This window comes from Bacillus sp. TH25, from assembly GCF_016650935.1.
Taxonomy (GTDB): domain Bacteria; phylum Bacillota; class Bacilli; order Bacillales; family Bacillaceae_G; genus Bacillus_A; species Bacillus_A mycoides.
Genome location: NZ_JAEKEU010000002.1, coordinates 1 through 57,671 on the forward strand (window position 1 = coordinate 1; position 57,671 = coordinate 57,671).

The following is a 57,671-nucleotide window of genomic DNA, read 5'->3' on the forward strand; positions in this document are numbered from 1 at the left end:
TCTTCGGAGTAAACTCTGATGTTTCCGGGTTATATTCATTCGCTAAATCAAATTGTTCATTTTGAAATAATACTTTGACAAAAGTATTGGCTGGAAGGTTTTGATCAACTGTATTTACCGCTCTAAAAGCGGATGCTCTTACAAGGTTTTTCTCCTTATGATTGCAAGAACAATCATCATATTTTTTACTGCACTTATTATTATAGTCACTTCTTTTTTTACAACAATCATGATTTTTCTTTTTGTAACTCTCACAATTCTTACAGTAGTAATAACAAGACATATATAGTGCTCCTTTCTAATCTACTACTGCATAATATGTATGCTAGACTTGGAAAGTTTGGACAGGTTATTGCGATTACAAAAATAAAAATGCTCCACCATAAGGCAGAGCGAAGAGAAAGTATAACTTTTAAAAACAAAGCACTCATGTAATATTCTGGTTAAATCAGTAATACAAATTATCTAGTTTCATCAACTCGGATTTTCAGAAAAAACTCCTCTGTACGATTTTATTATTATTGAATAGACTATATTGTTCAGTGAGATATGCAATATTTCATATTTTATTATTTCAATATTCCTTTATTATCGTTGAGTTGTAAATATTCTCTTAAAAACACTTTAAAATCAATACTTACTCTATAACAAATACTTTTTCATCCTTCAGAATTACCTGTAAGCATTATATTCAAATATCATTATTGTAAATTATTGACCTGTACAAACATAAGGTTTTTGTGTATTCTATGGACAAGGAGTAAGGTAAGAGTTACTCTTTGCCATTTTAGGAAAGGCTCTGTTGGAGACAACAGGGCCTTTTTTCATATTTTTTTATAGTAAAGCATCCAAAATTTATAAACACTTGGCAATAATTTTTGCCAAATTCCTCTCTCATCATTCTTATCGTCACCTTTCATTTTGGAAAAATAATATCCCCACTTAAGAATCCTTGCGCTGCATATAACTCATGAGGTTGTAACATTCTCATTCCAATATCTAAAATTTTATAATTGTTCCCTAGATACGAATCATTCCTTATAAGGGCGCTCTGTACTTGCGCTCTTATATAAATACTTAAATTTATTCCCCCGCATATTTTTATAAATTGTATACAGTTCCATATGGAATTGTTGAAACAGAAATTCCGTATGGTGTAATATGATGCATTGGGTAATAATACTCCATAGATGGATAGTACGGTTGTATGCCTTGCTGTATTTGTTGCATTTGCTGCTGTGCTTGTAACGCTTGTTGAACAGCTTGAATTGTACTTTGTGCTCCGCTATACGTAATACCCGCCGTACCATACGAACGCATTCTATCTCGGGTATCAAAATATGAATAAAACATTATTATTCAACTCACTTCCATATAAGTTATTACAAAGTATGTTATGATTCTTAATTTCAGTGAGTGTTAAAAACTAGTTCACTAGCTTTTATTCAAATAGCGTTTTTGTTCACCTTCCTTCTTTTGACCCTCACTCTTTCCCGAAATATTCCGGCGATTTTTCGCATTCAAGGCCAATCTTTTCACCGACAATCAATCGGTCTACATTTGCAATCATCCACTAGTATTCAGGATGCTGCCAGATTGCATTTCTGCGTTGTACCTTTAAATCCGTACGCTTGGAAAATTCTTTTGCAACTACCTCTTCCAAAACGTTTCCGAAATATGCCGATTCACTTTGTACATCTTCCTTTTCAATCGCTTGTGTTTTTTCAAAGAATACTTGAACTGCTGATTTTCATTTATTTAAACCTGCGATTGCAGAAACATCTGAGCCACCAATAGCTTGCAACCACTGAGTGTGGTCCATGTTTAGTGTGTTAACCAATACTTTCGCTTGCATGTTCTATTCACTCACCTTCCGTGATATGCTGGTACCAACATATATTTTTTATAAGGACTCATTGCCGTGAGTCCTTTTTTATTGCCTCAAATACTTTTGTAACAATTCCAACGCTTCATTAATGCCCACATTCACACCCTCAGGTTCCGCCCCTTCTGGATATTCTTGTAAAATCATTACCGCTCGACTTATGGCATCTTGTAACTTTTCGGCATCGATAGACGTTGTCATGATACCTTCTTGCTCCTGTGGATCAGCTTTACCATAGCCATTGTGCATGGACATCGGGTTTTCTAGCATCTAGCTCACATCCTTAAAAAATGCAGGATTTTCCTTTCCATTATCGAATTAGTAATGTTTGAAAAGGGGGTGTAATATGGCAGAAATTAAAGTAGGACTTACACAATTTCTAGACTTCACACTGAAAAGTAGTGCAGCTAAAACAAACTTTGTAAAAAATCTAAAATCTCAACCGGAATACCAACCAGCTTTTGATTACTGGAAACAATTACGAGACACTGTTATTAAATTTCATCAAAACGAACTACCTTTTGAATGTTTCGAAACATTAGTGCAAACGGTTGATCAGAAGAAAAAGAAAAACTACATTGATGTCATAAAACAGTACAAAAAATTTATTAAAAACAAAGACGTCTCTTGGTTCGATCCAGGTAAATCACATTGGATATCAGATGATTTAATCGTCCGCTCATCACCTGAACTCGGTTTGCTCATTAATGATGAGCCGCATCTTATCAAACTGTTTTTCAAAGGAAAAAAAGAGCGAATTGATAAATACAACATCAACTCAACGCTGACATTATTAAACGAATCGACATTTTCAAATGAACATAACGATGTGAATTATACGGTTCTTAACATCCAAAAGAACAGAATGTATACGAATAACTCTATTAATAATGATCATTTAATAGCGCTTGAATCAGAAGCTAACCAGCTTTGTTATATATGGGATAAGATGTAAAGAGTACTATTCATCTCTTTCAATGCCTTTTCCATGCATAATTTGGGCACAATTTTCACATATCCTATCAGTTTCGTTTAATTGAAGCTCACCTTCTTGTTCCTCACGAACAATGCAGGGTGGGCGTTTTTTCGAAAATAGTTTCTTTAACCATTTCCGCATCCTAACTCACCTCCTCCGAAAGAGTGATATAATGAGCTCTCTCCACTAAATCAGCGTTAACACCCTAGCTTTTTAACCGATGAAGAAGTTCTTCGTTTTTTAGAACATGCAAAAGAAAACCGTTATTATATCGCTTATCTTCTTGCTATTACATGTGGAATGCGTAAAGGTGAAATCTTAGGTCACAATGGAAAGATATTGATTTTGAGAGACGAACGTTATCTGTTAACCGTTCCCTCTCTCACATTACAAAGGGATTCCATGAACTAAAAACCTCTTCAGGAAAGAGATTGCTGATTTTGCCTGACATTACTTTAATGGTACTAAATGACCATCTGCAAAAAATCTCTGAGAAAAAAGAGCGATATGATAAACGCTATAATGACTACGATTTGGTCTGCCGTTTCAGAAGTTTGACACAGCTCCTGAAAAAGCTTATAAAGAAAAGTGGGGTTCCTGATATTCGTTTCCATGATCTAAGGCATACTCATGCAACATTAATGTTGCAACAGGGTATTCACCCGAAGATTGTCAGTGAACGATTAGGACATAAAAGAGTAGGCATCACATTGGACACCTACTCACATGTCGTACCAGGGTTTCAGGAAACTGCGGTGGATCAATTTGCAAACGAATTATTCGGAATGAAAAACTTTTGTTAGAAGTTTTCGTTTCTGGGCAAAAACACCGCCTAAATAACCCAAAATATCACAAGTGAAAAAGGAGCAACAAAACATGAGAGAAATCAAGTCTGACAAAGAATTCAAAGACATCATCGCAAGCGAGGAGCCAGTAGTTGTTAAGTTCTTTACTACATGGTGCCCAGATTGTGTACGTATGGACAATTTTATCGGAGATGTAATGGAAGAGTTCAATAAGTTTGAATGGTATTCTATTAATAAAGATGAGTTCCCAAGTATTGCTGAAGAGTATCAAGTAATGGGCATTCCAAGCCTACTTGTATATCAAAATGGCGAAAAGCTAGGTCACTTACATAGTGCAAACGCAAAAACGGAAGAGCAAGTTACTGAGTTTTTAGAAGCATACTAAGAAACGAAAAACCTCTGAAAAATCATCAGAGGTTTTTTCATTTTCAAATTGTTCTTTGCCTTTGTCTCTTTATGGAAGATGAACATTTTTATGCTTTTCTCCTCTTCTTATTCAAGAATTTTTTATCATTTCTTATATATTACTCACACGGGGAATTACAAAGAGTCATTTTGTAAAAAATATATATGAAAGAAATTATGAGAATCATTATTCTCGTTCTCTTTCCCTTTGCCATAATCATCATTAATTATTTAATAAATTTCCACTTTGTACTTTTCAACATATTTTTCCTTAACGAAACTTTGTTATCCCCTTCTTAAAAAGCTATAAACCGTCAACAATGTTTGTATAGACCCACATGAGTTTCGTTTGATACTCTATGTATAGAAAGAAATTCCTTGTAGAAAGGCGAGTGATTAAAATGGATTCTCTTTCTCATAAAGAAGCTGATAAAGGTGCTATTGTCAGCATTATAGCCTACATATTTTTATCCTCTATGAAAATCATCATCAGTTATATTACCCTCTCTAGCGCATTACGTGCTGACGGTTTGAATAACTTAACGGATATTGGTGCTTCTTTAGCGATATTAATTGGCCTGAAAATTTCTCGTAAGCCTCGTGACCCAGATCATCCATATGGGCATTCGCGTGCAGAACAAATCGCATCACTTGTTGCTTCCTTTATTATGGCAACGGTCGGATTAGAAGTTGTGATTAGTGCAATTCAATCGTTTTTAAATCCGAAACAAGCAGCACCTAATGTACTCGCTGCGTGGGTTGCTTTATTTTCTGCCGTCGTAATGTATTTCGTATATAAATATACGAAAAAGATTGCGATTCAAACAAAGAGTAAGTCGTTAGAAGCCGCTGCAAAAGATAATTTATCAGATGCTCTCGTAAGTATTGGTACAGTAATAGGTATTGTCGGATCACAGTTCAAAATGCCTATTTTAGACCCTATTGCTGCTTTAATTGTCGGTCTTATTATTTGTAAAACCGCGTGGGAAATTTTCGTAGAAGCTTCTCATATGCTAACGGATGGAATTGATCCTGAAAAAATGGATGAATACGCTGATGCTATAGGGCATATTTCAGGTGTTGAACATATTGTAGATATTCGTGCTCGTATGTATGGGAATCAAACGTATGTAGATATTACAATTGAAGTAGATGCTCGAATGGATGTTAGCGAAAGCCATTGTATTACTGACAGTATTGAAGATATGCTTCGAAAGAAATTCGGAATTTACCATGCTCATATTCATGTGGAGCCCATGCAAAAAGAACCTATTATGACATAGGTTCTTTTTTAATGAACGCCTTATGAAATATAACACATAAAACGAGCCAGCTACCGCCCGCTGCCCATCCGGCTAATATGTCAGATGGATAGTGCACGCCAAGATAAATTCGGCTAACTGAAATAGATAATACAACGAAGCTTGCTATAAAAATAATCAGCAACTTTTTATGCAATGAAATACGATCTTCTGTAATTGTGACATATGCAATAAATCCTAAAAAAGCAGTAGCATTCATCGTATGACCGCTCGGAAAACTATATCCAGTTGCTGTAACAAGCTGCGTCACATCAGGTCGTGCTCGTTCGTACCATAGTTTGAGCATACTGTTCAAATAACGTGATCCGTAATAATTAATTGTTAGAAGTAATGCACTTAATATTTTTTTTCTAAGGAGAAAATACATTACAAGTATAATGAGTAACGGGAAATATATTCTTTTTGAACCGATAAAGGACACCCAAGTAAAATAGGTTGTCAAATACTCGTTTCGGAAACTTTGAATAAAGTGTGCGACTACATTATCAAATTTTTCAATACAAGCGGTATGATACGAAAGTGATAGTGCGACAAAACAAATGAGTAGTGTACAACTTAACAAGTATAAATGTCGGTATCGTTTCACATACATAACCTCACTATGCAAAAAAATGGAGCGGTTGTTTTAGTTTTCCTCTCCATTTCTTTTTTATGCATAGTTTATTAAAAAATATTATTGTTAATTTTTTGCTGCATCGTTGGAATATCTTCGCTTGTTACTGTAAAGCGAATAACCTTCTCATCAAGATCTAGCGCTTCCGCGAACAAACCAGCTAATCCACGTGATTTTCTATCTACTTCCATAATAATTTCTAATCGGTCATGGGCACTTGGCAAAATTAATAATTCTAATTCATCTAATTTCCCATAATACTCTCCGGAAACTGGAATAAACTCAAATTCTTGCGCGAATGGAACTTGCTTACGTAATCGATACGGTAATTCTTCGCATTCTATATGACGCGCTTTAAAACCTAATTGATTTACACTATTTAATACACTGTTCAATAGCGCATTCGGCAACACTTGAATATAATCACGGTCACTTGGATCAATACTGCGTTTAATATCAAGGCCTGTATGAACCCAAACCGTTTTCATTCCAAGTGTTAGTGGTACTTCAATTGGCATTAAAAACGAAAATGGAATTTCCACTTTTTCATTTGGCTCTACAGAAAATGGATCTGTTAAACGAACTCGCTCCAAATCATACGTTGACGTTACTTTTTTATCATCCACTTCTCTTACATATGACGTCGACAACGTTAAGTAAATGCTTTCAATTTCTTGGCTAACTGAACCTCCAGTTATATGTACCTTCCCTACTATCTCTTCTCCAACTATATACTCATCTTTTTCAAGAACAGTATCTACTTTTGCACTACCAATACCAACGCTTGCTAAAAACTTTTGAAACATGGAGTCTCCATCCTTTCTAAAGCGTAAGCTACATCTTTTTTCAAATCTTGTACATTTTCATAGTATGGCGCTTTCATTTGTAACATTCGCATCAGCATGTCGAGATTATATTCTTCCAGCACTAACTCTTCATACCAAGGTTTTTCCTTTTTTTCAGTCGATTCATAACCAGCATACAATAAAAATAATACGAAATGACCGAGCGCATAAAAATCGCTACGAAAGTGAACTTCTCGCATCAAAGCTTGTTCACCTTCATAAGTTATAGCTCGCGCATCACCCTCACCTTTCAATTTAGCCAATCCAAAATCAATAATACTAATCTGATTTTCTTTCATTAATATGTTTGGAATACGTAAATCTCGGTGAATGATGCCTTTACTATGAAAATATGAAACAATTCCTAGTACTTCATATAAAATCCCAAAAACTTCACGTTCTTCATATACATGCCCATCTAAGAAAATATAATCTTCGAAATTTTCACCCGGCATATACTCCATCACAAAAAAGTTCTTTTTCTCCCATATGAAATGATCATGTAGACTAGGAATTGACGCATGATTTAATGTTTGTAAAATCACTTTCTCTTGCTCAAATGATTTTCTACCAGACTCATATCTTTGTTTGCTTTGTCTTAATTGTTTTAAGACTTTATATTTATTTATTTGTAAATCATTAACGACATATGTAACCCCATAACTGCCCATCCCAATTACTGATTCAATCTTATAACGCTCTGCAACGATTGTATTTTTTCGCAGTGGTCTATCAAATAAAGCTAGTATACGACGCCATTTCATCAGCTACTTGAAAAGAAGCTTCGGCTTTTACGTTTTCTTTTATAATGCTGATGCCCATAATCAGATGAACGTCGTTTATTATCGCTACTTGAATACGAGCGCCCTCTATGACGATAATCACTACTCGAATACGAACGATTTTTTTCTTTCCTAATATAGAATCAATAATTTTTTTGAACATCCCTTCACCTCTTGTATAAAATTTTCTCTTAATTATACCAACAATTCTTGTCTATATTTGTGACAAGTTTGTAAAGAGTAAAAAACGACGAGTTAAGCCCGCCGTTACTTTCAATCTTCCTCTTCATCAAAAACTTCATCAATCATGCATTTCTCTAATAAATACTCAAATGTAATATCTGCCAGGTCCTCAATTTCTTCTCTTTTTGGAACGTACCCTCTTTCAATTAGTCGCTCATAAAAAAACTCCGCAATCTCTTCCGTGTCAATTACGACTTCAATTTCCTTCATGAGCATCACTCCTTTATTTCTGTTTTATGAAAAAATCTCAAAATTATGTATATGAGATTAGAAAAATAGTTTTTCTTTTTTTATAAGTCATATCATGTAGGCAAAGGGCATACGATGTTAGTACAAGCTATCCAAAGGGGGAAATAATAATGGAATACCAATACGAAGTAGAGCAAACAAAAGAAGAGTTCATGCATGAAGATCAATGGGCAGACTCTCTTATTAAATGGCTTTTTATTTTTTTAACAATTGTAGGCATACCTTATACTGCATATGTTGTTGTTCAATTTATTCTCTCTTTCTAGTTAACTATTTTTTCTCTGTCAATTTAACTAAATAATTTTGAACAACATCCATAACAATTTTATATTCTTCATCTTTAAATGTATCGAATAATAAATGATAATCATTATAAATATCTAATAACCCATCAATAATTTCTTGGCGATTCGTCTTTACACTTACTTTTTTCGAATTGTTAATCGACTTCAATTTTCCTAAATCCAATTTATTCATACCAGCTTTATCTTGTTTCATTTTCTTCAAAATTGCATTTGCCGTTTGTGCATTGGCAAGTAATGTTAAATCTGATTCATCAGCTTCTAACCATTCACCATCAGTAATTCGTGACAATTCATATATAGTATCTTCCCATGCATCATTTTTATATCTCCATACTTCTGTCCGAAAACCAACAATACGAAAAACATCTTTATCATATCCAGTTACTTGCACGAGATCACCAAACGTAAAGTTATAATTTAATTCAATCCACTCTGTGTCGCCCTTTTTCATTTCTTGCTCTGTAACATGCTGCAAAGTTTGCTCAACGTAAAACCCATCGTGATTATTTACTTCGTATACGTAAACTCCATCTAAAATCTTCATATTCGTAATTTTTCCAACGGTTCCATATAGTGTAATCACGACTATGTCCCCTACGTTATATTTAGGTTGTTTTTTCTTTGCCATCTATATCTCTCCTTTTTTAAACGTCGTGATTTTGATAACAGTATATGCAACCTACATAAAAACGCTTATCACAGAAGCTTATATTCATAAATTTTTTCAATAAAAAAGTAGAATTTGTATATAACTCAAAAAAGCTAGTATTTAAACTAGCTTTCACCTTTCATTTATGCTCTAACAGCAAGACGTATTGTAAATAAAAAAACATAATGAATACTTCACTTCTTTCAAAGTAATATATTCATTATGCTTTCATTTTCCTAAACCTTCATATCGTTATCTCTCTTGTATATATAAATCCCATGCGTCATCAAATATAGACATACTTTCTAGCATTCCACTTAACTCTAAGTATGAACTAATTACATCATAGTCTTCAGATTGCTTCGGAAAACTTAAATCATCATACATCGCCTCTGCTAAATCTGATATTTCATTTTTAAATAAAGCTGCACGGTGCTTCATCATATAATGGTAAAATGTCTTTTTCAAAAATATTCCCTACCTTTCTAACTTGGGTACATTATACAAGGCAAAAAAGAAAAAAACCAGCATAAAAGCTGGTTAAAAGTCGAAATAATTCCTTTTTAATAAACGTGGTCTTCCCATCAACTCTTCGTATGTTAGTTGTTTTGGCAAATCTTTCGTATAAATTAAAAACAACTGATCTTCAATTTCTTTTACAGTATGGTCTGCTTGATAGTCCATTCCACATGAGGAACAAGTAATACATGGTGTCTCTTGGATTTCAATGGCTTTCGTACCATCTGGTAATTCCCAATATACAGTATTCAAGCTTTCTTTCGCTTCTGTACTGTCACACCACATACAATTCATACTACGTCACCCTCATTTTTTTTGTCATCATCTAACTTTGCTATTTGTGCTTGATATTTTTTATCTTTTAATTGATCACGCTTATCACGTTTATCTTTTAAAGAAGCATGCGTTTCATTGACTTCATAATCTTTACGGCGATTCATACGTTGTAAATCATCTGGAACAAGATTAAATTTCTTATCACTCATCAATCCTGCAACGCCGATATCAGAACGTTTCTCTTCATAAGTCGGATAAATTTCTTTAAAGTAGCCTTCTGCTCTTCCTGGGATATAGTTTTCTGGTTCTGGATACGTTGTAATAACCCCTTCAAAGTTACGAAGAACAACTTTATCCGCACTTTGTGAAATTAAATAGTTTGGCTGAAGCGCAATTTTTCCGCCTCCGCCCGGTGCATCGACAACGAACGTTGGTACTGCATAACCAGACGTATGTCCACGTAAGCCTTCAATAATTTCAAGACCTTTCGAAACTGGTGCACGGAAATGACCGATACCTTCTGATAAATCACATTGATAAATGTAATATGGACGAACACGAATTTTCACTAAATCATGCATAAGTTTTTTCATAATTGGAACGCTGTCATTAATTCCAGCTAAAATTACAGCTTGGTTTCCAATTGGAACACCTGCATTTGCAAGCATTTCACATGCTAGTTTCGATTCTTCTGTAATCTCAATAGAAGTGTTAAAATGCGTATTTAACCATACTGGATGATATTTTTTAATAATGTTACACAGGTTTTCTGTAATACGCTGCGGGAATACAACTGGTGCTCTCGTTCCGATACGAATAATCTCGACATGCGGGATTGCTCGTAAATTCTTTAATACATATTCTAAAATTTTATCATTAATTAGAAGTCCATCACCGCCAGAAATTAAAACGTCACGTACTTGTGGTGTTTCACTAATATAAGCAATCGCATCATCTAATTGCTTTTTCGGTACGCCCATTCCAATTTGTCCACTAAAACGACGACGTGTACAGTAACGACAATACATAGAACATTGATTCGTTACTAAAAATAGTACGCGGTCTGGATAACGATGAGTTAATCCTGGAACTGGTGAATCTTCATCTTCATGAAGAGGATCTTCTAAATCATATTTTGTTTTATATAACTCTTCCGAAATCGGTACTGATTGCATCCGAATCGGACAGCGTGGGTCATCAGGATTCATTAGCCAAGCATAGTACGGTGTAATGTTTAACGGGATCGTTTTCGTTGAAATTTTAACGCCTTCTTCTTCGTCAGGTGTTAAGTTAATTACTTTCTTTAAATCATCTAAAGTTTTGATCGTATTCGTTAATTGCCAAACCCAATCATTCCATTGTTCTTCTGTAACATCTTTCCATAATTCAATATCCTTCCAGTGACGATTTGGTTTGTATACATCATGTAACATTGCTATTCCCCCTTTTTATACGCTCATCCTTTATATAAGCAATAATTATGCCAACTTCATATTCTTGATAAGTAAATGCGAGAAATACCCTATTATATAAGAGAATAAATATTTTTAAGTGCTGTACTAAAACGATATTTACTATCATATTCATTACTGGTTATATATGTAAACGCTCTTTTATTGGTGCAAACACACAAAAACCGCCGATTATTCGGCGGTTTTGTCGTACTTGCTCAGTTTATATTGAAGCGTTTGACGCGGAATACCTAACATTTTTGCTGCTTGCAAAATATTCCCTTCCGTTTCAATTAACGCTTGATCTATTAATTCCTTTTCCGTTTGATGAAGAGCTTCCCTAAGCGGTAATATACTTTTCTTCTTCGGAAGTTTCTCTTTCCGAAATGTTCGTGGCAAGCAATTTGCTGTTAACGAATTCCCTTCTGTAATAATGACAGCATGTTCAATCGTATGCTTTAACTCACGAACATTTCCAGGCCATTGATAAGCTTGTAATCTTTCTTTCGCTTCCTTATCAATTTGAAGTACACCTTTTTTATAACTTTTATTATATTCTTTCAAAAAGTAAGACGCTAATAACAGTACATCCTCAGTTCTTTCGCGAAGCGGCGGGATATATAATGAAAATACATTTAATCGATAGTATAAATCAGTGCGAATTTTATTTTCTCTTAAACATACTTCTGGAGGCTGATTCATTGCAGTAATAACGCGAACATCTACTTTTCTCGTCTTATTATCACCAATGCGACGAATAACTCCATCTTCTAATACACGTAGCATTTTTGCTTGTAAATCAAGCGGCATTGAATTCAGTTCATCTAAAAATAATGTCCCTCCATCTACAAGTTCAAATAATCCTGCTCGTTCGATTGCCCCTGTATAACTACCTTTTGTCGTGCCAAACAGCAAACTTTCTAATAGCGACTCTGGCAAAGCTGCACAGTTTTGTGCAATAAACGGCTTATTTTTTCGTTTAGAAGCTTCATGAATCGCTTGCACAAATAGCTCTTTCCCCGTTCCAGTTTCACCATATATTAAAACATTCGCATCGGTTGGCGCTACTTTTTGTGCTAACTCTTTCGTCTGTTTAAAGCGGGAATCATCAGTTACAATTGTCTCGAATGCAACATGCTTTTTCACCATTTTTTTGCTAGTCGATCGTTTTATTTTCGATTGTAGATCTACAATCGTATCAGTAAGCTTTTGAATAGTAGAATAATCTTTCGCAATTTCTACAGCACCAGCAATATTTCCATCTATTAAAATAGGTAACGTTGTATTGACCGTACAAACGTCTTCCCCATTTAAATTTTGGTAATGTTGAACTTGGTGTACGATTGGTTTTTTTGTATCTAATACTTTCATCAATGTACTTGTTTCTCTGGATAATGACGGGAATGCTTCTAATAAATGCTTTCCTAGCACATTTTCAATTTTAGATCCATCATGTTTTGCAGCAACTGTATTATAAAATATTGTAATCCCATTTTCATCTACTGCATGTATGGCCTCATCTATACTGCCCAAAATCGCTTCAATGACTTCCTGTGTCGAAACTGCTAGCAATGTCATCCCCCCTTTTGCCGAAAATCCAGCAAATTCAACGCCGAATTTTCGGCACCCTCTGTGCGATTATAAGCATGTCAATTCCGTTCTATTATTTTGATGAAATGTGTATATATTTTTATTGCTTATTTATGGTTAAGTGAAACTTTAATCAGTGGGGCTTTATTATTAACCCGACTCCCACCTAACTTCTTTGCTTTACAGCCGAATTTTGAGGCGGGAGTCTTACTGCTTTCGAATAGCTGGATAAATCTTTCACCCATATATTCATATCTTCCAACTTATCAAAAATGTAGCAATTATTCGCAAGCCTTCCCGTATATGTATAGCCTAATTGATGAAAGGCTGCATTCATACCGAAAGATAGCGAGCGAGCAATTGTATAAGAACAAAAAATAGATTTTTCTTGGAGCTCTTCCTCCAATTTAATTAACAGACTTTTCATGAAACCATGTTTTCGATATTCAGGTAATGTAGCACAATTCGTTAATTCTGCATTACCTTCTTTCACGTTCATTTCAGCAGATGCTGTACTAATAATTTTCCCCTCGAATTCATAAACATAGTAAATTGTATCGTCTTCCTTCATCGTCTGCTTTACATAATTCCCATCATTTAAAGGTGTCGGATAAACTTCAAATACTTTTCCAAAGACAATTGCTAATTCTTCCGCATCCTCTTCTGTCGCTTTTCTTAACACAAATTCCTCTGGGACTATTTTTTCTTTCACTTCTTTTTCTTTTACACCACTTAAAATAGTATCTTCCTCAGTCCAATGAATACTATTTCGTCTTTCATCATTATGATATTTCACGAAGAAGTGCGCATCGTGCCCTTGAAAATAATGAGGTATCGTTGCTTCCAGTAAGAAACCGAAAGAGAGCCATGTTGAAACATGCTCTCCCTTTCCTTTAATAATACATTTAGTGAAAGAATGTTTCTTTGCTAATTCATCGATTGTTTGTATGATGCTTTCAACATTTCCTGTATAGTGATCAACTCTAATACGTTTATTAAAATAATCTAAAACCCCTTCTACTGTATAATGCTTTGTCTGTTCACTAAAAGATTCATAGTATTTCATTTTTTCACCTCACACCAATCTAGTAATGTACATGCAATTATTTTTGCGGCAGCAATCATTTTATCAACTTCTATATATTCGTTTGGGTAGTGTGCTACTTTCGTCTCTCCTGGACCAAATACTATCGTGGGTACGTTAGCGATTTGTGTGAACAAACCTCCATCTGTTCCCCATGGCGAAGCTTCTATAATCGGCTCGTTCCCTTCGATTTCAACAAAGTTATGCCCAAGCGTTGTAATAAGTGGATGATTTTCTTCTAGTTCACCAGGAACCCATCTAGCCCCAAACCATTCTACTTCTACAGGATTTTTTACAAACCAACTATCCACATCTTTTAATTCACCAATCCAGCCCTCAAACTCTTCTTTTGCTGCCTCTATAGTCTCATTCGGCGCAATACCACATCTTCCTTCTAAAATTAATGAATCGGGAACAGAACTTGGCCAGCTTCCCCCTTCAATTTTCCCCACGTTAATTGGAATTGGAATCGGAATCCCCTTAAATAACGGATCTGTAATTCGACCATTTCTCTTCTCTTCTAATTTTCTCAAATGCTCTACAACAAACATACTTTTTTCAATTGCACTTACTCCTTCATAACGTGTACCACCGTGTGCTGCTTTTCCTTTTATATGTAGACGAAACCACATTGATCCTTGTTGTTTCGGAAAAAACTTCATATTCGTCGGCTCAGGAATAATAACGCCATCTGCCTTATATCCTCGTAAAATAGCGGCTAATGTTCCTGCCCCACCGCTCTCTTCTTCTATTACACTTTGAAAATGTATATCACCTTTTAGTTCAATACCAGATTCAATAATCGCTTCCATCGCAAGCATAAGTGAGACATTGCCGCCTTTCATATCTGTTGTTCCACGTCCATATATGCGGTTTCCTATTTTCTCTCCACTATATGGATGATGGTCCCACTGATTTACATCCCCTTCTGGCACGACATCAATATGCCCGTTTAAAATCATAGATTTCCCTTCGCCACTTCCTTTTAAAGTCGCTACAATGTTTGGGCTATCTGTAAAACTTGTACGAGGTGATACGAAATAAGGGTGATCTTTCATTTCATTAAAAGCAGGCTCCCAAATATCAAGATCTAGACCTAACTCACGCAACTTTTCAATAACAATTGCCTGCGCACCACTTTCATCACCAGATACGCTCTTTTCTTGAATTAATCGTGTTAAAAATTTTACACTCTCTTCTTCATGCCCCTCAATATAATCACAAACTTGTTTTTTTAATTGCTCCATATATTACAACTCCCCTCATTCAATTACTAGTAAATTTGAGCTTATATGAAAATCAGCTGTCGTATGTCGTTTTACATCTTCTACAGTATATGGACTCATTAATTCTTGTAAGACAAGTCCTCTTTGGGTCACTTCCATGACAGCCATGTCTGTAATAATTAAATCTACACATTTTTTCGAAGTTAATGGCAATGTACATTCCGAAACAATCTTTGCATTTCCGTATTTATCAACATGATTCATCACAACAACGACCCGCTTCGCTTTTTGCGCTAAATCCATCGCTCCTCCAATACCTGGAACGCGTTTTCCTGGTACAATCCAGTTCGCTAAATCACCATTTTCACTTACTTGTAACGAACCAAGTATCGTAATATCAAGTAATCCTTTTCGAATCATGCCAAACGCCATGCAGCTATCAAAATAACTTGCTCCTGTAATAAGAGATGTTGGTAAACCAGCTGCGTTACATAAATTCTCATCTTCATTCCCTTTACTTGGCGTTGGTCCCATACCAACAATACCGTTTTCCGCATGAAACATAACATTCATATCTTCTGGCAAATGATTCGGTACAAGCGATGGAATTCCAATACCTAAATTTACAAGCATACCACTCTGAATTTCTTTCGCTGCACGTCTTGCAATCTTACCTCTTACTTCTACGCCCATACCCATTTCCAATTCACTCCTTCCGATGGCACGATATAATTTACAAATACACCTGGGACGACAATTTCTTCTGGATCTAAACTTCCAAGTGGAACAATTTCTTCTGCTTCTACAATCGTTATGTCACCAGCCATAGCTACATGTGGATTCATATTACGAGCGCTTTTATCAAATACAAGATTGCCAAACGGATCCGCTTTTTTCGCATATACAATTGCGACTTCAGCCGTTAAAGCTGTTTCAACTAAATATGTCTTTCCATTCATTTCAACTGTACGCTTTCCTTCTTCTACAATCGTATCAACACCAACGTCAACTAAAATACCACCAAGCCCTACACCACCAGCGCGAATACGCTCTGCGAGTGTTCCTTGCGGAGAGAATTCAATTTGCAATCTTCCTTCATTTAATTGTCTTCCCGCATTTGGATTTGACCCAATATGAGAAGTAACTAAAGATTTAACCCTTTCATTCGTAACAAGACGACCGATTCCTACATCAGGAAATCCAGTATCATTTCCTATTAAATTTAAATTTGTAATGCCTTTATCTAAAACAGCTTGAATTAAAGATGGAGGGGATCCGATTCCTCCAAATCCCCCAAACATTAATGTCATATCATCATGGAACAAAGAAATTACTTCCTCTATTTCTTTTAATTTACCGAATGTATTTGTAATAGTTGTCATGCGATACTATGCCCTCCTTTTTGCATCATCTCTTCCACGCTCTTTACAAAAATTGAAAGTAATTCATCTAACTCGGAATATGTAGTTGTCATTGGTGGTGCAATAAGCAGTGCACTATCCTCTTTTCCTGCTTGCCCTGAAACAGCTTGGTATAAGAGCAGTCCATTTTTAGCAGCAACTGAAATAAGCTCCGACGCTTTTGTAAACGGTTGCAATTCTATTCCAATTAGCAATCCTTTTCCACGCACATCAGCAATGATTGTCGATTGTTGCTGAACTTTCTGCAAACCTTTTAATAAATACTCTCCCTTTTCTGCTGTTTTTTCAGGTAAATTATGTTTCTCCATATATTCAATAACTGCTAAAGCCGTTGCTGCAGACAATGGATTTGCACTAAGCGTATGCCCGCTCATTACAGAACGTGATCCACGTAAAATCGGCTCCATAACACGGTCACTTACTATTGTCGCTGCCATTGGTGTATAACCCGCTCCTAGCCCCTTACCAAGGGTCATAATATCCGGTTCTACACCCCAGTGCTCCATAGCAAACCATGCACCAGTACGACCAAGTCCAGTCATTACTTCATCCGCAATAAATAATATATCGTAATGACTACAAATATCTTTAATTACTTTATAGTATTCTTTCGGCGGGACAACCGCGCCTCCAGCAGCTCCGATAATCGGTTCAGCAATAAAAGCTGCAATATGCTCTGCACCAATTCGATCAATCGCTCTTTCTAGTTCAGTCGCACAAGAAAGTTGACATGTTGGATATACCTTTTGTACAGGACATCTGAAACAATATGGCGCTGGAATAGTCGGATAATCTTCCAAAATAGAAACGAAACGTTGTCTGCGCAGTGGATGCCCAGACATAGATAAAGCTCCCATTGTAATCCCGTGATAGCTCATCCACCGTGACAAAATTTTATGTTTCCCTTGAATGCCACGCTCCTGAAAATGCTGAATTGCGATTTTCATAGCTGTTTCATTTGCTTCCGTACCACTATTCACAAAAAAGCTCCAGTTCAAATCTCCTACACTTAAATCACTCAACTTCTTCGCTAATTTTTCAGCCGGTTCACTCGTAAACTGTGATCTATAAACGAACGCAATCTCCTCTGCCTGCTTTTTAATAACTTCCGCAATCTCTGTTACGCCATGTCCAATACCTGCCGTAATCGCTCCTGACGAACCATCAAAATATTTATTTCCGTTTTGATCATATAAATAAACACCTTTTCCATGTGAAATCATTGGATACGGCTGACCAACAAGTGGTTTAATTAAGTAATCGCGCATAGCGCTCCCCCATTTCTCCAATTTGTATATGTATATGAAGAAAATTGACGTTTCTTTCATAAAAAAGAATCCTCTGCAAAAGCAGTGAATTTATCAAAAAACTATTATAAAATATACAAATGACTGCTAAATATTATTTTAAAAACAGAAAATTCAGAACTTAAAACGAAGACCAACCTTACCTGTACGCTTAAATACCCCTTCCTGATTTAAGATAACAGCAAATTGAATATTTTTTTAATATAATATCAACTTTCCTCAATTGCTGACATTGTGTAAACTTCGACGAAACTCCCGTTATTCTCCTTCCTATTATCCTACTTTATATTGCATATTTTCAAACAAAATTCGACATTTTACTCCGCCTCATTTATCGTAACTATTTCTTAACAAATAGTACCACCTGTTTAGAACAATAAAAAAAGAACCGATTAACCACATTAATCAGTTCGGCACGACGCTCTTTTATCGGTATTACCTTATCCAACGCATCACTAAAATTAATAGAAATACTCATAATACAAATCCATAATTCGTCCCACAGCCTATAGCACCAAATCCTCCATAACTTCATTCCCAATAACTATGGGGATATCCCCATCCCAATGGTTCCACTCCTTCCATCAAAGTCAAACTACCTTTCCTTTATAATTTATGTAGGACAATTATCGATTTGTATGTGTGTTTGCCTATAAATAAAAAAATCCCCATTTTAACTTTTCCTTCTAGAAAGGAAAGTTTTTTGCATAACCTCTTTCTAGCTTCGCATATATTTGTAATGATGATAAAGGAGGAATGTTCATGACTCAATCCGAAATTGAAAAATACGGCCAAGAAGCTGCACGTTACGAACAGCTCGCTCGTTACTATCAATATAGCAATCCTAAAAGATATGTAGAACTCTATATGAAATACTATGATGCAATTACAAAACTTGTACAAGCATATGAAAAGAGAGATTCACAAGAAGCGACTTTACCGTCACATATGAGAATCTTCCACACAGCTCCCCATACACCAGCAGTTGATATTATAATAAACGGACAAAAGGTTATTAAAAATATTTCTTTTAAACAATTCAGTCCTTATTTATCATTAGTGCAAGGTAAATACCGTATTGATATTGTCCCTGTCGGAAACGAAACTCCAATATTTTCAGCATTAGTACCAATAATGGGGAATCACACTTATACCCTTGCAGCGGTCAATAGCGATAATCATCTCCAATTACAACCCCTTCTTGATAATACTCATTTACCATCTGGTCAAGCAAAAATACGGTTTGCACATTTTTCACCAGACACTCCAGTTGTAAATGTAAATTTAAAAGATGGGGATCATTTATTTGAAAATGTACTCTTTAAGCAAATAACAGATTTTTTACAAGTTAGCCCTGGTACAGCAGATATTGAAGTTTCACTTGCTGATACAAAAAAAGTACTATTAACCATTCCAAAATTCAACGTTGAACCAAATACAATTTACACAATTTCAATAGTTGGTTATTCAACTGAGGATCCAAAATTAGAGACCGTTATACTTACAAATTAAAACAGTCTACACCATTCGCATGGTGTAGACTGTTTACTTTTGAAACGTAATTTGAAATTCTGTCCAATCGTTATCCGAACGACACAATATGGATCCTTTATGTTTTTCTACAATTTGTTTACATACAAATAGTCCAATACCAGTTCCTAGCTTTTTAGTAGTTACAAATGGCTCAAAAATGGTCTCTACATTGTCTGCTGGAATCATAGGTCCATTATTTTTTATAACAATGCGAACAGCCTGATCCTCTTCAAATACATCAATGATAATTTTTCGCTCTTCTTTCACCGATTCAAGAGCATCAATCGAATTCATTAAAATATTTAAAACTACTTGCTTCACTTCACTCCGGTAACCAACGAGTGGAATAGGATACGGCAAATTCTTTTCAATCAAAACATTTGCATTAACTAAACTTGGATATAAGAATTGTATAATATCTTGAAATAAGTCATTTACCAAAAAACGTTCAGATTCATTCCACATTTCTTTTTTCGATACAAGTAAAAATTGCGAAATCCTAAAATTCAATTGATCTAATTCATGTGAAATAATATCTAAATACGATAGATTAGGGTGATCTGTCTTCAATAACTTTACAAATCCCATAATCGAAGTTAGCGGATTACGAAATTCATGCACAAAACTAGCCGACATTTGCCCTAGAATCGTAAGCCTTTCTTTATGTGTTTCATTTATATATTGCTGTTTTTCTTCTAAATTTCTCGATATAATTTCTGAGTATTTTAAAACGGTATAATAAATTAATTTGTCAAAACAAGTATGTATTTTGGCCATAATCGGTTTCAGTTCACGAGCACTTACATCCAATTCGCACATTGCTTCAAAAAGTTCATTTCTTCCCACATTTGCATTGTAAACAAAATCTCCAATATTCGCATCTGCCCCTGCACGCTCAATGGCAATTTTCTCACATAATGGCTGAAGATAATTAATGTCTTTATCTTCCATAATAAGTTCGATAATTAACTCTAATAAATTCGCTCCATTTTGAACTACCTCTTGTTTAAATGGATCTTTTTCGGAAATTATCATTTTGTTTTTCCAGTTCTCTACGAATTGGTGCCTGTTGTTTTTCAAGTGCGAACAAAATACTTCTTTAATATCCTTATCGATTGGAAAAACCTCCATTCCTCCATTTCCATACGACGAATACCCTTTATATTTTGAATATTAACACAAAAAATACATTTCGTTAATAGATTTTTGTCACATTTTGTTAATTTCTGTTGATAAAATTTATTTTTCCTTTCTTATTTAAATAAGTTGTATTCCTATATCCCTTTCCCCTTCTCATTTTTCAAATTATTTTCCTGTTCAAAACTACTTTTTTTGCATCCTTTTTAATTCTTGCGTACAATAAGAAGTGAAAGGTGTGAAAAATATGGTAAATAAAAATGTGGAAGACTATCTCCAAGAAGGCATATATGGCCAAAAGCAAAACAAACCAGAAGAACGTAATATGTACTTAACTACATTACGTGAGCGTGTAGAAATCGCTTTAACAATCGGTCAAGTAATGCAAAGTAATGTGTATACAGAAGTAACGGGTAACATACGTTCTTCTCAATCATTACAACTATTCCTAAATGGAAGCATTGCTTACCCACATTTATCAAAATACATTAAATTAGCAACTGAAAAAAATATTCCTTTTACAATTGTTCAAAATAAAGGTACTGAAACACCAATCGGTTTAGTACTCTCTCATAGCACTGCTGTAGATAAAGAACATATTTATGTCGAAGATGATATTTTCAAACAAGAAATGAAGTAAAAGGTACACTTGATTAAATGAAATCGTTCCGAGAAACGTAAAACAAACAATAAAAAACGAGTATGGAATCGTAAACATTTCCTGCTCGTTTTTTATTGCGGTGTTTAAGCTCGATCTACTTTATTTTTTAATACACACTAATTTCATTTCTGTCATTTCTTCTATTGCATATTTAATCCCTTCACGGCCTGTGCCACTCTCTTTCACACCGCCATAAGGCATATGATCTACTCTGAACGTTGGAATATCATTAATCATGACACCACCGACTTCTAATTCATCAATTGCACGCATTGCCTTACATAGATTGTTTGTAAATACACCTGCTTGTAATCCATAACGTGAATTATTTACTTGTTCTAAAGCCTCATCAAATTCTTTAAATGTATTTACAGTCATAAGTGGACCAAATACTTCTTGGCACTGAACAGATACATAATCTGGAACATTTGCTAATACAGTTGGTTCAAAAATCCTTGCATCACGTTTGTTACCACCGTATACAACATTAGCTCCTTCCTTAACTGCCTCTTCCACCCATGAATTTATACGTTCTACATCTTTTTTTGAAATAAGTGCTGATACATCTGTTTCTTCATGAAGCGGGTCTCCTACTACAACGTTTTCCATTGCTTTCGTTAATTGTGTAATAAACTCTTCCATTTTGCGTTCATGCACAAAAACACGTTGTACTGAAATACAAACTTGTCCATTATTCACAAACGCGCCCCATTTTACACGTTCAATTATTTCGTCTGTCAATTCAACATCTTCATCAATAATTACTGCAGCATTCGATCCTAATTCTAACGTCACTCGTTTCAACCCGGCTTTTTCCTTAATTCCAATACCTACTTTCGGACTTCCTGTAAAAGTAATACTAGCAACGTTCTCATCTTTTACTAATGCCTCACCTACAACAGATCCAGGTCCAGAAATTATATTGAAAGCTCCCTTTGGTAAACCAGCTTCTTCAAATAATTCTACCAATGCATACGAAGAAAGTGGCGTTTGGTCGGCAGGCTTTAGCACAATAGTATTTCCAGCCGCAATTGCTGGGCCTACCTTATGTGCTACTAAATTAAGTGGAAAATTAAACGGTGTAATAGCACCAATAACCCCGATTGGTTGTCGAATTGTATACGCTATACGGCCACCTGCTCCTGGCGCAGCATCTAATGGTAACGTCTCACCATATATTCGCTTCGCTTCTTCAGCTGCAGACTTATATGTTTGAACAGTGCGATCTACTTCTCCCCGTGCAGCACGAATTGGTTTTGCAGCTTCTTTTGCGATAATCTCTGCAAACTCTTCTCTTCTCTCATCCATTTTTTGTGCAACCTTTTCTAAAATAGTTGCACGGTCGTATGCGGATAATTTTTTCATTTCTTTCATTGCATTTTTGGCCGAAACTATCGCTTCCTTAACGTCATCTTCTGTACCTTGCGCAATCTCCGCTAATGTTTCTTCAGAATATGGTGCATACAATGGTTTATACGTCTCTACTGATTTCCATACCCCATTTATATATAAATGTTTTTTCATAGTGGTTCTCCTTCCGAATATATGTATACAATAATACATTCCATTTATTTCACCTGGTGAAAGGTCTGACTTGTGTAATTGTATCATAGCCCTAATACATCAAAAAACATTTTGCTCAAAAAAACTCTGCTACAAAGCAGAGTTTACGAACTAATTTGTTCTTGGAGCGAAATCTTTTTTTCATCTCCTACAATAACAATCGATTCTGAAGGTTTCGTTACTTCTAATCTCTTAATATAGTGTCCATCTAATTTTTTTACGCAAAATTTATAATTTTCAATCTCAATGGTATCACCCTCGGAAATCTCAATATTTTTTGTTAGGATCCAACCGCCAATCGTATCGACATCATCGTCGTCAATAGTCAAACCTAATAATGCGTTCACTTCACTAACAAGTACTTTTCCCTCTAAAATCGTTTTCGTCTCACTAACTTGTTGGATTTCCGGTTGTTCATCAGTATCGAACTCATCTTGAATATCCCCTACAATTTCTTCTAAAATATCTTCAACGGTTACAAGACCTGATGTACCACCATATTCATCAATTAATATAGCGATATGTGTTCTTTCTCTTTGCATTTTTAAAAATAGATCATGAATCGGGATAGATTCAATAACTAAAATAATTGGCCTAATATATTGCTCCACTGTCTTTTCACTAACAACTCGGTGCTTCACAAAATCTGTAAATATATCTTTAAAATTCACAAAGCCTATTACATGGTCCTTATCACCATCAACAACCGGATACCTCGTATATTTTTCATGAGACATTTTTTGTAAAGCCTCTTCAGCAGGCATTTCTTTATTTAAAATATTCATCTCTGTTCGTGGTACCATTATTTCTTTCGCAATACGATCATCAAATTCAAATATTTTATTCACATACTTATATTCAGATTGATTAATCTCACCATTTTTATAACTTTCTGAAACTAACAACCGCAATTCTTCTTCTGAATGCACTTCATCATGCCCTTTTGGTGGTTTCAACCCAAGAAACTTTGTAATTAACCGAGCTGATCCATTTAAAATCCAAATGAATGGGAAAGCAATACGGTAAAACAAAATGAGTGGCTTAGCAACAAAGAAACTCACTTGTTCTGCTTTTTGAATCGCAAATGTTTTTGGAGCTAACTCTCCTACTACCACATGGAAAAATGTGATAAACAAAAACACTAAAATTATAGCTAAAATGTCTGCGAGTTGAGTAGGGACGTTCCAATTTGCAAACAACACATCAAACATGTGCTTTAGCGCAGGTTTACCAGACCACCCAATCCCAAGAGCTGTAACAGTTATTCCTAATTGACAAGCTGATAAATATTCGTCTAAGTTTGTAATGATTGTTTTGACAGATATTGCACGATTATTTCCTTTTGCAATTAAATAGTCAATTCGTGAACTCCTCACTTTAACAATTGCAAATTCTGCTGCAACGAAAAATGCCGTTAAGGCAATTAAAACAATCACTATACTTATACTATATATGTCCAAATACTTTTCCTTACTTACAGTGTAAGCAAGGAAGCCACCTCCTACTTAAATTTATTCAAGTGAAGTAAGCATTCTTATACTCTAATAAAATTCTACATTAGTAACCACCTTTTTATATATTATATGCATACATAAAAAAGATATTTATAATTATGATAATCTAATTAGCTTATTATCGTCAAACTATAATAAGCCCAATTTTCCGATAACTAAAAATGATTTATATAAATAGTATGTGCTAAACAGCTGAACTTCGTGAAAAAACACTTTCTTTGCCGATTCCACACTTCTTTTGTCACACCTGAAGGGAACTTGCTACATAACTAGAAATCATTCAACAGGATATATATAGGAGGGATTATTTTGGAATATAAAACACCATTTATCGCAAAGAAATTAGGTGTTAGCCCAAAGGCTGTTGTCCGGATTGCACAACAATTAAATCTTACGATAAAAAAAAATAAATATGGTCATTTTATTTTCGCACAAGGTGATTTAGATCTAATGTTAGAATACCATCGCTCTCAAATGGACCAGCCTCAAAACTCTCAAACTACTCAAAAAATATCTTCAAATGATGTAGAAAAATTAAAAACTCAAGTAAACACAATTGTTCAAAACACATCATCGAATGATTTTGAGCAATTAACAGCTCAATTTACCACAATTACGAGAAGACTAGATCGAATGGAAGAACAAATGCAAAATAAAGCAAATGATGTCGTTACATACCAACTTTTACAACATCGCCGCGAAATAGAGGAAATGTTAGAACGAATTCAAAAACTAGAAGCTGCCCTAAAAAAAGAAGAACCAATATACATTACTCCTGATGCAAAACCAACATATGAAAGAGAAAAGAAACCGAAGCGTCGTAAAATGATTTTTAGTATATTTGGACTATAATATTGTAGACCCTTATTCTGAGAATAAGGGTCTACTTTTTGTATGAAAACAGATGCCCGTAATAAGTAACTCTTCTTCATACTATACATATTCATATATTTTCATTTTGTTAACATAATATTTTTACTGTATTCTGCAATAAGTGCCTGCGCATGAGCATTCCCTTGAATAATATCACGGAATTCTTTCAAAGAATACAGATGTGTAGCCCCTTTTCGAGCATGAATTCGCACTGGTACACCTTGTAAAGTATCATGAAACTGGAATGGACTATCTATCGGTTCGATTGGAAAACCGAGTGTAAGTAAATACATATACATTCTTTTTGTAACTGCTGCAATATACCATTCCGCTTTCGTCTCTAACGCATGCATAAATAAAATAGCTGCCAGCCTTTTGAAATGTCCTCTCCCCCGAGACGTTTTCGCAATACTTAACTTTCCTATTTCATACACATTTTTCAAATCTTTCACTAAATCATTTTTAGAAAACGGATAGAAAAACTCAGAATTTGATTGTTCAGGTACTATAAACTTAATACATTCTACTGTACCAATATGATGTTCATCTTCTATTAATAAAAATCGTGATGGATTTAAATTACGTTCTACAAACATTAAGTTTCTTTCTTCACAAAAATCTCCCCACAGTTGCTCGAACCAAAAATGCTCTTCCTTTGTTTGAACACGCTGGAACATATTTAACCGCCTTTCCCATCGCCGCTCTGTTTTTGATAACGCTTTCACTTACTATCATATAAGAACAAATCTTCGTATGCAACTAAAAATATTTATGTCTTATTATATTCTGCAAAATGAATTAAATTCCTACTTATTAGTCATTAATACATATGCAAAACCCCTTAATTCCCCATACTGTTACAAACATAAAAAGATCCAATTACTCTAATAAAAAAATGATAATCACTATCAAGTTCGAACCGTATAATGTGTCTTTCCGTACTGCATATAATTCTTCTTAACCTAAAGAAATCCTTCATTAAAAAGGATTTCTTTTACATTTTATTACTTTTTAACCATTTCTCAAAAATTTGAATCATCCCATGCTTCCCAGCCAACTTCTCTTCTCCTTGTTTCGTTTTATATGGATATAGTTGTAAAAACACTCCACAACCAGATTCAATTTTTTTACTATGCATATGGCTACCTGGATATACACAAATCACTTCATAAATCGCTCTTCGCTTAAAAATTCGTTTACCATTCTGTTCTTCTACATACTTAATAGACCAGTATTTATACATTTGCTCCGTTGCTTTCGTATTACCGACAGGCTGAAAAATATTGTACATAGGGCTGTATTTTACTTCGATAATAATAGAAGATTTATATACATACTTCTCTTCTTCCTTTACATAACAATCTAAACGAATATCCGGCTTCTTTGTGTCCTCTCCGTTATAAAAATTACTTCCTTTGCTTAGTGCAATAAGAGGGTGTGTTTCAATTAAATCATTAAACGCGACGTGCACTTTTATATCATCTCGATGTAAAATCACTGTCGTTCCATCTTGTAATCCGTCTAAATAAAAATGTTCTTGTATTTGTTCACGAATAGGATTCTTATCTTCAAATCCGATTTGTTCTAATATAGAAATAACGATAAAAAAAGCGTAATACTCATACACTAAAAACGTTGGTTTATATACGAATAATAAAGATGGAGGTTGCTCCGTATGTTGCGGTAACAATTCTAAATGGTGGATTAATTGTTGATGCGGTATAGATAAAGTGTTCGAATTAATGGTAGCTGTTTCAGAAACTTCCCTCCAAAATGGAGAATACAATAAATTTCGAAAGTATTGCACACTTTCATATACGATATGAGCTAATATTTTATATTCTTGTATTTTCACAGAACTTTTCCGTAAATCTGCTTCTTTCAGTAAATGTAGATTTCTATATTTTTGTTTTTCCCTATCCGTCACAGATCCATTTCGTTCAATCGTTTTCATAATTGTTTTAACAGCTTGAAATTCATCTGACTTTTTCTTCTTTTCTCCTTCTAGTATTTCAATAGTTTTACGTACAAAAATTTCTGCTTCAAGTAAATAATAATAGAATTGCGTCGTTTTAAATTTAAGAAATGCATTTTCAATACTATTTTTTTGCTCCTTAAATTTACGGTTGTAATATTTCGCATAAAGCTTTCTTTCTGTCATAATGGCAGTTTTTCTCGTTGCCTTCCGCGCTTTCGTTTCCCATTCATATTCGTGTACAAATTCCGCATTCGATTCTACTTTCTTAAAAATTTGTTTTATTCTTTTCATTTTTTGTGGCAACTTTCTTAACAATACCAAATAAGAAGAATCTTCAATATCGCTAAGTGCTGAGAAAGTTTTCTTGTAATAACCTCTATCTAAAATTAACTCGTTTAAAATTGACTTCACATAATCTTGAATCATTTCAAATTGGTCATCAAAAAAGTTTTTAGGAACAACTTGAAACGCACCATAATAAGTTTTATCTTCTATACGCACTTCAAAATGGTATAAGCCACAGCGCCACGGATAAAAAAATTCAGTTTTTCCATGTTCATACACCAATACTCTTTGTTTTTTTTCATTTAATTCATATTGTGACTCTTTTATATTCTTTTGTCCCTCATATACTTTATTCCATATGAATGTAATATCCATTGGATTTTGATAATGGAAATGTAATTTCAGTGGTTTTAATTCCTGTACTTTATAAATACATTGAACTAATGCTGTAGTAGACGTACAAAGCCGGTTTAAAAGGATAAAATCGCCTTTCCCCTCAGTACCAATAATTAGCTTCAATACAAACGGGAGCGTTTCTTTCGTATCGACGATTGCTGTTTCATAACGCTCCTCATTTTGCATAGCCATACAGCTCCAGTTCTCTACGCTTTTGTCTTATATAAGCTAAAGAATGTTCAAATGTAGATACACGATTTGCAAGCGGAGACTGTAAAAGTGGTATCAATGTCGCTCCCCTTTTTGCTTCTTCAGAAAGTAGAGGGCCCACTGTCATTTCTGTCCCCCTTAATTTCGTTAATACACGCTGCTTTATTTGCAAATCAAAACCTTCTTCCCTGCTAATCATATAGGACTGATTATTTTGGAACGGTATATTTTGCAAATACGTAGCGATTGCGCTTGCACATCGGAAAGAAATTCCTTTTGATATATCGTGTGATGATAATACATCATGTAACTTATCCAATAACTCTAATTCCTCTTCAGTATACACTTCGATCATCTCTTTATTCCTAAACCAATTGAGTCGAAATTCTCCCGTTGTTACTTTCAGCGGGGGTTGCTGAACAACTTTCTCATGTTCTATACTCATCTCGCAAAACGGAATTTTTTGTAATGTAATCAAATTTGTTCGATCTAATAATCGATCGGAAAGCTCTTTCGTCGTTTCATCAAAATTTACAGTGCCTACGAAAATAATATTCTCACCAATTTCCACTGAAGGTGGAATTTGATTTTCTATTTCTTGTACTTTCTCATACAAACTCAAAATACGATTTTTCTTTTCAAGTTGAAGAACGGATAGAAACGGAGTAAACCAATGCTCAATATGTGACATGTTCATTTCATCGAACACAATTATATACAATTGATTTGGATTTTCTTTAGCCTTTAACAATGTCCGAACTAACTTCGTTTCACTTTCAATAAAATTACCATTCGGATGAAGGTAACCGAGAATATCATGTGGTTCTTGATACGATGGTGAAATCGGAATCCAAATTAATTCTTCCCCATAACGTAACCCAAGTGATTCTGCATAAGCTTGCACAAAGCGTGATTTCCCAACACCTGGTATACCACCAACAATTGTTAACATATTGGTTTTAATACTAATGTGAAAATTATATATATCTGTATCATCCAAATATAACCCTTTATTACGAACCATACTTTGTACATACTGCAAAAAAGAGGATTCACGCTCATCCCATTCCCAGTCATCCTTTTGCATTTTAATATCTTCTACTTCAACTAACTTACCTTCTTCAGCAATTCGTTTATTTAGTTGGTCATACACATTTTCACTTACAAAATATAAATGATCATCTACTGCTATTTCTACATGTTTCATCCAATCGTTTATTTCAATATATTTGCATTCTTTTCTTTGCTCAAAATATGAAATTGAACTTATTGATGATTTTAACGATAAATTTCCATATAGCCTTCCTTCATGCCACAATAATTCTGGAGGCTCAAAGTCTTTTGGTAATTTAGGCATAAGAAATGATAAATAACCGTTGCTTAACTTCCGTTCCAAAGACGCTCTCTTTTTATAATTTGAGACCTTTGGTGAAGGAATCAATTTATATGAAGATGCTATTTCCCGAGGCTCTTCTGTGCATATTAATTCCAGAAATAAATTTCCACGATCATAATAAAGACGAAACATAACCAGTTGCTTTTCTAATTTATGCTTCTTTAAATCATTAAAGATTTTTTCATTCTTTTTATTACTGCATAATCCTTCAAACAAATATTTTCCAGTCGGAAATAACTCTTGGAAAGTTAAAGGTATTGAAGAAAGACATTGTACAAAGAAATTTTCTCCATTCTTCTCTCCCTCAGCTTTTGCAAACTTCCCAATAAACCTCATATAATACATTCGCTTTATAAAACTTGGATGAAGAGCTTTATGTAATTTCAACGTAGTCACCTTCTTTTTTTCATACTATTCTTATTGTATGAACTACAATCTAAAACTAGAAATAAAAAACCTGACGTCATCCGTCAGGTTCAAAATTAAAACGTATATTAATGAGAAGGAAATGCTTTTTTTCTTGTAAAATGGCATTATGAGCGATTTTCATTTTAGCAAGTACGTACCGTAATCGATCTTCGGCATTTTCATCTTTATTTTGCTGCAAACTCGCCAAATTCTCTACAGAACTCGCTAAATTTTCAATCACGCCTCGAAGTTCAGGATGATGATTAAAAAAAGATTCTTGTACTAATACTTTCCTTAAATCACTAGCTAAATCCATAATTCTAGACAACTGTTCTTTTTCTTCCATTTTCATCCCTCCTGAATATCTTATGTATTAAATATTCTCTAGACAAGGAAAAAAGCCCTTTAAATTAAAAGGACTTTTACATTTTTATAGTTCCTGTCAGTAACATATAAAGTGATGTAATAGCTGCAATAACAATTGCCCACATCACATATCGCTCTTTGCCTGAAAAACAACGATTCCCTTTTTCTTTTCTTGCAAACATATACACGAGAATCCCAATACCATATACGATTGAAACAAGCAATAAATTCTTTAAACCAGCTGCATAAATTAGCCATACAGAGTATAGGGAAGCAATTAATGCTAACAATCCATTTTTTACTCTCGCAACTTTCAGCTCTTTCGTGATGACTAATTTCAATTGAAATAGCGCTGATAATAAGTACGGCAGTAATATAGATGTTGACGCAATAAAATACATAATTTGATATGTCGATTGTGAAAACAGAACGATTATAAATATAGTTTGGGCAACGATATTTGAAATCCACAATGCCATATGCGGCGTTTGTTTCTTATTTGTTTTCGTAAAGACTTTCGGAAACACGCCGTCTTTTCCTGCTACGTGAGAAATTTCAGAAACAAGTAAAAACCAGCCAATTAATGTACCTACAAGTGACGCAACTAATCCAATATTAATTGCCATTGCACCCCATGGCCCAACAACATGTTCTAATACATGTCCCATTGAAGGAGTCTCTAATACTGAAAGTTCTTTTCTTGTCATGGCTCCCATTGACAGAACAGAAATTAAAATATAAATGGACATTACTAAAATAAGTCCAAGTACTGTCGCTTTTCCAACGTCTCTACTATTTTTAGCTCTTCCTGATAATACAACTGCCCCTTCAACCCCAATGAACACCCAAAGGGTTACAAGCATTGTATTTTTCACTTGACCTAGTACAGAGGAAACTGAGATAGTTCCTTCGCCCCAAAAGTCATGTGTAAATGTATCCCAGCGAAACGCTGTTACCATCACGACAATAAATAATAAGATCGGAACTAATTTCCCAATCGTTGCGATAACATTCATAATGGAAGCTTCACGAATTCCAAATAAAATTAGAAAATGCAATGTCCATAATAAAAGTGATGCACCTACGATTGACGCAACATTATTTCCGCCTTTAAAAATTGGGAAGAAGTAACCTAATGTACTAAACAGTAACATAATTGTTGCAACATTTCCTAAAATCCCTGCTAGCCAGTATCCCCAAGCACTGTTAAAACCAATATATTCACCGAATCCAGCTCGTGCATAACTATAGATTCCGCCCTCAAGCTCCGGTTTTTGTCTTGCTAACGTTTGATATACGAGCGCAAGTGGAATCATTCCCATTGCTGTAATACACCAACCAATTATCGTTGCACCACTATTTGCTCCTACTGCTAAATCACGCGGTAAACTAAAAACACCGCCACCAACCATCGTTCCAACTACTAATGCGATTAACGGAAAAAATCCTAACTTCTTTTCTATTTGTACCACCCCATCTGTCATTCTAGGTGTTATGTTCGTTCAACTATTAAAGTCACCTTTTTCTCTAATAGACGTTTCTCTTATATTTTTTCAGGAAAACATTACTTATTCTAAAAGAAAATGAAGAAAAATGGAATACTTTTTTGAAAAAATGTATAAGTATGCACAAAAAAACCGTTCATTTTGTAATGAACGGTCATTTCATACATATAAAATTGTATATTTATTGTAAAATTAACGAAGTAACTTCTCTTTTTGTAAAAATTGTTTTGCGACTTCTTCGCTACTTTTCCCATCCACATTTACTTCATAATTCATTTTTCTCATTTCTTCATCTGTAATCTTTCCAGATAATTTATTTAATACTTTTTCGAGCTCAGGATATTTCTGTAACGTCTCTTTTCTTAATAATGGTGCTCCTTGATAAGGCGGGAATAGTCCTTTATCATCTTTTAGCACTTTAAGCCCATATTGCTCCAATTCACTATCTGTTGAATATGCATCGATTACGTTAACATCTCCCGATTGTATTGCACTATAGCGCAGTTTCGGTTCCATCGTTTTAACATTTGAAAACTTATAGTTATATAATTTTTGCATTCCTTTATAACCATCTTCACGATCAGCAAATTCTAATGTAAATCCTACTTTAGCTTCCTGTGCAATTTTTCCTAAATCAGAAATTGTATTTATGTTATTTTGATCTGCTATTTTTTTCGGCATGGCTAGTGCGTATGTATTGTTATACTTCATTGGCTTTAACATAACCATATTATATTTCTTTTCCATTCCAATACGAGCTTGTTCATATACTTCATCACGATTTGTACTTTTCGGTTCTTCTTTCACGAAAGTAGATAAAGCTGTACCTGAAAATTCTGGGTATATATCTACTTCACCTGATTTTAACGCTTCGAATACAAATGCTGTTTTTCCAAGGCCTGGCTTTAATTCCACTTGTAAATCTGTATCCTGTTCAATAAGTTGCTTGTACATTTGAATTAATATTTCTGGTTCAGATCCAAGTTTACCAGCAATAACTATGTCTTTCTTTTCGGTATTCCAAAGAAATGGAGCAGCTATCATTACTACAACTATACATATCGTCAATATAACGCGCTTAGAAGAGCGTTTCGGGCTCTCAAGTATGCGAAGTACTATATCAAAGAATAAAGCGAGTAACGCAGCTGGTACGGCCCCTAAAATGATAAGCGCATGATCATTCCGATCGATACCGAGTAGTATGAGCTTACCGAGTCCACCAGCGCCTATTAAAGCAGCTAATGTAGCCGTTCCAACAATTAATACCATCGCTGTACGAATACCAGCCATAATAATTGGCAATGCGAGCGGAAGCTCTACCTTCCATAATCTTTTCCAGCTATTCATCCCCATAGCTCTCGCCGCTTCTATAAGTGATTCATCTAATTCCCGTATTCCTGTATATGTATTTCGTAAAATAGGTAATAGTGCATACACAACTAATGCGATTATAGCTGGCAGTTTTCCGATTCCTACTAACGGAATTAATAGTCCAAGTAAAGCAAGTGAGGGCACTGTCTGCATAACAGCAGAAGTCCCTATAATAAATTCAGCCATTCGTTCTTTTCTCGTTAATATAATGCCGAGCGGCACTGCAATAATTACTGCAAAAAATAGTGAAATAAGCGATATTTGTAAATGCTCACTTAATGCACTTAGCAATTCTACTTTTCGTTCTTGGAACGTTTGAATAAAATCAGTCACTGTTTAGCCTCTTTCCTTCATTTGTTCAACAATGTAATTGACAATATGACGACTTGTTAACGCTCCAACATATTGACCATGCTCTTCAACCGGCACTGACTCTTCAGTTTGTAAGCGGACTAGTGCTTCTTGTAATGACGAATGTAAAGATAAAGCATTCCCTTCAACTCGTATACCCTCGTCTAGCGGCAATACCTCTTCTATACTCTTCCCCTCATACCAAGGTCGTCCACGATTTCCAATGAACTCCTCTACAAACTCATTTTTCGGATTATGTATAATTCCTTCTGGTGTATCTAATTGAACAACTTTTCCTTCTTTCATTACACAAATACGATCACCAAGTGATAAAGCCTCTTGCATATCGTGCGTTACGAACACGATTGTTTTTTGAATCTTTTTTTGCAGTTGTACGATATCCTTCTGAAGCTGCTCCCTACTTAACGGATCTAACGCACTAAATGGTTCGTCCATAAGTACAATTTTCGGGTTTGCGGCTAATGCCCGTACGACACCAACACGTTGTTTCTGCCCTCCCGACAATTCATCTGGCATGCGATCACGATATACATCTGGATCGAGCCCCACCATCTGTAGCAAGTCATCGACACGTGCTTTTATTTCCTTTTTGGTCCATTTTCTCATTTCAGGGACAACTGCAATATTTTCAGCAATTGTCATATGTGGAAACAGCGCAATCTGCTGCAACACGTACCCTATATTCCAACGTAGTTCGTTTATGTTATATTGTTGAATATCTTTTCCATCGATTAAAATTGATCCTTCCGTCGTTTCAATTAAACGGTTAATCATCTTCATTGTCGTTGTTTTCCCGCAACCACTCGGACCAATGAGAACAAAAAATTCTCCTTTTTTAATTTCTAAATGCAATGAATCCACTGCTTTTGTGCCATCTTCATACGCTTTTGACACATGATTAAATTGAATCACAGACACAACTCCTTTCATGTTGTTTCCTTTATTTTGATGGAATATAGCATTCATTTCAAATGATACGCTTTATTATACAAAAAAAGAGCTCTCATTTGAGCTCTAACGGTCGAACAATATTGTTTTCATAATTGCAGCATATTCACGCACATACGCTTTTTTCTTAGAGCGTCTCGGTGTTTCAGCAGCCAATGCTTCCATCTTTATCCCTAAACGCTTTGCAATTATTTTCGTTCGATATAAATGATACGTATTACTTACAACTACCGCATGCTTTACATCATATAAATCCATACTAAACTTTAAATTTTCATACGTATTTGTAGAGCGGTCTTCAATTAAAATGCGATTCTCATCTATACCATGTACCATTAAATAGTTTCTCATACTGTGAGCTTCCGGTATATCTTCATCTTCCCCTTGACCACCTGAAACAATTACTTTCACCTCAGGATGAGCATGTAAATATTCCAACGCTATATCCAAACGATTTTGAAGAGATAAAGACGGTCTATCTCCAAATAACTTTGCACCTAATATAAGAACGTATGGAGAGTGATTACTCAATGTTTCACGAGCAACTTTATTCATTCGAAACGTCATATAAATGATGTATATCGGAGGTAGTAATAAGATTATAAGCAATATCCATTTGTTCATAAATAAGTTAACACTCCCTTTCTTTTTATTATATAGAAAAAGAAAAGGAGGCAGAAGTATTTTTTAAACAATTGATTTATTAGACACATTCGCTTCCGTTTTACGTTTTGAAATTACATAATAAAAAGCAATCCCTAATGATAGGATCAATATACAGCTCAGTACATAAAACGGGATCATTACCCCTGCTTTAGATACGCCTGCCGTAAACAACATTAATAATACAATTCGAATTCCTGTACCAATTAATCGAAATAAGCTGTCCACACGTCCCATTACTTCATTTGGAATTTCTTCCATCATCAATACATTTCTCGCCACTCTCGTTCCGGCATTTCCAATCGCATGAAAAATCGCTAGTCCATATAATAACATAATGGAAGGCTCAATAATCATTGCGGTAATTGAAATTACATAAATGAACATCGTCATAACGATTGAAACTTCTGTTTTGACATATTTCATCATGATTGGAATACTTATTCCTGCAAGAACCGCTCCGACACCGTACATCATACCTTCAATTGCGTATACAGAGGCACTAGCTTTGAGTATATCTGAAATATATACTGGGATTAAATAATTTGCCATCATGACACCGATAAACGGCATATAAGTCGCTAGTAAAAACCAAAATAACTTAGGGCGCTTTTTCATAAAGTGAATTCCTTCGAACAATTGCTTCTTAAATGTTACTTTCCCTTTCACTTCTTTTTTCTTTACATATGGTATACATAAGAACAGGAAAAATGCTCCTGCAAAAGTTAACATGTCCACTAACAAGATCCATTTCAAAGAAATAATCTCAATTAAAAAGCTAGCAGCTGCACCTGAAATTACTTGCGTTAATTGTCCTTGTATCTCCATCGTGCCACTTAAACTTTTATAATGTTCAGATTGAAATATTTCTTGGTTAAATGCAAATATTGTGGGATAGAATAATAGATAATAGAAAGAACCTGCTATATAAATAATAATGTAATGAATAGAATTGTATGATTGCCCAGCAAATCCCCAAATAGCCATCATTCCTATAATCGCTATCCCGATACCTTCGTTACATAACAATAAAGATTTTCTTGAAAAACGATCTATGCTTTGCCCAATGAATGGCGTTAGTAAAAACATGATGAGAGTTGCAACGATAGAAACATAACCAAACGTTGTCTCTCCTCCACTTTCCTTAATTAACAACCACGGAATCGTTATCATAACAATCCCGGAACCAATAGCGGATAAACTATTGGCTCCTAGAATGTAATACAAACGAGAATCATGATAAAGAGAGGACATATCACTCAACTCCTAATTGTTTTTTCACCTCTTTATATACGCTCATATATGCTTTTAATTCTTTAACTAAATCATGAATTAATGGTTTTGCATCTTCTCCAAGTTCACCATCTTGCACATGTAACCCATCAAGCACGACTTGTTTTGGAATTGCGTTTGCATAAACGCCTCTAGCAACCATACGCATACTATTTAATGCGTTAATTCCCCCTTTACCTCCTCCAGCAACCGCTAATAATGCGACAGGCTTATGGATGAATTCACCGCTACTTAAGTAATCTAACGAATTTTTCAGCGCTCCGCTCATCGCATTATGATATTCTGGTGTACATAGTACTACACCGTCTGCTGCTTTCACTAAAGCTTTTAATTTTTTAACTGCTTCCAATTCACGTTGTGATTCTTCCCCATTATATAAAGGCAATTCCGCTACTGCTAAATCGTATAACTCCCCTTCAAATTGCTCTGCAATATATTTTGCCACGACGCGAGTTCTACCGAATTTTCTTGGTGTACCATTAATTACGACTAGTTTCATAATCATTTCTCCCCTTTGTTTTCAAATTCTACCTTTATATTATCAGAAATTTCTATACAAAATACAGTAAAAAGAGGTAAAAGCTTTCATAAAATAGTATGAGAAATAAAAAAGAACTCATACTTTCGTATGAGTTTCACAAAACTAATTTTTCACAACCTCATGTCCACCGAATTGATTACGAAGTGCAGAAACCACTTTTCCGTGGAATGTATCATCTTCTTGTGAACGGTAGCGCATAAATAATGACATAGCGATAACTGGTGCCGCTGCTTGTAATTCAAGCGCAGTTTCAACAGTCCATTTCCCTTCTCCTGAAGAATTCATTACACCTTTAATGCCATCAAGTTTTGGATCATCTGCAAATGCTTTTTCAGTTAAGTCCATTAACCAACCACGGATAACCGATCCGTTTGCCCATACTTTTGCAACATCTTCATAATTGAAATCAAAATCACTTTTATCTAGTACTTCAAATCCTTCAGCGATTGCTTGCATCATTCCGTATTCAATACCGTTATGAACCATTTTTAAGAAATGCCCACTACCAACGCGGCCTGCATATGAATAACCATTTTCTACTGCTAAATCTTTAAATAAAGGTTCTAGTTGATCATAAATTTCTTTTTCGCCACCAACCATTAAGCACGCACCATATCTAGCTCCTTCCACACCACCTGATGTACCGATATCTACGTAATGTAAGCCAAAGCTTTTCGCTTCTTCAGCACGACGCAACGTATCCTTATAGAATGAATTTCCACCTTCAATAACGATATCGCCTTCCTCTAATAATGGATATACATCTTTTAGTACTGACTCAACAACTTCTCCTGCAGGTACCATTACCCAAATTGTACGAGGTGCTTCTAGTTCAGCAATCATTTCTTTTAACGTATGACGAGCAGTAATCCCTAATTCCCCTGCCTTTTCAACAAGCTCATTATTTACATCGTATACAACTACTTCATGCTTGTCTTCATGTAAGTGTTCAGCTAATGGGAATCCCATTTTTCCTAATCCAATTAAACCTAGTTTCATATTAATCAATCTCCCATTCTATACAAATATATTTAATAACGAAATTAGCCCAAGTGCTACAACAGATAATATTGTCTCCATTGCAGTCCATGTTAATAATGTTTCTTTCACAGTCATTCCGAAATACTCTTTAATCATCCAAAATCCAGAATCATTTACATGCGATAAAATTAATGACCCTGCACCTGTTGAAAGTGCCAGTAACTCTACATTAACTCCTGATGTACTTGCTGCAATCGGTGCTACTATTCCTGCTGCTGTCATCATGGAAACAGTAGCAGAACCCGTCGCGATTCGAATAAGTGCAGCAATTCCCCAACCTAATAATATCGGTGAAATATGCGATTCTTTCGCCATCTCCGCAATTGTAGTTCCGATCCCAGAATCTAATAACACTTTATTAAATGCGCCGCCTGCACCGATAACTAACAGTATGTTTGCAATTGGACCTAAACAATCATTTGTAACTTGTAAGACTTTGTCTTTAGAAAACCCTTTTGCATAGCCAAGACTAAAGAAAGAATATATCGTTGCAATTAATAATGCGACTATTGGATCTCCAATAAAATGCAATACTTGTGCAAGTTGGCTTGTTTTATTTAATGCTACTTCCGCTATCGATGCACCTAGCATAAGAAATACTGGAAGTAAAATAGTAAACAATGTATTTCCGAAGCTAGGAAGTTCCTTCTTCTTATCTCTTTCAATAAATTGCTCCGCTATATCTAACGGTACTTCTTTATGTATACGAGCACCAATCCATTTCCCGTAAAGCGGACCTGCAATTATTGCAGTTGGAAGTCCGACAATTAATGCATACAAAATTGTCTTCCCTACATCTGCTTTAAATATACCTACCGCTGCCATAGCTGCTGGATGCGGTGGAACAAGTCCGTGTACAACCGAAAGACCTGCTACTAGCGGAATACCGATTGTAATAAGTGATACCCCTGTTTCTAACGCAATTGTAAATACTAACGGAATTAATAGTACAAATCCAACTTGGAAAAATACCGGAATCCCTACTATAAATGCAACGAACATCATTGCCCAGTGAACACGCTTTTTCCCAAAACGTCCAATTAATGTGTTAGCAATTCGTTCAGCACCGCCAGACTCAGCCATCATTTTTCCAAGCATTGTTCCTAAAGCTAAAACAATCGCCAAAAATCCTAACGTATTACCAAGACCTAATTTAATAGAATCGATAATCCCTGGATGTTGTGGTGAAGTTCCAATTAAGGGCATCCCCATTGCTAGCCCTACACCGATTGCTGTTAAAATTAACGCGACAAATGGATGCCATTTTACTACCGTAATTAGTAAAAGTAATATGACAACAGCCGCTAGTACGATTCCAACTACCATTTCTCCCAATCCCCCTATTGTTTACGTTGGAAAGCAGCTATACAATCAAATTCTTCTTTCAAACGATTGTAAAGTCGTTCATACATATAAAACATCTCTAAATATAAAGCCGTATTTTCTTTATTCGGTACATGGTGATGGACAATATCAATCCAATCCTTCACCTCTTCAAGCGAATCAATTTTCCCAATTGCATACAAAGCAAGTGCTGCTGCCCCAAGCGCAGATGCTTCATGACTTTCTGGAACAAGCAATTCTTTCCCCATCATGTCAGATAACATTTGTCTCCAAAATGCAGATTTCGCAAAGCCTCCTGAAACACGTATTTCAGTAAGTGGCCCTGTACAATCTCGAATGGCAAGTGCTACTGAATACACACTCATACAAACACCTTCCATAACTGCTCGTATAAAATGTTCTCGTTTATGCTGAAGGTTTATCCCGAAGAATGTACCTCGAGCATTTGCATTCCAGTAGGGTGCACGTTCTCCAGATAGAAACGGTAAAAATAGTAATCCATCTGCTCCAGCTGGTACACTTTCTGCATACTTAATTAATAAATCATAAGGATCAATTCCAAGCTTTCTTGCAACTTCTTGCTCTGGGCTACCAAATTCATCACGTAACCATCTAAGTAATATTCCACCGTTATTCGTTGGTCCGCCGATCACCCAGTGCTCATCTGTTAATGCGTAACAAAACGTTCTTCCTTTTTCATCTGTATTAACACTCGATGAAATTGTTCGAACCGCACCACTTGTCCCGATCGTAATTGCAGCTGAGCCAGGTGATATTGCACCGACACCTACATTTGCAAGAACACCATCACTCGCACCAATAACAACCGGAGTATCCTCACTAATACCCATCTTTTGTGCTAATTCCGGCTTCATTCCCGATAAAATATATGTAGTTGGTACAGGTGTTGATAATTGTTCTGGTGACATATTTAACATAGTTAAAACATCTTCATCCCAATTTAATGTTTTTAAATTAAATAACCCTGTAGCAGATGCGATAGAATAATCAACTACATAGCGTGAAAATAATTGATAAATGACATACTCTTTAATGGAAATAAATTTATGAGCAGTTCTGAATAAATCCGTTTCTTCTTCTTTCATCCACAGTAATTTAGAAAGTGGTGACATCGGATGAATTGGTGTACCAGTTCTTCTATAAATGTCATGACCATTCATTTGTTGTAATAGTTTTTCTGATTGCTTTGTGCTTCTATTATCTGCCCAAATAATAGAGCGCGTTAACGGCGCACCGTTTTCATCTACAGCAATTAAGGCATGCATCGCTGTACTAATCCCGATAGAAGAAATATCTTCCGGTGACACATTACCCTTTTCAATGGCAACGCTTACAGTTTTATATACAGCAGCACATATTACATCAGGATCTTGCTCAGCCCATCCGACGTTCGGTTGAATAATTGGATAATCAATTGCATGTGAAGCAACGACTTTTCCTTTTTCATTGAATACAACCGTTTTCGTACTTGTGGTACCGATGTCAACCCCGATTACTCTCCCCCTTGTTTCCATGCGAACCTTCCCTTCGTTTCTAGCAAAATACGATCTAGTAAACCGTTTACATGAATTAGTATATAAAATATTTTTTCATAAATCAAGTTATTGAAAGAAAAAATTTTTCATAACAAAAAAATAAACCCCTTCATTTCATTTACATACTAAAATTAGCTTTTCCGTGCGGTAAAGTTGCATTATATTCGTTTCGCAACACACTCTTTTCCTCTCATTAACAACACATACATAGTCCTTCCATATTTTCTACTCATTTGCATGAAAAAGGAGTTGAAAAGCAATATTCATTATTAGGGGTCACATCACATATCCATCAAGTTAAGAAAAGCAATTACCACCAATACGGAAATTTTGTGCATTTTGCTCTTTTTATTGCTTTAGGTTCACTAGTCCTTTTATCTTGATGGACATAGAGCACGGCTCCCTACTATTACTTTTTACCTTGTAAATATATGGTCCATACTATAAAATCTAATAGTATTTATATTTTTCAGAAAAATCAAAACAAAATATGAACTTTATTGTATAATGTTGTAAAAAGATGTCGGAGGGATTTAATGTTAAATACAATATCTCAATTCACAATTAAGCTTTCATCAATTCTTTTATCACTCTTACTATTACTAAATTTACCTTATTTATTTATCACTCAACAAGGATTTACCTTTCAACCAATTTATTTTTTTAATCAGATCGTTACTATGTTAAAACAGGTTTTCTCCCCTGAATCATTAGTAGTTATCGGATCAGACCCGAAATTTGGTAGTTTCAAAAAGACACCATTATTTCCAACTGTTTTAGAACCTTACCTATATTCATTTACTGTATTATTTGTAGCCTTTTTTCTTGCGCTCTTTCTATCATCTAGTATGGCATTTTTTTATTTTTTAGCAAAAGATTATATAAAAGAATGGATAAACCGAATTGTGTTCATATTAGAAGCTGTCCCTGATATGATGATGATGATTTGTTTGCAAATATTTTTCATATGGGTACTTCAGAAATTCGGGGAATCTCCTGTCACCATTATTTCTTTTAATGAAAATCGAGCTTATTTACTCCCCATTTTATCTTTAGCAGTCTTACCCACATTACAAATGTTTCGGATGATGGTGTTATACATAAAAGAAGAACATGGAAAACATTACGTAGAGGTTGCATATGGAAAAGGACTTTCATCAAGTTATATACTATGCATTCATTTATTCAAAAATATATCTATCCACTTCTTTCACCATTTAAAAACGATTTTTGTTTTCTTACTTTCTAACTTATTCATTTTAGAATTTGTTTTTAATATGGAAGGCATTATTCAATTTTTATTTAGGAAGGCGTTTGTTTCACCTCCTGCTGCATTTATCATACTCGTCATGATTATTTTACCGTTTTATTCTATTTTTCAAATAATCACTTTTATGATGAATAGATGGCAAAAACAATTGAAAGGAGCTGCTCTATGAAATCTATTTGGAAATCAAAACGCTTTTTAATCGGCTTTACTTATCTTTTCATACTTATTTCAGCTAGTTTTATTTATAGTTGGTTCTTTAAAGATAACATCCCAAAACCTCCTCAGTTACTTTACAATGACAATAACGAATTACTTGGAAAGGCCCCCTTTCCACCATCGTTAATGCCGCCTTTTGGAACTGATCGTTTTGGAGAGTCTGTTTTCTTACAAATTGTAGAAGGAGCAAAATTCACCATTTTATTAGCCGTGGCAATTAGCTTCTTTCGAATTTTATGCGGAACATGTATAGGAATCCTCTTAAGTTTATATGCTCCAAAATTCAAGAAATTTTTCCAGGCATGCTCAGAAGTTTTTTATTATATTCCAACTCTATTTATCGCATTCATACTCATCACGCCCGTTAATATTGTAATCACATCAAATGCTGATAGATTAGATCCAAATATTTCATTTACGTTTTATCAAGTACTCGTACTTATTTTCGTCGCTCTGCCTACACTTTCTTTATATATATCCTCAGAGGTTGATGAATTTATGAAACGAGATTACATTTTAAGTTCACAATTACTGGGTGCTAGCCGTTTTCATATTATCAAAAAACACTTACGAGTCTTATTACTTGACCGCTTATTTGTATTATTTATGGAACATATCGTCCAAACGCTCATCCTCGTTATCCATTTAGCATTGCTTAATATTGTAATTGGCGGGATACAAATGCGTGAACTCTATGACGGAGTGCCCAAACCTGTTTCTCTATCTAATGATTGGGCAGGCCTTATTGGATTAAATCGTTATGAAATGAACCTTTCATGGTGGATTATTTTTTATACTCTCGCTTCATTCTTTATTACGATTCTATTTATTAAGCTTATGACAATCGGGATTCAAGATGCACTGAAAGCAAGAGATTCGCAAGTTGTAGCAATTCAAACCGTTCCAGATCATAAAAAATTTGTTGAAAATAAAGATTCTTTTTCGTTTGCAAATAAAGTGAACTTTTAATCATGTCTCATCAATCAAGTATTAATTGGCATTGATATTAGTAGAATATAAAAAGATGATCCCTATTGAATACGAGGGATCATCTTTTTTATGCCGTCTAACTTTTTTAAATGTCCTTTGCTAGACTCATGCTTTTTATATTTAAAGTGAATTATTTGCAATCACAATTATGCTGTTTAAAATCGATTACCATACGTCCTTGAATTCTACCTTGTTCCATTTCTTCGAATACATTTTGTACTTTATCTAGAGAACACGTTTGAACAACTGGCACTACTTTTCCTTCTGCGCCGAACATAAATGCCTCCTCCAGATCCTTACGAGTACCAACTAGAGAACCAACTACTTCAATTCCGTCTAATACAAGTCGTGGAATGTTTAAATCCATAGTTTCTACTGGTAAACCTACCGCAAGCACGTACTGCATCAACTGCTGAGTTGAAGGCTACTTTAGAAACTGCTGTTACTACAGCAGCATAAGCACCACCAAACTCCTCTTGAACAATTTTATCAGCAGGACCTTGAGAAATTGGATTGATAGTCATATCCGCACCAACCTCTTTTGCTAACGCTAATTTGTCGTCATTGATATCTACTGCAATTACCTTTGCACCAAATACGTTTTTAGCATATTGGATAGCTAAGTTTCCTAATCCACCACAACCATAGATTACGATAGGTTGACCAGGTTTAATGTCTGATACTTTTATAGCCTTATATGTAGTTACGCCCGCACATGTGATTGATGATGCTTGAGCAGGATCTAATCTTTCTGGTACCTTCACCGCATAATCAGCTGTAACAATACATTGTTCAGCCATACCACCATCTACTGAATAACCAGCATTTTTCACTTCACGGCAGAATGTTTCTCTCCCCGTTACGCAATATTCACAACGTCCACAAGATTGGAACATCCATGCAATACTTACACGGTCACCTATCTTTAGTGAAGTAACATCATCAGCAATTTTAGTAACAATACCTACACCCTCATGACCAAGGATGCGGCCATCGGTGTTTCCAAAATCATGATTCGCAACGTGTAAATCAGTGTGGCAAACTCCACAATACTCTACATCTACTAGTGCTTCACCCGAGTGTAACGGACGTAATTCTTTTTCAATAACTTCAATATTTGCTTTGCTGTTTTTATTAACTACTACTGCTTTCATATGTGATCTCCCCTTTAGTGTTTTAGAGTTTTAATGAGTTTATCTCACAACTACTGTCCTCACTATTTTGGCTAATTATTGTACCAAATTTAAGTGTTCAATCATCATTACAGGTTCATCATAACATGGAATTTTATAAACAAATTGCGAAATATTGAACAATATTTGAATTATTACATAAAGGCTTTTTGATGTATTTAAAAGGAAAATCTGAAACTTTATTATATCTACATTTGAATTTATCAAGCTATTCTTTTGATTTTAAATGTGAAGTAATATGATGAAAAAATATAAAGAGTATAGAGGTTGAAAAAATGAATGGTTGTAAAGATGGGAGATTATGACTATAAGTAAAACGTTTCAAACAATTTTTTTGTAGTTCATCTTGGGGTATTTACTTTTCTTAGCTTGATTGTGATGGGATATCACCGATTTGGTTTTTACGGGCAGTTAATCTCCTATCTAACTTCCTCGCCTGTGCCTAATTTTGAGGCGGGAGTCTTACTTCCCACAAATAGCGGGATAAAACTAATTAAAAGGCTAAAGATGAACATGTTGCGTATTTCTACGGACAAGTAGATCTTGAGGATACATCAACAAACTAAAAAGCTCTTCATTTGAAGAGCTTTTTATATTCGTTTCATTGAAATTGTTTCACGTATGCTTTGTAAATTTTGCAGTGTTTCCTCCTGTCGTTGCAACGACAAACCCACATACAAAGTATCTAATAAACTAAGCTGCGCTAATCGTGATGAACTTGCTTCTGTACGAAATTCAGTCTCACGCGTCGAAGTATATAGCGTTATATGAGCAAGTTGGCTTAATGCCGATTTTTGATAGCTCGTAATCGCAATAATGTGAGCTCCTTTTGCTTTTGCTACTTCTAATGCTTCAAGTAATCCTTTATTACTGCCTGAATGAGAAATTGCAATGACCACTGCTTCTTTTGTCAGCAAGCCAGCTCCCATAATTTGAAAATGAGAATCCGTATGGGCAATACAAGAAATACCCGTTCTCATAAACTTATGATAAGCATCCATCGCAATAATACCCGACCCACCATTTCCATAAAACTCAATTCGTTTTGCTTCATTCAGCGCACTTACTGCCTGTTCCAACGCGTTATCATTTAACAAATGTAATGTATCTTGCAGTCCTGTAATATGTGAATGAAAAACTTTTTTAGCAACAGTGACCATATTATCTTCTACCGATACTTCCTCATGAATGTTTTGCATCGGAGTATGTACAATCTCACGAGCTAATGTAATTTTCAGGTCTTGAAACCCTTGAAAACCTAGGTGTTTGCATAAGCGGAATATCGTTGCTTCAGAACTATTCGTAACTTCCGCTAACTCCGTAATCGATTTATGTACAACATCTTGTGGATGTTTCAAAATATGTTCGGCAATACTTCGTAATTTCGGTGATAAACCATTTAACGAAGCCTGAATCTTTCCAATCCCACTTTTTGTACCAGGCATATCGTATCTTCCCCTTCCATAGTAGCTATATTGTACCTAATAATCGAAAGAAGAAACACCTTTATTTAGCGCATCACTATACATTTTATTTGCTCCTATGTATTCTACCGTAACATATGACACAATTATTCATACTTATTTCTAGTTTTCCCCATGCTTTACTGCGTATAATGCAGCTTGTGTGCGGTCATCTACTTCCAATTTAGCCAATACATTAGAAACATGTGTTTTAACCGTTTGTTCTGTAATATGAAGTGCCGCTGCAATCTCCTTATTGCTTCTTCCTTTCGCAATTTCACGAAGTACTTCTTGCTCCCTTTTTGTTAACATAGAAAAAGGATTCTCTTTTTCTTTCTTGACTGCTGATCGTCCTAATAGTGCTGGTGTTACTTTCGGGTGAAAATTTGCATTTCCTTGATATACCGCAACGATTGACGCAACGAGTTGATCTGGCTGCACTTCTTTTAATTGATAGCCATCTGCCCCAGCTTCTAATGCTGGTAAAACGTAATCTTGTTCTGAAAAACTACTGAGCATAAGAATTTTTATTGTCTCATCGTATTGTTTTATACGTTTTGTCGCTTCAATACCATCCATTTTCGGCATTGATAAATCCATTAATACTACATCTGGCCTTTCTGCTTGGACGAATGTTAATGCTTCTTCACCATTTGCTGCTTCCCCAATAATTTCAAATTCTTCTCTCGTCTTCAAAAAGAATACGAGTCCCCTTCGAACGATATGATGATCTTCTACAAGTAATAATTTTATTTTCACTGACGTTCTCCCTCTCAAACCGGTAATTGAATTTCTATCTTTGTCCCCTTTTCCGGTTCTGCTTTTATTCGAAAAATTCCCCTCATTAATTCAATTCGTTCTTTCATACTTTTCAAGCCAAGTGCTGACTCTCTTACTTGATCCTGTATAAATCCTATTCCGTTATCTTCTATGTAAAAATGCAACTTATTATTTTCTATCCTTAAATGAACACATACTTTTTCACATGAGGCATGTTTTTTACAATTATGTAATGCCTCTTGGCTTATACGCCATAAAACTTCTTCTATTTCATCTTCAATTAAAACCATTCCATCAATTCGAACTTCCACTTGAATCCCTAACAGTTTTCCATAATTTTGTATCGCTTCTGCTAAACCTTTCTCTAATCCTTCAGGCCTTAATTGCCAAATCAAAAGTGTCATCTCTTGTAATGCTTCCTGTGATAATTCTCCAATATAACTTAACATCTCTTGCAAGTCTCTATCCTTCGTCATATTTAGAGTCCCTTTCGCTGTTAGCATAATTGAAAATAACAATTGTTTAACAGAATCATGTAAATCACGAGCCAATCGATTTCTTTCAGCTACAACTACATATTTTCGTTCTTTCTCAACTAATTGAATACGTTGTATTGTCGTTCCAATTTGAAATGCAATCGCTTCTAATAACGCTAACTCCTCCTCAGAAAAATGTGTTTTATGAGGCGAGGCTACATTTAATAGACCAAATTTCTCTGATCCAGATCTTAGCGGAATTGTCGCATGATGTGTAACATCTTCTGTCTCGCCCCAATTACATTCAATCGCATCCTCTATTCGTTTACATTCAATAATATTTGTTGCTTTTTCCAATCTTCCATTCACAAAACGTTCTACACACCAACAATCGCCTTCACACATCGGCTTCTTTTCCCGCCACGTAAGAGCTGGGGGTAAGTTTTGGTCTACAAGCATACGATGCTTTCCACTTTCATCAATAAAGAATATCCACCCTGTTTGTAAATTCATAACTTGTAATAATGTATGTAACACTTTTCCTAACATTTCCTGTAAGTTTGTTGCTTCATTTAGTAACTCAGCAATTTCTTTTAATGCCTCTAAACGATGCATCTCTTTTTCATCTATGTTCATTCTCATCACCAACTACCATTATAACATTAAGAAATTTCAAAATACTACAAACAAAAAAGAACCGAATTCCTTCAGCTCTTTTTTCGGAGATATCCCATACAATTCATTCAAATCTACTGATTTGCAAATATAAATTCTAAACCAAAACAGAAATTAGCTAGTTTTCATTAACTGTCTGATAAAGATTGTCCCCCATGAATATGCTGTAAACTTTCAGTGTTAACGAACATATTCGCTGCTGGCATTTGCACTTGATTTTTATGGAAAATAGACATTAATTCAAATCTTACTTGTCTAGAAGTTTCAAAATAATCTTCCGGTTTAATCAAACCTGTAATACAAAATTCATATCCAACATATTTAAGGTTAGGATTTAAGTCTGTAACTCCAACATATTTAAATGGTTCAACAGCTTCATCATCTACTCTATAAAGACTTTGATCCAATTTTTCATTACAAATAACACACACTTCTTCTAACAATTCCTTAACTCTTGTAGGATCTTCCTGATAACTTACCGTGATGCGTTCAATAACTCGCATCCATCCTTTATTAAAATTTTGTATCGTTCTAATCTCTCCGTGTGGTATGGTAAGGAGTTTTCCTGACCATTCACGAATTTGCATAAAACGAACACTAATTTCCTCAATGGTTCCTGAATTTGTTCCGTTAAAAGTAACAAAATCGCCAACACGGAACTCTTTGTCCGCTAATCTTGCAAAGCCTAATATTACATCTTTTAGCATCTGTTGTGCAGCAAAACCGATGACAACTCCCGCTATCCCTGCACCTGCAATAATACTTTTTATATCTACAAATTGACTAATTAAATATATGATAAGACTGATGATAATCATATACCTAAAAATAGATCGAATTACACTTTGAATCGTCTGCTCTACCTCTTCATCAAAAAAGCTTGATTTTCTAAAAAACCAATCAATAATGCGATTTATAACAAAAGAAATAATGATAAGAACTAAAGTAAATAGTAAAAACCTTAAAAGTAAAAATTCCCTTACATAATTAAAAAACTCTTCAGTATACGTTAATAAACTCATCCATCCACTTCCTTACTAATGTAAAATTTCATACAGAGCTACTTTATTGTAAATACGTATTTATCATCTCAACACTTGTTTTCGAAACATCTTTCATCCTGATCTTAAATCGTACTTTCTTAACTATGTATTTGTATTCATTGTTCATCTTCAACAATATAACCCTTTAATCAATCTTTCAACTTCAGATGTCCTTTTCTATTTACTATAACCCTTTTTAGTACCCTAAAGGGATATTAAAATCGAATTTTTTATAAACGCCTTTCTTTTAAGTACGCAATACTCACCTCGTTAAAAGCAGACGAAGATGAATCATTACATGTACAATTTTTTGATTTAAATGGGCTACCAGAAAAGATTAGCCCGTTCATTAAAAAGTTAATTCAACAGCAAGTCGTCTCTATTTAAATGTGAAAAAGAGACCTTTTGAAGGCCTCTTTTTTTCACTTCACTTCTGCATTTAAACAAGATTTAAAATGTCCAAGTGCATATTCATGTCCTTGCGCATTAAAAGATGCAACCGCCTTTTCATAAACGACAATTTGAAACCCTTTATTATAAGCATCTACTGCTGTATGTAGAACACAAATATCAGTACATACACCTACAAGATGCACTTCCTCTATTCCTCTTTCTCTTAGCTTCATTTCTAGATCCGTTCCTGCAAAAGCACTGTAACGTGTTTTGTCCATATAGTATACATTCTCTGCATTTTTATATTTCTCGCATACATCTTGTAATTCACCAAATAAGTCTCTTCCATTTGTACCTGCTATATTATGAGGTGGAAACAATTTCGCTTCTGGATGATATACATCATTGTCTTCATGTTTATCGATCGCAAATACTACGTAATCACCTTTTTCAATAAATTGTTTCGTTACATTTACAAGTTCCTTCTCAATTTCTTGACCTGGTTTCCCGCATGTTAAAGCACCTTTTTCAGCTACAAAATCATATGTATAATCAATATTTATAAGAGCTCTTTTCATAACTACAATCTCTCCTTCTTCTGTTTCACAGTAAACAATAGAAAATTTGTTATTACGACATCGTATGTACTATTCGACATTTCAAATGAAATCCCTACATTTCCAACTCAATACTTACCTTAATCCGAGTTTATCATAAAGCGAAACTTTAATCATAGGGGGGTATTATCCTTCACCCATCGGGATTTTACGGGCAAGTTGATCTCCCACCTAACTTCCTCGCATGTGCCGAATTTTCAGGTGGGGTTCTTATTGTCCGTTAAGGCGGGATAAAACCGATACACAATGACAAAACATACAGCTCCAATTAACAAGTCATGAATTTGATAATTGAGCGTAACTTCAACCGCCTCTTGTAAAGTAAACCAAATGACCGAAAACATTATAATAAATAAGAAAATACGAATAACTCGTTTCAAACTTTCAATCCCTTTCTCTTACATGATAGTAAAGAATAATTTCTTCCTATTCATTCGTACTAAAAAGTGACACAAATTATTCTCAATGACATAATTCAATCCAAACTAAAAAGTACACTACTTTTGAGTAATGTACTTTTTTCCATATTAAGACGCAGGCTTCGTTTCAAACGTCGCTTGATTCAAGCTAATGACTTTTCCTTTCGGGTCATTGTTTTCAAACTGAGCTGCGGTAATCGTATGACTACCTGTCTCAAGCGTCTTTTCTTTTAATTGTACTGTTGTCTGTGTTGTACTAGTTACTTGATGTTTATCTGCAAATATTTGATCTACAAATACAAATGTTTCTTTATCGTTTTGAAAATTGGAAAGTTCTAATTCGACTTGCTGAATTAAAGTATCCTTTTTTATGAATACAGTTGGTATATTGCCATTTTCAGAAGTACCATCTGGAGTAGTTACTTTTACTTTCCCTTCTCCGATTGGCACTGCTCCTTCAGGAAATACGACCATATTCTCATCACTTGCATTTACAACTTGTTCTTCCTGGTTTGACTGTGCATCCTCTTTTTCCTTTGGAGTACCACAGCCTACTAATAACAATACAGACAATCCAGCGATTATGAATTTCTTCAAAATTCATTCCCCCTGTTATTTCATTATAATTTATTATACAAAAATAACTTCTTGATTTTAAAACTAGTTTTTAACACTTTCATGAACAAATATTAGCTTGCTCACGATTACTGTACCATACTTTCATTTTAAGAACATTAATTTTTTTAAAGAAATAAATAGTAATTCCACTCTATTCATCATTTTAGCCCAATTTACTAAAAAAATATCCATTCAAAATAAAAAGACATTGCTATTTCAATGTCTTTTCTACATAACATTTAGAAAATAAATGTTGTAATCTCATCAACTTCTTTTCGAGAAAGTTTCTTCGGCTTATCTTTCGGAAACCCGAGTGAAATTACCATATTAATTTGTTTTTGAGGCTCAATTTGTAAATATTGTCGCAGTTCATCTTGAGCTAATAATACAGGTCCTGTCATTGGACAAGTACCCAGTCCTCTCGCATGTGCAGCCAACATTAAGTTTTGTGCTGCTAAACAGCTACTCTTAATTCCTTCCTCTTCCCATACTGAATCAGGAACGAAGGCAATTGGATCAAATATCTTTTCACGAAACTTTGATTCATATGGTGTTGCCAAACATACGATTAATACTGGCGCCTCAGAGAAAGCTGTCGCATATGGACCGAAAGAACGTGTAAGTAATTTCCCTGCTTTCTCTTCTCCATTTTCTGCTGCTTTTGCTGCAAGTTTATGTAATGCATCCCATGTCATTTGTTCAATTTCTTTAATTTTCTCTCGGTTCATAATGACCAAGAACTCCCACGTTTGTGAGTTCGTATCACTCGGTGCATAACGAGCACAATCAATAATTTCTTTTATATCACTAGTGGATACTTCTTGTTCTGTAAACTTTCTAACACTTCGTCTACCGTGAATTACTTCTTTAAAATCTTCATAATTCATATATTAAATCCCCTTTTTACAGCGTTTTCAAAACTTGTCCTATGGTTGAATTATATCATGAAAAAAAGCTGGGGGAATACCAGCTTTTTCCCTCATTATTAATTTGTCACTTTAAACAAACTAATACTTTCTTCATATGCAGCTTGTAGTTTTTTCGTAATTGGTCCTCTTTCGCCGCTTCCAAACTTCTCATCACCAATTTGAACAACAGGGAATATTTCAAGTGGTGTCGCTGTAAAGAAACATTCGTCAGCCTCGTATACTTCTTGCAATGAGAATTCACGCTCTTCTACTTCAATATGTAAAGCTTTCGCTAATGTAATAACGTAGTGACGAGTAATGCCGTGTAGAATGAAATTATCGGCCGGATGTGTAATTAATTTATTATTTTTCACCATAAAGAAATTCGAATGACACCCTTCTGTTACAACTCCATCTCGTACTAATATCGCTTCTTGATACCCTTGCTCGTTTATTTTATTTTTAATCATGACATTAGGTAGAAGGTTTAAAGATTTTATATGACAGAACTTCCAGCGTATATCCTCTTCTACAGTAACCTTTATTCCTTGTTCCATAGTAGCGGTAGGTCTTGGAAACAAAACAATATTCGCAAAATATGTTGGCTGTAAATCTTTTTCATACACATGATTTCGAGCTTGAGCTCCACGTGATATTTGAAGATACACATTCCCATCCTCTTGAAATTGATTTCTTTCAATCATTTGATGAAGTTCTTCAACTAACTCTTCCTTTGTAAACGACGGAACAATATTTATTTCCCTCATAGATTTAAAAAAGCGTTCCAAATGTAAGTCTAATAAATGAGGCTTCCCATCGTATAGCCTAAATACTTCATATATGCCATCACCAAATTGGAGTCCTCGCTCTTCCAACGCAACCATAGGCTGTTCTTCTTTCGTATTTACAATTCTTCCGTTAAACAAAATCCAATCTTTATGAGTAGCTTTCATTCCTTTCCACTCCTTTATTCCATGATTGGTTTTATTGTACAACTTATCCACACTTAAAAGAAGGAATTTTCTGTATTTAACTAAACAAAAAAAGTACATCACCTATTTAAAGTGATGCACTCAACCATTCATTTATTTCAAAAAATATTTTTCAATATCATCTAGCATTAAGTTTGCAGCTTTAATACCGCCTGCTGTATTCCAAATTACTTCATCCACTTGGAATACTTTATTGTCTTTAGAAGCCTGCAGTTGCTTAAAGAGTGGGTCTTCTGTCCATTCTTTTGCTAACGTGGTTCCTTCGTTATTCTTATCTGCATCTTTATCAGATGTGAAGTAGAATATGTAGTCCCCATCCATATTCGGAATTTGCTCTTTTGTAATTCCTTTTATCGCAAACTCATCTTTATCTTGTAGTGGTGGTCGCTTAAATCCAATATCATTTAAAACAGCACCTGAGAATGAGTTTTTCTGATAAATCCGAACATCACCTGGTACGAAGCGAATAATAGAAACTTTAGAATTCAATTTATCTCCTAACTTCTCTTTCATTCCTTCAATACGTTTTTTATAATCTTCAAGAGCCTTTTGCCCTTCTTTTTCTTTATTTACAGCTTTTGTATAGAGTGTAAAGTTTTCTTTCCAATCCCCGCGCAATGTTTCAGCGTACACAGTTGGCGCTATTTCGTTCAATTGCTCATATATTTTTTCATGACGCATTTTATTCCCGATAATTAAATCTGGCTTAAGCTTCATAACTGCCTCTAAATTAATATCACGCTCAGTACCTACAACTTTCGTATCTTTTAAATCTTTCGCTAAATGAGGATACCATTCATCACCAGCACGTGGTTTTGTAGTTCCAACTGGTGTTACTCCGACAGCTAAAAGCGCCTCCGCACCCTCGTTTGTTAAAACAACTACTTTTTTAGGTGTACCATTTACTGTTGTTTCACCCATTGCATGCTTTACAGTATACGAATCTTTTGCTTTAGCCGATGTATCATTTTCTTTTTTCTCTTCTTTGCTACACCCTGCGATTATTACCATAAGTATCATAATGCAGAACATAAATATTTTTTTACTATGTACCATATGTCCTCCCTAGATGAAATCGATTATCATTAACAATTAAAGATTAATGTATACTACATACATTGTCAATGTATATCAGAAAACTTTTTCAATATATACATTTTAGATTCTATCCGCTATTCAAATGTTTATTTTTAAAATAAAGTGTATAAGTATGAAAATAATAAACGTTCTTAAAATGCGTATCTACGTTATACATAAATACGCATTCGTATTACATTATAAACTCATTTCCTAATATTGATTATATTTAATATATGATGGATCATTATACACCCATTGATTTCCACCAAGGTTCAACCAACCGTTTTGATTAATATATACTAAATAAGATTCTGGATTATTTAATTTACGAATAACTGAAGAAGATGTTGATGGACCACTTCTTAAGTTCACATTCGTTCCTTGTATATAAGCGACACCAATTGGACTTCCATCACTATTGCTCGTCTTTACAAAATTAATGTACGAAGGGTCATTATACACCCATTGTCCATTTCCTAAGTCTAACCATCCGTTACTTTCCTGATATACGACATACGATTCTGGGGCGTTTAGTTGACGAATAACTGAAGAAGACGTTGATGGGCCACTTCTTAAATTCACATTTTTCCCAAGTATATAGGCAATCCCCTTCGTTTGTGGTGTTGGCTGTGGGTTTGGAGGTTGTGGATTTGGAGGATTCGGATTTGGAGCTACTCCAAAAATAGCTGCTATTCCGTTTGCATACGCTTGGCTTAGATCTTCGATAAATTGTGGATTTTTCAATAAATTAGCATCAAACGTTGTATCAATAAAGGCAGTCTCTGTTAAAATTGCATCCATTGCAGTCTCCCTTAGTACCGCATAATTTGCTTTTTTTGCCCCTCGATCAAGAAGACCATATTTTGTTAATACAGGATTGACTGCTGCATGCATTTTTTGTTGCTTTTCATATGCGGAACTACTATTAGATAGCGCATTGTAAATATAACTTTCAAATCCAGTGCCACCGCCACTATTAATGTGAAATGAGATAAAATAATCTGCACCAAATGAATTAGCAATATTAGCACGTTCTGATAAAGAGATAAATACATCACTATCACGTGTCATTTTAATATTGATTGGGTAATTTACAGATAAAATATCTCGCACACGTCTAGCAATTTGAAGTGTTAACTCTTTTTCCACTAACCCATTACCAACAGCACCAGAATCATATCCACCATGCCCTGCGTCTATAACAAGTTTCATATATCTTTTTCGTTCCTTTCTTTATTGTAATAAGCTTTCATTTCTACTCGTCCTATTTTATGTTAATTGTACAAGTTCCGTTACAAGTACAAATAAAAAACCCCCTTATGTAAGGCGGTTTCTATCGCTTTGCTTTAGCCAATTTAAAATGAATATATACGATTGATAATGGATGTAACGTATGCAAAATAAAAGAAATAAAAGAAATATCCCACCCCCGCTATATAGCAACCCAAACTTCAAAAAGATGTTCAAAAGAGGTGGGAAATACGTTATGTTTTGCAATACAAATAGCATACAAAACAAAATTAAAAATACGGGAATATATTGTAATTCATATGGTCTTCTCTTCTTATACATTCTTTTCCGAATAAAAGTCTGGCATAGTTCTGCTACTATAAAACAACCTCCAACTAATACAAGACCAGAAGTTATCGTCATACGTCCACCTACCTTATATTCATATCATCACCTAATCAATATTCACTATATTTTCTTTACATATATTCCATTTTCCTCAATAAAACCAGATCCCTCTATGAAAGATTTAGCTTGTTCCGTAAACATCTCTTGCAATACTTTTATTTCTTTCACATTTCTCTGTTTCATCATTTCTTCAAATGTAAAATACGTATTTGTCCCGTATCCATAACCTTGATAATCAAAATGAATAATTAACTGTGACAAAATAGCACTCTCTTCTTGAACGCTATAATCTATTACGCCAATATATGTATCATCAACCTTTACACAATACTGAACTTTTTTCTCATCTAAGCTGTGTGAGTGAAACATTTCTTTTACAGCGCTTTCATTTTCTGTATTTACTTTCTCAAACGTAATCATATGTTGTCCATCCTTTTACTATTATTGTATCAATAATAAATGCAATTTATGAAAAAAACCTTAAGATCGAATGCGACCTTAAGGTTTTTTATTAAACTAAGCTATACGCACGCTTTGTTTCTTCGTGGAACTTATTCGTATCGTATTTATGCTCAACATAAATTTGATGCCATACCATAAACGCAAGTACAGTCCAAATTTTACGGCTATAATCGCCTTTATCTGCACAATGTGCTTCCAGTAAGTTTAATACATACTGTTTTTCGATTAAATGCTCAGTTTTGCTTTCTTTAATAATATTTACAGCCCAATCGTGCATTTCATCTTTTAACCAGTGACGAATTGGTACTGGGAATCCAAGCTTTTTACGATCTAACACGTGATCCGGAACAATTCCACGAGCAGCTTCACGTAATATAGCTTTCGTTGTTCCGTTTGCAATTTTAAATTCTGTCGGAATTTTAGATGCAACGTCAAATACTTCTTTATCTAAGAACGGTACACGAAGTTCTAATGAATTTGCCATCGTCATTTTATCAGCTTTTAATAAAATATCGCCGCGTAACCATGTGAACATATCAATGTACTGCATTTTACTTACATCATCATAATCTTTAATTTCGTTATACAATGGTTTCGTGATATCCATATAGTTAACACTTTCATCGTAATACTTCATTAATTCAGCTTTCTCTTCTTCACGGAAGATTTTCGCATTTCCATAGTAACGCTCTTCGATTGGCGTACATCCACGCTCTAAGAAGCTTTTTCCTTTAAACCCTTCTTTAAGAGCACCACTTAATGCCTTTAGAACACTCTTTCCTGGGCTAGGAATGTAAGAGAACATTTTTAACGAGTTTGGCTCACGATAAATGTTATATCCACCAAACAACTCGTCTGCACCTTCACCAGAAAGAACAACCGTTACGTGTTTACGCGCTTCTTTCGCAACGAAATACAATGGTACAGCTGCTGGATCCGCTAAAGGATCATCCATATGCCAAATGATTTTTGGGAACTCATCCATAAATTCTTGCGCTGTAATGAATACGTTATGGTTTTTAACTCCTAATTTCTCAGCAGTTTCTTTCGCAACATCAACTTCACTGAAACCACGTTGTTCGAAACCAATAGAGAATGTTAATAGATTTGGATTCATTTCTCTTGCGATAGAAGCAATAATAGATGAATCGATACCACCAGATAAGAAAGAACCTACTGGTACATCACTACGCATATGTACTTTTACAGAATCGTATAATACATCACGAATTGCTTGGATATGCTCCTCTTTCGTTGCGCTTGAAGCGTTGAAATAAGGATTCCAGTAGCGATGGATTTCCATCTCTTTACCGATTTCTTTTACGAAGTAATGACCAGGCTCAATTTTGTTAACATCAATTGTTAATGTTTCTGGCTCTGGACCATATTGGTACGTAAAGTAGTGTTGTAGTGACTTTGGGTTTACCCCTTTGTCTTCCATTACATGCATAATACTTTTCTTCTCAGATGCGAAGAATGTAGTATCACCTTGTTGTGCGATGTATAAAGGCTTAATACCGAAGTGGTCAC

The 57,671-nt window shown here is 34.8% G+C and carries 55 protein-coding genes and 8 pseudogenes (1 of these 63 running past the window's edge); 11 read left to right on the forward strand and 52 right to left on the reverse strand.

Annotated elements, in window-relative coordinates; all coding sequences use genetic code 11:
- The 5 genes and pseudogenes from JFT89_RS00065 to JFT89_RS00080 all read right to left on the reverse strand — a co-directional run.
- Positions 1 to 283, reverse strand: a pseudogene (locus JFT89_RS00065) (ABC transporter permease); the annotation flags it as partial.
- 645 nt (positions 284 to 928) lie between these two features.
- Positions 929 to 1,021 (reverse strand): annotated as a pseudogene (locus JFT89_RS30865) (DNA cytosine methyltransferase); the annotation flags it as partial.
- Positions 1,022 to 1,101: 80 nt separating this feature from the next.
- Positions 1,102 to 1,353: a DUF3947 family protein gene (locus tag JFT89_RS00070; protein WP_201039329.1), complete on the reverse strand. Its 252-nt coding sequence runs from the start codon at positions 1,351 to 1,353 to the stop codon at positions 1,102 to 1,104.
- A gap of 133 nt (positions 1,354 to 1,486) precedes the next feature.
- Positions 1,487 to 1,855, reverse strand: a pseudogene (locus JFT89_RS30555) (YqaJ viral recombinase family protein); the annotation flags it as partial.
- A gap of 78 nt (positions 1,856 to 1,933) precedes the next feature.
- The gene (locus tag JFT89_RS00080) at positions 1,934 to 2,155 is read right to left on the reverse strand and encodes a hypothetical protein (RefSeq protein WP_002136160.1); all 222 of its coding nucleotides are present in this window, start codon (positions 2,153 to 2,155) and stop codon (positions 1,934 to 1,936) included.
- Between the two features lie 76 nt (positions 2,156 to 2,231).
- Between JFT89_RS00080 and JFT89_RS00085 the strand changes: the two genes are divergently transcribed.
- On the forward strand, positions 2,232 to 2,840 hold the full coding sequence (locus JFT89_RS00085; RefSeq protein ID WP_016094104.1) for a hypothetical protein: 609 nt from the start codon (positions 2,232 to 2,234) through the stop codon (positions 2,838 to 2,840).
- A gap of 6 nt (positions 2,841 to 2,846) precedes the next feature.
- Here the strand turns inward: JFT89_RS00085 and JFT89_RS00090 are convergent, their stop codons facing one another.
- A complete protein-coding gene (locus JFT89_RS00090) occupies positions 2,847 to 3,002 on the reverse strand; it encodes a hypothetical protein (protein WP_002065248.1) in 156 nt (51 codons plus the stop codon).
- A gap of 159 nt (positions 3,003 to 3,161) precedes the next feature.
- On the opposite strand from JFT89_RS00090, the pseudogene JFT89_RS00095 reads away from it, so the two are divergent.
- From JFT89_RS00095 to JFT89_RS00105, 3 genes and pseudogenes are all read left to right on the forward strand, one after another.
- Positions 3,162 to 3,664: pseudogene (locus tag JFT89_RS00095) on the forward strand (site-specific integrase).
- Between the two features lie 73 nt (positions 3,665 to 3,737).
- Positions 3,738 to 4,052, forward strand: a complete 315-nt coding sequence (locus tag JFT89_RS00100; RefSeq protein WP_001206934.1) for a thioredoxin family protein — start codon at positions 3,738 to 3,740, stop codon at positions 4,050 to 4,052.
- A gap of 421 nt (positions 4,053 to 4,473) precedes the next feature.
- Complete coding sequence (locus JFT89_RS00105; protein WP_016094106.1) at positions 4,474 to 5,355, forward strand: cation diffusion facilitator family transporter; 882 nt, start codon at positions 4,474 to 4,476, stop codon at positions 5,353 to 5,355.
- Here the strand turns inward: JFT89_RS00105 and JFT89_RS00110 are convergent.
- The 5 genes and pseudogenes from JFT89_RS00110 to JFT89_RS00130 form a co-directional block, all read right to left on the reverse strand.
- Positions 5,345 to 5,980 (reverse strand): phosphatase PAP2 family protein, encoded by a 636-nt coding sequence (locus JFT89_RS00110; RefSeq protein WP_016094107.1) that lies wholly within the window; start codon positions 5,978 to 5,980, stop codon positions 5,345 to 5,347. The genes JFT89_RS00105 and JFT89_RS00110 overlap by 11 nt on opposite strands.
- Positions 5,981 to 6,057: 77 nt before the next feature.
- Positions 6,058 to 6,813, reverse strand: a complete 756-nt coding sequence (locus JFT89_RS00115) for a sporulation protein (RefSeq protein WP_016094108.1) — start codon at positions 6,811 to 6,813, stop codon at positions 6,058 to 6,060.
- Positions 6,795 to 7,616 (reverse strand): serine/threonine protein kinase, encoded by an 822-nt coding sequence (locus JFT89_RS00120; RefSeq protein WP_016094109.1) that lies wholly within the window; start codon positions 7,614 to 7,616, stop codon positions 6,795 to 6,797. The genes JFT89_RS00115 and JFT89_RS00120 overlap by 19 nt, the downstream gene beginning before the upstream one ends.
- A pseudogene (locus tag JFT89_RS00125) lies at positions 7,616 to 7,797 on the reverse strand (hypothetical protein). Before JFT89_RS00125 ends, JFT89_RS00120 begins: the two are co-directional and overlap by 1 nt.
- A gap of 110 nt (positions 7,798 to 7,907) precedes the next feature.
- Positions 7,908 to 8,087: a YozD family protein gene (locus JFT89_RS00130; RefSeq protein ID WP_002012644.1), complete on the reverse strand. Its 180-nt coding sequence runs from the start codon at positions 8,085 to 8,087 to the stop codon at positions 7,908 to 7,910.
- Positions 8,088 to 8,236: 149 nt separating this feature from the next.
- On the opposite strand from JFT89_RS00130, the gene JFT89_RS00135 reads away from it, so the two are divergent.
- Positions 8,237 to 8,392 (forward strand): DUF3930 family protein, encoded by a 156-nt coding sequence (locus tag JFT89_RS00135; RefSeq protein WP_002065243.1) that lies wholly within the window; start codon positions 8,237 to 8,239, stop codon positions 8,390 to 8,392.
- A 4-nt stretch (positions 8,393 to 8,396) separates the two neighbouring features.
- Here the strand turns inward: JFT89_RS00135 and JFT89_RS00140 are convergent, their stop codons facing one another.
- From JFT89_RS00140 to JFT89_RS00185, 10 genes are all read right to left on the reverse strand, one after another.
- Complete coding sequence (locus JFT89_RS00140; protein WP_002065242.1) at positions 8,397 to 9,059, reverse strand: hypothetical protein; 663 nt, start codon at positions 9,057 to 9,059, stop codon at positions 8,397 to 8,399.
- A gap of 273 nt (positions 9,060 to 9,332) precedes the next feature.
- The gene (locus JFT89_RS00145; RefSeq protein WP_002085796.1) at positions 9,333 to 9,548 is read right to left on the reverse strand and encodes a YozE family protein; all 216 of its coding nucleotides are present in this window, start codon (positions 9,546 to 9,548) and stop codon (positions 9,333 to 9,335) included.
- A 72-nt stretch (positions 9,549 to 9,620) separates the two neighbouring features.
- Positions 9,621 to 9,893, reverse strand: coding sequence for a YokU family protein (locus JFT89_RS00150; RefSeq protein WP_002085797.1), 273 nt, complete (start codon positions 9,891 to 9,893; stop codon positions 9,621 to 9,623).
- Positions 9,890 to 11,308: a lysine 2,3-aminomutase gene (gene kamA / locus JFT89_RS00155; RefSeq protein ID WP_002012651.1), complete on the reverse strand. Its 1,419-nt coding sequence runs from the start codon at positions 11,306 to 11,308 to the stop codon at positions 9,890 to 9,892. Before kamA ends, JFT89_RS00150 begins: the two co-directional genes overlap by 4 nt.
- A gap of 210 nt (positions 11,309 to 11,518) precedes the next feature.
- A complete protein-coding gene (gene rocR / locus JFT89_RS00160; protein ID WP_002065240.1) occupies positions 11,519 to 12,904 on the reverse strand; it encodes an arginine utilization transcriptional regulator RocR in 1,386 nt (461 codons plus the stop codon).
- A 178-nt stretch (positions 12,905 to 13,082) separates the two neighbouring features.
- Complete coding sequence (ablB, locus tag JFT89_RS00165) at positions 13,083 to 13,982, reverse strand: putative beta-lysine N-acetyltransferase (RefSeq protein WP_002085802.1); 900 nt, start codon at positions 13,980 to 13,982, stop codon at positions 13,083 to 13,085.
- Positions 13,979 to 15,247: a peptidase gene (locus tag JFT89_RS00170; protein WP_002065237.1), complete on the reverse strand. Its 1,269-nt coding sequence runs from the start codon at positions 15,245 to 15,247 to the stop codon at positions 13,979 to 13,981. The genes ablB and JFT89_RS00170 overlap by 4 nt, the downstream gene beginning before the upstream one ends.
- Positions 15,248 to 15,262: 15 nt before the next feature.
- The gene (locus JFT89_RS00175; protein WP_201039330.1) at positions 15,263 to 15,925 is read right to left on the reverse strand and encodes a CoA transferase subunit B; all 663 of its coding nucleotides are present in this window, start codon (positions 15,923 to 15,925) and stop codon (positions 15,263 to 15,265) included.
- The gene (gene atoD, locus JFT89_RS00180; protein ID WP_002085805.1) at positions 15,910 to 16,608 is read right to left on the reverse strand and encodes an acetate CoA-transferase subunit alpha; all 699 of its coding nucleotides are present in this window, start codon (positions 16,606 to 16,608) and stop codon (positions 15,910 to 15,912) included. Before atoD ends, JFT89_RS00175 begins: the two co-directional genes overlap by 16 nt.
- The gene (locus JFT89_RS00185; RefSeq protein ID WP_042889361.1) at positions 16,605 to 17,915 is read right to left on the reverse strand and encodes an aspartate aminotransferase family protein; all 1,311 of its coding nucleotides are present in this window, start codon (positions 17,913 to 17,915) and stop codon (positions 16,605 to 16,607) included. Before JFT89_RS00185 ends, atoD begins: the two co-directional genes overlap by 4 nt.
- A gap of 801 nt (positions 17,916 to 18,716) precedes the next feature.
- Here JFT89_RS00185 and JFT89_RS00190 point away from each other — a divergent pair.
- Positions 18,717 to 19,466, forward strand: coding sequence for a DUF4397 domain-containing protein (locus tag JFT89_RS00190; RefSeq protein WP_002065232.1), 750 nt, complete (start codon positions 18,717 to 18,719; stop codon positions 19,464 to 19,466).
- A 33-nt stretch (positions 19,467 to 19,499) separates the two neighbouring features.
- On the opposite strand, the gene JFT89_RS00195 is transcribed toward JFT89_RS00190, so the two are convergent.
- Positions 19,500 to 20,618: a BA2291 family sporulation histidine kinase gene (locus tag JFT89_RS00195; protein WP_002065228.1), complete on the reverse strand. Its 1,119-nt coding sequence runs from the start codon at positions 20,616 to 20,618 to the stop codon at positions 19,500 to 19,502.
- 253 nt (positions 20,619 to 20,871) lie between these two features.
- Between JFT89_RS00195 and JFT89_RS00200 the strand changes: the two genes are divergently transcribed.
- Positions 20,872 to 21,264, forward strand: coding sequence for a YueI family protein (locus tag JFT89_RS00200; RefSeq protein ID WP_002085811.1), 393 nt, complete (start codon positions 20,872 to 20,874; stop codon positions 21,262 to 21,264).
- Between the two features lie 120 nt (positions 21,265 to 21,384).
- Here the strand turns inward: JFT89_RS00200 and JFT89_RS00205 are convergent, their stop codons facing one another.
- Complete coding sequence (locus JFT89_RS00205; protein WP_201039331.1) at positions 21,385 to 22,809, reverse strand: aldehyde dehydrogenase family protein; 1,425 nt, start codon at positions 22,807 to 22,809, stop codon at positions 21,385 to 21,387.
- 143 nt (positions 22,810 to 22,952) lie between these two features.
- The gene (locus JFT89_RS00210; protein ID WP_002127238.1) at positions 22,953 to 24,308 is read right to left on the reverse strand and encodes a hemolysin family protein; all 1,356 of its coding nucleotides are present in this window, start codon (positions 24,306 to 24,308) and stop codon (positions 22,953 to 22,955) included.
- A 363-nt stretch (positions 24,309 to 24,671) separates the two neighbouring features.
- On the opposite strand from JFT89_RS00210, the gene racA reads away from it, so the two are divergent.
- Positions 24,672 to 25,214, forward strand: a complete 543-nt coding sequence (racA, locus tag JFT89_RS00215; protein WP_016094116.1) for a chromosome-anchoring protein RacA — start codon at positions 24,672 to 24,674, stop codon at positions 25,212 to 25,214.
- A 101-nt stretch (positions 25,215 to 25,315) separates the two neighbouring features.
- Here the strand turns inward: racA and JFT89_RS00220 are convergent, their stop codons facing one another.
- The 13 genes and pseudogenes from JFT89_RS00220 to gntK all read right to left on the reverse strand — a co-directional run bounded on the left by JFT89_RS00220 (position 25,316) and on the right by gntK (position 40,887).
- A complete protein-coding gene (locus JFT89_RS00220; RefSeq protein WP_016094117.1) occupies positions 25,316 to 25,912 on the reverse strand; it encodes a hypothetical protein in 597 nt (198 codons plus the stop codon).
- 317 nt (positions 25,913 to 26,229) lie between these two features.
- On the reverse strand, positions 26,230 to 28,080 hold the full coding sequence (locus JFT89_RS00225; protein ID WP_016094118.1) for a hypothetical protein: 1,851 nt from the start codon (positions 28,078 to 28,080) through the stop codon (positions 26,230 to 26,232).
- A complete protein-coding gene (locus JFT89_RS00230; protein ID WP_016094119.1) occupies positions 28,070 to 29,887 on the reverse strand; it encodes an AAA family ATPase in 1,818 nt (605 codons plus the stop codon). The genes JFT89_RS00225 and JFT89_RS00230 overlap by 11 nt, the downstream gene beginning before the upstream one ends.
- A 107-nt stretch (positions 29,888 to 29,994) precedes the next feature.
- A pseudogene (locus JFT89_RS00235) lies at positions 29,995 to 30,254 on the reverse strand (LemA domain protein).
- 76 nt (positions 30,255 to 30,330) lie between these two features.
- Entirely contained in the window at positions 30,331 to 31,758 is a 1,428-nt protein-coding gene (locus JFT89_RS00240) for a basic amino acid/polyamine antiporter (protein ID WP_201039332.1), read from the reverse strand.
- 213 nt (positions 31,759 to 31,971) lie between these two features.
- The gene (locus JFT89_RS00245) at positions 31,972 to 33,483 is read right to left on the reverse strand and encodes an ABC transporter permease/substrate-binding protein (protein ID WP_016094120.1); all 1,512 of its coding nucleotides are present in this window, start codon (positions 33,481 to 33,483) and stop codon (positions 31,972 to 31,974) included.
- 3 nt (positions 33,484 to 33,486) lie between these two features.
- Positions 33,487 to 34,434, reverse strand: coding sequence for an ABC transporter ATP-binding protein (locus JFT89_RS00250; protein WP_033709046.1), 948 nt, complete (start codon positions 34,432 to 34,434; stop codon positions 33,487 to 33,489).
- 102 nt (positions 34,435 to 34,536) lie between these two features.
- Positions 34,537 to 35,094: a YdcF family protein gene (locus JFT89_RS00255; protein ID WP_016094121.1), complete on the reverse strand. Its 558-nt coding sequence runs from the start codon at positions 35,092 to 35,094 to the stop codon at positions 34,537 to 34,539.
- Positions 35,095 to 35,157: 63 nt separating this feature from the next.
- Positions 35,158 to 36,387 (reverse strand): MFS transporter, encoded by a 1,230-nt coding sequence (locus JFT89_RS00260; RefSeq protein ID WP_016094122.1) that lies wholly within the window; start codon positions 36,385 to 36,387, stop codon positions 35,158 to 35,160.
- 1 nt (position 36,388) lies between these two features.
- Positions 36,389 to 36,925 (reverse strand): NADPH-dependent FMN reductase, encoded by a 537-nt coding sequence (locus tag JFT89_RS00265; protein ID WP_201039333.1) that lies wholly within the window; start codon positions 36,923 to 36,925, stop codon positions 36,389 to 36,391.
- Between the two features lie 144 nt (positions 36,926 to 37,069).
- Positions 37,070 to 37,966 carry a phosphogluconate dehydrogenase (NAD(+)-dependent, decarboxylating) gene (gene gnd / locus JFT89_RS00270; RefSeq protein ID WP_002065214.1) on the reverse strand — a complete coding sequence of 299 codons (897 nt, stop codon included), beginning with the start codon at positions 37,964 to 37,966 and terminating at the stop codon, positions 37,070 to 37,072.
- Positions 37,967 to 37,984: 18 nt separating this feature from the next.
- A complete protein-coding gene (locus JFT89_RS00275; protein ID WP_016094124.1) occupies positions 37,985 to 39,334 on the reverse strand; it encodes a GntP family permease in 1,350 nt (449 codons plus the stop codon).
- Positions 39,335 to 39,348: 14 nt separating this feature from the next.
- Positions 39,349 to 40,887 carry a gluconokinase gene (gntK, locus tag JFT89_RS00280; protein WP_201039334.1) on the reverse strand — a complete coding sequence of 513 codons (1,539 nt, stop codon included), beginning with the start codon at positions 40,885 to 40,887 and terminating at the stop codon, positions 39,349 to 39,351.
- Positions 40,888 to 41,444: 557 nt separating this feature from the next.
- Here gntK and JFT89_RS00285 point away from each other — a divergent pair.
- Positions 41,445 to 42,347 carry an ABC transporter permease subunit gene (locus tag JFT89_RS00285; protein WP_016094125.1) on the forward strand — a complete coding sequence of 301 codons (903 nt, stop codon included), beginning with the start codon at positions 41,445 to 41,447 and terminating at the stop codon, positions 42,345 to 42,347.
- Positions 42,344 to 43,363: an ABC transporter permease gene (locus JFT89_RS00290; protein WP_002200624.1), complete on the forward strand. Its 1,020-nt coding sequence runs from the start codon at positions 42,344 to 42,346 to the stop codon at positions 43,361 to 43,363. The genes JFT89_RS00285 and JFT89_RS00290 overlap by 4 nt, the downstream gene beginning before the upstream one ends.
- 151 nt (positions 43,364 to 43,514) lie before the next feature.
- Here the strand turns inward: JFT89_RS00290 and adhP are convergent.
- From adhP to JFT89_RS00315, 5 genes and pseudogenes are all read right to left on the reverse strand, one after another.
- Positions 43,515 to 44,538: pseudogene (adhP, locus tag JFT89_RS00295) on the reverse strand (alcohol dehydrogenase AdhP).
- A 629-nt stretch (positions 44,539 to 45,167) separates the two neighbouring features.
- Positions 45,168 to 46,022 carry a MurR/RpiR family transcriptional regulator gene (locus tag JFT89_RS00300; RefSeq protein ID WP_002065205.1) on the reverse strand — a complete coding sequence of 285 codons (855 nt, stop codon included), beginning with the start codon at positions 46,020 to 46,022 and terminating at the stop codon, positions 45,168 to 45,170.
- 141 nt (positions 46,023 to 46,163) lie between these two features.
- Positions 46,164 to 46,799: a response regulator gene (locus JFT89_RS00305; protein ID WP_002065204.1), complete on the reverse strand. Its 636-nt coding sequence runs from the start codon at positions 46,797 to 46,799 to the stop codon at positions 46,164 to 46,166.
- A 14-nt stretch (positions 46,800 to 46,813) separates the two neighbouring features.
- Positions 46,814 to 47,932 carry a GAF domain-containing sensor histidine kinase gene (locus JFT89_RS00310; RefSeq protein WP_016092678.1) on the reverse strand — a complete coding sequence of 373 codons (1,119 nt, stop codon included), beginning with the start codon at positions 47,930 to 47,932 and terminating at the stop codon, positions 46,814 to 46,816.
- Positions 47,933 to 48,099: 167 nt separating this feature from the next.
- A complete protein-coding gene (locus tag JFT89_RS00315) occupies positions 48,100 to 48,993 on the reverse strand; it encodes a mechanosensitive ion channel family protein (RefSeq protein WP_002065202.1) in 894 nt (297 codons plus the stop codon).
- Between the two features lie 288 nt (positions 48,994 to 49,281).
- Here JFT89_RS00315 and JFT89_RS00320 point away from each other — a divergent pair.
- A pseudogene (locus JFT89_RS00320) lies at positions 49,282 to 49,401 on the forward strand (NUDIX hydrolase); the annotation flags it as partial.
- Positions 49,402 to 49,436: 35 nt separating this feature from the next.
- Here the strand turns inward: JFT89_RS00320 and JFT89_RS00325 are convergent.
- The 10 genes from JFT89_RS00325 to asnB all read right to left on the reverse strand — a co-directional run.
- Entirely contained in the window at positions 49,437 to 49,985 is a 549-nt protein-coding gene (locus JFT89_RS00325) for a cysteine hydrolase family protein (RefSeq protein WP_002065201.1), read from the reverse strand.
- A 236-nt stretch (positions 49,986 to 50,221) separates the two neighbouring features.
- The gene (locus tag JFT89_RS00330) at positions 50,222 to 50,404 is read right to left on the reverse strand and encodes a hypothetical protein (protein WP_242488362.1); all 183 of its coding nucleotides are present in this window, start codon (positions 50,402 to 50,404) and stop codon (positions 50,222 to 50,224) included.
- Between the two features lie 147 nt (positions 50,405 to 50,551).
- Positions 50,552 to 51,040, reverse strand: a complete 489-nt coding sequence (locus JFT89_RS00335) for a putative periplasmic lipoprotein (protein ID WP_002065200.1) — start codon at positions 51,038 to 51,040, stop codon at positions 50,552 to 50,554.
- A 260-nt stretch (positions 51,041 to 51,300) separates the two neighbouring features.
- Complete coding sequence (locus JFT89_RS00340; RefSeq protein WP_002012699.1) at positions 51,301 to 51,948, reverse strand: nitroreductase family protein; 648 nt, start codon at positions 51,946 to 51,948, stop codon at positions 51,301 to 51,303.
- Between the two features lie 98 nt (positions 51,949 to 52,046).
- A complete protein-coding gene (gene dat, locus JFT89_RS00345) occupies positions 52,047 to 52,922 on the reverse strand; it encodes a D-amino-acid transaminase (RefSeq protein WP_201039335.1) in 876 nt (291 codons plus the stop codon).
- A gap of 132 nt (positions 52,923 to 53,054) precedes the next feature.
- Complete coding sequence (locus tag JFT89_RS00350) at positions 53,055 to 54,017, reverse strand: ABC transporter substrate-binding protein (protein WP_002127211.1); 963 nt, start codon at positions 54,015 to 54,017, stop codon at positions 53,055 to 53,057.
- Positions 54,018 to 54,251: 234 nt separating this feature from the next.
- Entirely contained in the window at positions 54,252 to 55,253 is a 1,002-nt protein-coding gene (locus JFT89_RS00355; protein ID WP_002065198.1) for an N-acetylmuramoyl-L-alanine amidase, read from the reverse strand.
- 105 nt (positions 55,254 to 55,358) lie between these two features.
- Entirely contained in the window at positions 55,359 to 55,694 is a 336-nt protein-coding gene (locus tag JFT89_RS00360; protein WP_012260872.1) for a hypothetical protein, read from the reverse strand.
- A 45-nt stretch (positions 55,695 to 55,739) separates the two neighbouring features.
- Positions 55,740 to 56,099: a GNAT family N-acetyltransferase gene (locus tag JFT89_RS00365; protein WP_002012705.1), complete on the reverse strand. Its 360-nt coding sequence runs from the start codon at positions 56,097 to 56,099 to the stop codon at positions 55,740 to 55,742.
- Positions 56,100 to 56,190: 91 nt separating this feature from the next.
- Positions 56,191 to 57,671: the 3' portion of an asparagine synthase (glutamine-hydrolyzing) gene (gene asnB / locus JFT89_RS00370; protein WP_002012706.1), read on the reverse strand. Its footprint extends 421 nt past the window's final position; only the last 1,481 of its 1,902 coding nucleotides appear in the window; its start codon lies beyond the right edge, outside the window — the gene reads right to left on this strand; its stop codon occupies positions 56,191 to 56,193.

What these genes read in the sequence shown, in the direction of transcription:
- JFT89_RS00070 (WP_201039329.1), bottom strand. Translation starts at nt 1,353, where the DNA reads ATGTTTTATTCATATTTTGATACCCGAGATAGAATGCGTTCGTATGGT.
- JFT89_RS00080 (WP_002136160.1), bottom strand. Translation starts at nt 2,155, where the DNA reads ATGCTAGAAAACCCGATGTCCATGCACAATGGCTATGGTAAAGCTGAT.
- JFT89_RS00085 (WP_016094104.1), top strand. Translation starts at nt 2,232, where the DNA reads ATGGCAGAAATTAAAGTAGGACTTACACAATTTCTAGACTTCACACTG.
- JFT89_RS00090 (WP_002065248.1), bottom strand. Translation starts at nt 3,002, where the DNA reads ATGCGGAAATGGTTAAAGAAACTATTTTCGAAAAAACGCCCACCCTGC.
- JFT89_RS00100 (WP_001206934.1), top strand. Translation starts at nt 3,738, where the DNA reads ATGAGAGAAATCAAGTCTGACAAAGAATTCAAAGACATCATCGCAAGC.
- JFT89_RS00105 (WP_016094106.1), top strand. Translation starts at nt 4,474, where the DNA reads ATGGATTCTCTTTCTCATAAAGAAGCTGATAAAGGTGCTATTGTCAGC.
- JFT89_RS00115 (WP_016094108.1), bottom strand. Translation starts at nt 6,813, where the DNA reads ATGTTTCAAAAGTTTTTAGCAAGCGTTGGTATTGGTAGTGCAAAAGTA.
- JFT89_RS00120 (WP_016094109.1), bottom strand. Translation starts at nt 7,616, where the DNA reads ATGAAATGGCGTCGTATACTAGCTTTATTTGATAGACCACTGCGAAAA.
- JFT89_RS00130 (WP_002012644.1), bottom strand. Translation starts at nt 8,087, where the DNA reads ATGAAGGAAATTGAAGTCGTAATTGACACGGAAGAGATTGCGGAGTTT.
- JFT89_RS00135 (WP_002065243.1), top strand. Translation starts at nt 8,237, where the DNA reads ATGGAATACCAATACGAAGTAGAGCAAACAAAAGAAGAGTTCATGCAT.
- JFT89_RS00140 (WP_002065242.1), bottom strand. Translation starts at nt 9,059, where the DNA reads ATGGCAAAGAAAAAACAACCTAAATATAACGTAGGGGACATAGTCGTG.
- JFT89_RS00150 (WP_002085797.1), bottom strand. Translation starts at nt 9,893, where the DNA reads ATGAATTGTATGTGGTGTGACAGTACAGAAGCGAAAGAAAGCTTGAAT.
- kamA (WP_002012651.1), bottom strand. Translation starts at nt 11,308, where the DNA reads ATGTTACATGATGTATACAAACCAAATCGTCACTGGAAGGATATTGAA.
- rocR (WP_002065240.1), bottom strand. Translation starts at nt 12,904, where the DNA reads ATGACATTGCTAGCAGTTTCGACACAGGAAGTCATTGAAGCGATTTTG.
- ablB (WP_002085802.1), bottom strand. Translation starts at nt 13,982, where the DNA reads ATGAAATACTATGAATCTTTTAGTGAACAGACAAAGCATTATACAGTA.
- JFT89_RS00170 (WP_002065237.1), bottom strand. Translation starts at nt 15,247, where the DNA reads ATGGAGCAATTAAAAAAACAAGTTTGTGATTATATTGAGGGGCATGAA.
- JFT89_RS00175 (WP_201039330.1), bottom strand. Translation starts at nt 15,925, where the DNA reads ATGGGTATGGGCGTAGAAGTAAGAGGTAAGATTGCAAGACGTGCAGCG.
- atoD (WP_002085805.1), bottom strand. Translation starts at nt 16,608, where the DNA reads ATGACAACTATTACAAATACATTCGGTAAATTAAAAGAAATAGAGGAA.
- JFT89_RS00185 (WP_042889361.1), bottom strand. Translation starts at nt 17,915, where the DNA reads ATGCGCGATTACTTAATTAAACCACTTGTTGGTCAGCCGTATCCAATG.
- JFT89_RS00190 (WP_002065232.1), top strand. Translation starts at nt 18,717, where the DNA reads ATGACTCAATCCGAAATTGAAAAATACGGCCAAGAAGCTGCACGTTAC.
- JFT89_RS00195 (WP_002065228.1), bottom strand. Translation starts at nt 20,618, where the DNA reads ATGGAGGTTTTTCCAATCGATAAGGATATTAAAGAAGTATTTTGTTCG.
- JFT89_RS00200 (WP_002085811.1), top strand. Translation starts at nt 20,872, where the DNA reads ATGGTAAATAAAAATGTGGAAGACTATCTCCAAGAAGGCATATATGGC.
- JFT89_RS00205 (WP_201039331.1), bottom strand. Translation starts at nt 22,809, where the DNA reads ATGAAAAAACATTTATATATAAATGGGGTATGGAAATCAGTAGAGACG.
- JFT89_RS00220 (WP_016094117.1), bottom strand. Translation starts at nt 25,912, where the DNA reads ATGTTCCAGCGTGTTCAAACAAAGGAAGAGCATTTTTGGTTCGAGCAA.
- JFT89_RS00225 (WP_016094118.1), bottom strand. Translation starts at nt 28,080, where the DNA reads ATGCAAAATGAGGAGCGTTATGAAACAGCAATCGTCGATACGAAAGAA.
- JFT89_RS00240 (WP_201039332.1), bottom strand. Translation starts at nt 31,758, where the DNA reads ATGACAGATGGGGTGGTACAAATAGAAAAGAAGTTAGGATTTTTTCCG.
- JFT89_RS00255 (WP_016094121.1), bottom strand. Translation starts at nt 35,094, where the DNA reads ATGAACAAATGGATATTGCTTATAATCTTATTACTACCTCCGATATAC.
- JFT89_RS00260 (WP_016094122.1), bottom strand. Translation starts at nt 36,387, where the DNA reads ATGTCCTCTCTTTATCATGATTCTCGTTTGTATTACATTCTAGGAGCC.
- JFT89_RS00265 (WP_201039333.1), bottom strand. Translation starts at nt 36,925, where the DNA reads ATGAAACTAGTCGTAATTAATGGTACACCAAGAAAATTCGGTAGAACT.
- gnd (WP_002065214.1), bottom strand. Translation starts at nt 37,966, where the DNA reads ATGAAACTAGGTTTAATTGGATTAGGAAAAATGGGATTCCCATTAGCT.
- JFT89_RS00275 (WP_016094124.1), bottom strand. Translation starts at nt 39,334, where the DNA reads ATGGTAGTTGGAATCGTACTAGCGGCTGTTGTCATATTACTTTTACTA.
- gntK (WP_201039334.1), bottom strand. Translation starts at nt 40,887, where the DNA reads ATGGAAACAAGGGGGAGAGTAATCGGGGTTGACATCGGTACCACAAGT.
- JFT89_RS00285 (WP_016094125.1), top strand. Translation starts at nt 41,445, where the DNA reads ATGTTAAATACAATATCTCAATTCACAATTAAGCTTTCATCAATTCTT.
- JFT89_RS00290 (WP_002200624.1), top strand. Translation starts at nt 42,344, where the DNA reads ATGAAATCTATTTGGAAATCAAAACGCTTTTTAATCGGCTTTACTTAT.
- JFT89_RS00300 (WP_002065205.1), bottom strand. Translation starts at nt 46,022, where the DNA reads ATGCCTGGTACAAAAAGTGGGATTGGAAAGATTCAGGCTTCGTTAAAT.
- JFT89_RS00310 (WP_016092678.1), bottom strand. Translation starts at nt 47,932, where the DNA reads ATGAACATAGATGAAAAAGAGATGCATCGTTTAGAGGCATTAAAAGAA.
- JFT89_RS00315 (WP_002065202.1), bottom strand. Translation starts at nt 48,993, where the DNA reads ATGAGTTTATTAACGTATACTGAAGAGTTTTTTAATTATGTAAGGGAA.
- JFT89_RS00325 (WP_002065201.1), bottom strand. Translation starts at nt 49,985, where the DNA reads ATGAAAAGAGCTCTTATAAATATTGATTATACATATGATTTTGTAGCT.
- JFT89_RS00340 (WP_002012699.1), bottom strand. Translation starts at nt 51,948, where the DNA reads ATGAATTATGAAGATTTTAAAGAAGTAATTCACGGTAGACGAAGTGTT.
- dat (WP_201039335.1), bottom strand. Translation starts at nt 52,922, where the DNA reads ATGAAAGCTACTCATAAAGATTGGATTTTGTTTAACGGAAGAATTGTA.
- JFT89_RS00350 (WP_002127211.1), bottom strand. Translation starts at nt 54,017, where the DNA reads ATGGTACATAGTAAAAAAATATTTATGTTCTGCATTATGATACTTATG.
- JFT89_RS00355 (WP_002065198.1), bottom strand. Translation starts at nt 55,253, where the DNA reads ATGAAACTTGTTATAGACGCAGGGCATGGTGGATATGATTCTGGTGCT.
- JFT89_RS00360 (WP_012260872.1), bottom strand. Translation starts at nt 55,694, where the DNA reads ATGACGATAACTTCTGGTCTTGTATTAGTTGGAGGTTGTTTTATAGTA.
- JFT89_RS00365 (WP_002012705.1), bottom strand. Translation starts at nt 56,099, where the DNA reads ATGATTACGTTTGAGAAAGTAAATACAGAAAATGAAAGCGCTGTAAAA.